Here is a 49,524-nt window from a genome sequence, read left to right on the forward strand (position 1 = left end):
GTGACGGACATCACATCGGCGCGCCGGTGGGGAGCACGGCAGGCGACGGTGGATCGGGGCCGAGGCGCTCGAGGGGTCCGGACTCGCGGTCACGGCCGCCCGGTGCGGCTAGGCTTGCCAACCGTGCCAGTCACCTCGACCATCGACGCCGCCAGGATCACCGAGCTCACCGACCGCGACACCCGGTTCACTCGTCCGGGATCCGGCGGTATCACGGTGGTGGCGAACACCGACTCGACCAATGCTCACCTGAGCCGGATGGTGCGCAGCGGCCAGACCGGGTTCCGGATCCTGGTGGCCGATCACCAGGACGGCGGTCATGGGCGGTTCTCCCGACCCTGGCAGGCGCCGGCCGGCACCGCTCTGCTGATGTCGGCCCTGGTGCCGGCCTCCCGCGATCCCCAGGACTGGGGGTGGCTGTCGATGGTCGCCGGACTGGCCGTCACCGAGGCCGTCGAGGCGACCACCGGGGCCGGGCGCGACCGCGTCACCCTGAAATGGCCCAATGACGTCCTGCTGGACCAGCACCGGGAACACGGCGGGAAGCTGTGCGGGATCCTGTCGGAGAGGGTCGAGGGGCCCGCCGGCTCCCATGCCGTGATCGGCATCGGGATCAACACATCGATGGACCGCAGCGAACTGCCGGTGCCCACTGCCACCTCCTTGGCGCTGTGCGGGCTGGCCCACGACCGGGAGCGGCTGGCCGCCGCCGTCGTGGAGGCCCTGGACCATCTCATCGGGGTGTGGCTGGCGACCGGAACCGTGCGCGGCATCTATCGCGACCGCTGCGACACCATCGGCAGGCCGGTGCGACTGACCTTCGACCCGGCGAAAGTCGGGGGTGGACCGACCCGCATCGAGGGGGTCGGTGCAGACATCGAGATGGATGGCTCGATCGTGGTCGCCACCGCCGAGGGGCGGTGTGCCTTCTCGGCCGCCGATGTCGAGCACCTCAGGCCGGTGGGGAACCCTAGACTGACCCCATGACCACCCACATCCTCGCCATGGGCGGCGGCGGCTTCTCGATGTCGAACCGCGGCGCCCCGACTGCTCTCGACCGTCACCTGTTGGATCTGTCGGGCAAGTCCTCACCGCTGGTGTGCTTCGCGCCCACGGCGGCGGCCGACGACCCGGCCTACATCAACCGATTCCTGGCGGCCTACTCTGCTCTCGGGGTCCGGACGATGGTGCTCACCCTGTGGCAGGGGGCCGCGGAGTCGGTGGACCGGCTCAGTCAGGCCGATGTGGTGCTCTCGGGTGGCGGGTCGACGGCGAATCTGGTGGCCCTGTGGCGGGCCCACGGGGTCGACCACGTCATCAAGCGAATGGTCGTCCGGGACTCCGATCTGGTGCTGGGCGGGGTGTCGGCCGGGGCCGCCTGCTGGTTCACCGGATCGTTGACAGATGCCTTCGGCGACCTGCGCGCCTGGCGGGGCGGTCTGGGTCTGCTGCCGGGTTCCTTCTGTCCGCACTTCGACGGGGAGCCGGACCGGCCCCCGGCCTACGCCCAGGCGATCGCCTCGGGGGTGCTGCCGGACGGTTACGCGGTCGACGACGGCGCCGCGGTGCACTTCATCGACGGCGAGTTCGCCGGGGCGGTGTGCGAGCGCGAGGGGGCCCAGGTGAGCCGCTTCACCAGCAGCAACTCGCCGACCGCGGCCGGGGTGCTGCGTGACCAGCTGGACGTCACCCTGCTCTGAGTGACCGTCGGTCCGGTGAGCTCCCTGCCGGTTCAGCGGTCGTAGTCCTGCGGGGTGGAGGGCGAGCGTGGGTCGGGCCTGTGGGACGCGAACAGCGCGTCGGCGACCTGGACGTGGACCTGCTCGACATGGGGCACATCGGGCAGGGTGACCGGGTCCTCGGCGGCGGTGGACAGCACCAGGGTGCCGCACCCGAGCATCCGGTCGACCAGTCCCCGCTCGTAGGACACGTCGTTGATCCGGTGCAGAGGGATGTCGTGGCCGCTGCGCTGGAGGATCCCGCGTCGGGTGATGATGCGGCGGTCGGTGACGGTGTAGGTGGTGGTGAGCCAGTTCAGCCACGGGCGCACGGTGCCCAGGACCACCAGCACCACCGCCAGCCCGACCACGGCCCAGGAGCCCCAGGGCGTCCACTGCGACGGCATGAGGCCCAGTCCGAGCCCGGCCGCCGCGACCACGATGATCAGCAGGACGGTCGGGGCGATGAGAGCCTTGACGTGGGTGCGCATGTGAAGCAGTACCTGCTCCTGGTCGCTGAGCAGCTTTCGTGACAGAACCATGACTCCAGTGTGGGCCATGACTCCAGTGCGGGCCATCTGCCCAGTGCGTCGCCCGAGGTGATGGGGATCGGACCTCCCAACGCGTGGATCTGCCGGCGCGTGGATCTACCGACGTCGGGTGGCCGGTGTTCACCGGGCCGGGGCACTACCCGCCAGACTCTAGGATGACGAGGGTGAGCGCATCCTCAGACTCTGACCACCACGAGTCCGTGCAGGACTCCTCGATCTCATCCCTGCCCGGCAGCGCACGCAGCAGCCGGCCTGAGGGGCAGTACACGGTCGGCATCATCGGCGGGGGTCAGCTCGCCCGGATGATGCACCAGGCCGCGATCTCCCTGGGGGTCCACACCCGGTTGCTGGCCACCTCCCCCGATGAGTCCGCCGCCCAGGTCATGAGAGACGTCACCATCGGCTCGCACCTGGACCATGACGCGGTGCTGGACTTCGCCAAGGGGTGCGACGTCGTCACCTTCGACCATGAGCACGTCCCGACCGAGTACCTGCGGGAGATGGAGGAGGCGGGGGTCGCGGTCCGGCCCGGCTCCGAGGCGCTGGTGCACGCCCAGGACAAGGCGGTGATGAGGGCACGCGCGGCCGCCGACGGGGCGCCCTGCCCACTCTGGCAGGTGTGCGACACCCCGGCGGACCTGATCGCCTTCGGTGACGCCCACGGATGGCCGGTGATCGCCAAGACCTCCCGCGGCGGGTATGACGGCAAGGGAGTGTGGAAGGTCGAGGGCCCCGAGGAGGTCGACGAGCCCTTCGAGGCGATGGGCGGCCTGGCCGACGGCCAGCAGCCCATCGAGATCCTTGCGGAGGAGTTCGTCGACTTCACCCGCGAGCTGTCGGCGATCGTGGTGCGCTCCCCATCGGGTCAGGGGGTGGCCTACCCGGTCAGCGAGACGGTGCAGCGCGACGGCATCTGCGTGGAGACGACCACCCCGGCACCGGGGATGAGCGACGAGCGGCAGGCCGAGATCCAGCAGATGGCGATGGGGATCGCCGGGCGGCTGGGGGTGGTCGGGGTGCTGGCCGTCGAACTGATGGAGCGGGCCGACGGGTCGGTGGTCATCAATGAGCTCGCGATGCGACCCCACAACACCGGGCACTGGTCCATCCACGGGGCCCGGACCAGCCAGTTCGCCAACCACATCCGGGCGGTCCTGGATCTCCCGCTGGGTGATCCGTCGGTGACCGCACCGGTGGTGGTGATGGAGAATGTCCTGGGGGGTTCGGAGATGGATCTGACCGGTGCTCTTCAGCACTGTTTCGCCCGGGACCGCAGTCTGCACGTCGAGCTGTACGGCAAGCAGGTGCGGCCGGGACGCAAGGTGGGTCACGTGACCTGCCTGGGCACCGACGTCGAGGATGTGCAGCGCCGGGCCCGCCATGCCGCCGGATACCTCATGGGAGATCGCAATGTCTGAGTCGAGAAAGCAGCCCGAGTCCAGGAAGCAGCCCGAGTCCAGGAAGCAGCCCGAGTCCAGGAGGACGCCGCGGCGGACCAAGTCCGAACCGCGCACCAAGGCCCGACGGGTGGCCGAGGAGGAGGTCGTCTCGCCACGGGTGTCCATCGTGATGGGGTCCGACTCCGACTGGCCGACGATGGAACCTGCCGCGGCCGTGCTCAAGGACTTCGGGGTGCTCTTCGAGGCCGATGTGGTGTCGGCCCACCGGATGCCCGAGCAGATGGTGGAGTTCGGGCGGGCCGCCCACGAACGGGGCATCAGGGTGATCATCGCCGGAGCCGGCGGAGCGGCTCACCTGCCGGGGATGTTGGCGGCTCTCACCCCGCTGCCGGTGATCGGCGTCCCCGTGCCGTTGGCCCACCTGGAGGGGATGGACTCCCTCCTGTCGATCGTCCAGATGCCGGGCGGAGTGCCGGTGGCGACGGTGGGAATCGGCAATGCCAGGAACGCCGGCCTGCTGGCGGTGCGGATCCTGGCCGCCGGAGATCCCGCACTCACCGAGAAGATGCTGGCCTTCCAGGAGGATCTGAGGGCCAGCGCGCAGGCCAAGGGGGAGCGGGTCAGGCTGCACGGCCAGAGCTGACCGGGTCTGCACGGTCAGAGCCGACAGGGTCAGTGTCGACCGGGCAAATGCTGACAGTCTCAGTGTCGACCGGTCGGCGCCGGTCGGTCAGGCGTACTGCTCGGCCACCGAGGTGTCTCCACGGGCCAGCGCCTCGAACAGCGCCAGGGCCTTGGGCCTGTCCCACAGCACCGAGGATCCGGCCGCGGTGGTGGCGTCGGTGCTGGCGACCGGCACGGTGATCTTGATCCCGTTGCTGCCGGCGGCCCCCATCAGACCTGTGGCGGTCCTGACGGTGGTCCACAGCGAGGTGTCCGAGCTTCGCCGGAAGGACTCGGCGACCGCCATGTTGACCCGCCAGTAGCGCACCGGGTTGATGGCCGTCCAGGGGCTGATGACCTTCTTGGCGACCGCCGCGGTGATCTGCTGCTGGCGCTTGACCCGGCCGAGATCTCCCAGCGGGTCTGCCTTGCGCATCCGGACATATCCGAGTGCCTCGATGCCGTGGAGGGTCTGGCAGCCGGCCGGCAGGTTCGTGTGGGAGTCCTTGTCGACCATCGGCCGCTGGAGGCACACCCTGACCCCGCCGACCGCGTCGACCATGTCGACGAACCCGGCGAAACCGATCTCCATGTAGCCGTCCATCCGCAGCCCGGTGGCCCCCTCGACGGTCGCCATCAGCAGTTTCGGGCCGCCGATCGAGTAGGCGGCGTTGAGCTTGTTGCGGCCATGGCCCGGGATCGGCACGAAGGAGTCGCGGGGCAGCGAGATGAGCACCGACCTGCCGCGGGGCGGGGTGTAGAGGATGAGCATCGTGTCGGTGCGGGTGCCCACCTCGGTCCCGGTGCCCAGCTTCTTCTGCTCGGAGGAGCTGAGGTTGTCCCGTTGGTCGGTGCCGACCAGCAGGGTCGCGGTGCCGGGCTGGCTGTCCGGGCGATCCCCCTCGGGGGTGGCGTCAACCGTGTTGGACCGGACCAGGGCGATGATCGGAACCACCAGCAGCCAGATGATCCACACCACCAGAAGGTTGCGGAGGATCCGGAGCGGGCGATGTCGTCGACGACCTGCCGCGGCCCGGGGACGAGTTCCACCCGGATCGCGGTGCCGACGCGAGTCTGTGCGGGCACCCCTTCTCGACCGGGACCTTCCGGACGAGGACGGTCGGCTCGACGAGGAGTCGTAGGAGTAGCTGAAGGGGTGCAGCGGATGGCCGCTCGGGTCGACATGATCCTCGCGCTCCCCGTGAGTTCCAGCCGGGCCGGACCGACCCGGCCCGCGGTCCCGCCGCTCACCCGGTGAGGCGCCGCGCGGGGTCCCGCCACGGGCACTGCTGGTGGAGTCATTGCCGTAGAGCCAGTCCACGTCATCCTGGCGGGATTGCTCGTCTCGTCGGTCGGCCATGTGCCCACGGTAGTTCTCCCGGGAGCCGCGGGGTGCGCACCGGCGTCCCGACACCCCGTCCCGACCGGCTCGCGAGGCGGACCCGGGGGCCGAGGCGTGCAGCGCTGGGAGCGAGCGACGGATCGGTGCTGGCACAATGGCCACCATGTCCTCGTCCACATATCCGGCTCCACCGGTCAGCGTCGTCATGCCGGTCAGGGATGAGGAGAAGTACCTCGCCTCCTCGGTCGACGGGATTCTGGCCCAGGGCTATCCCGGTGAGATGGAGGTGATCCTGGTGGTGGCGCCGGGTCACGACGCCAGTCAGCAGATCGCCGAGGATCTGGCCGCCCGCGACCCCCGCGTGCGGGTGGTTCCGAACCCGTGGGCGACGACTCCCCGGGCCCTCAACATCGGGGTGGCCGCCGCCCGGCACGACATCATCGTGCGGGTCGACGCCCACGGCGAGCTGGCACCGGAGTACATCGCCACCGCCGTCGAGCTGCTGGAGCGCACCGGCGCCGCCAATGTCGGTGGCGTGATGGATGCCCGCGGCCGCACCGCCTTCGAGCAGGCCGTCGCGGTGGCCTACACCTCCAGACTGGGCCTGGGATCCTCCTCCTTCCACCTTGGCGACTCCCCGGAGGGACCGGCCGACACCGTCTTCCTCGGGGTGTTCCGCAAGTCCGATCTGCTCGCCGTCGACGGCTTCGACGTCACCTTCGACCGCGCCCAGGACTGGGAGCTCAACTATCGGTTGCGTCAGGCGGGCCGTCAGGTCTGGTTCAGCCCGCGCCTCAGGGTCACCTACCGGCCGCGGTCGACGGTCGGGGCGCTGGCCCGCCAGTTCTTCCGCACCGGGCAGTGGCGCCGCGAGGTGATGCGCCGGCACCGCGACTCGGTGAGCCTGCGGTACCTGGCGGCCCCGCTGACGGTGTCGGCCTCGGTGATCGGTGCCGCCCTGGGGATCGCTGGTGCGGTGCGCGCACTTGCCGGGATCCTCCCCGGCGCGGACTCCCGCAGACCGGGCGGCCAGTGGATGCTTGCGGGCTGGGGGCTGCCGCTGGGCTATGCGGCGGCGATCACTGTCGGCAGCGTGGCGATGCGACGCCCGATGCCCCGTCAGGTGCGCCGGCGGCTGCCCCTGGTGCTCGCGGTGATGCACTTCAGCTGGGGTGCCGGGTTCCTGGTCGGGCTGCCGCGCCGACACCGTGACACCGGCGACGCCGGGCAGCCTCCCCTCATCGAGTGAGCCCGTCCCGGCTGGCCCTCTCCTGACGGGCGATCTGCTCGATCGTGGTGCCCGACCCGGTCGACTCCACCAGCACCAGCGACCCACCGCCCCGGAGACACCCGGCCAGCAGCACGGCGAGGTGGGCCGGGGTCGCTCCCGGATCGCCGGTGGCCACCAGCAGCGGACCGGCGACCGGCGGCACGCCTGCCAGGCTCCGACCATTCATCGGGTCGACGTCGGCCAGCCAGGTCTGCGCCAGCGGGGCGGGTGTGGCACCGGGCATCTCATCGGGCATCGCCAGGGCCTCGCAGTAGTCGATCGCCCCGGGCACCGGATCCTGGCACGGTCCGGCGAGCGGCTCCAGCGAGCACTGGACCAGCGGCACTCGTGGGTCGCAGCCGGTGGCATCGGGGCCGGCCACCGCCAGGGCCGCCCTCGACGAGTCGGTCGGCAGCACGCTGGGGGTGGCCCCCGACCACCAGGTGGCCAGCAGCCAGCAGCAGCTCACCCAGTGCAGCGGGTGCGAGGAGAGGACCTGCAGGTGGACCAGGTCTCCCCGGCCCACCCCCTCCTCTGACATCAGATGAACGGTCTTGGCGACCCAGGTGCCGACGGTGCGGGTGGACAGCTCCACCCGGTCCGGCCCCCGGTACCAGGTCACCAGGGGCCCGGCTCCCGACTCACCGATCCGTTGGGCGAGGGTGGACACCGGGTCGCCGGCGGCGGGACGAGGGCCCGGGGTGGAGGAGGGGGTGCGGGAGAGCTGAACCATGCTGGCATTGTGCCGCGGACGCGTGCCCGCGGTCTCGTCGTGGCCTCTCGCAGCGCGTGCCAAGGGCGATGTGTGGGGGGTGGCGGGCGGGATCGTCTCGTGATCTCGTCTCGTCCCTCGGAGAGCAGTCCCGGAGCCGTCCGCCCCGCTAGGCTGAGGCCATGCGTCACGTCCTCATCATCGCCGGGGGCTCGGGCACTCGCCTGTGGCCCCTGTCGCACCAGGGTGAACCCAAACAGCTTCTGGAACTCATCGACGGACTCAGCCTGTTGCGGATGTCCTACGAACGGGTGCGCGGTCTGGTCCCCGACGAGAACATCGTGGTCTGCACCGGTGCGGACTACGCCGATGTGGTGGCGACCCAGCTGCCCGAGCTCCCCGCGGAGAACATCCTCGGCGAACCGGTCGGTCGTGACTCCCTGGCCGCTGTCGCCTGGCCCGCCGGGATCATCGCCGCCAGGGATCCGCAGGCCACTCTGGCCACCGTCACCGCCGACCACATCATCCGGCCGGTGCCCGACTTCCGCGCCGCCCTCGACGGGGCCTTCCGGATCGCCGAGGGCGATGCGCGCGCCCTGGTGACCTTCGGCGTGGTGCCCACCGAGGCCAACACCGGTTTCGGCTACCTGAGGCGTGGCCAGCAGATCGCCGACGACCCGCCGGCCTGCGAGGTCGTCGAGTTCACCGAGAAGCCCGACGCCGAGACCGCCCGCCGGTACCTGGACTCGGGGAACTACTGGTGGAACTCCGGAATGTTCGTCTGGCGCGCCCAGACCCTGCTGGACGTCCTCGGCCAGCTCCGTCCGGCGGTCCGTTCCGGAGTCGACCAGCTGGTCGCCGAACCCTCCAGACTCGCGCAGATCTACCCCAGGCTGGAGAAGATCTCGGTGGACTTCTCGGTGATGGAGCCGGTCTCGCGAGGCGAGGCGGACGCCCACGTGGTGGCGGTGCCGCTGGACGTCCAGTGGTACGACGTGGGCTCCTACCAGAGCCTGGCCCCGCACCTTCCCCCCGATCAGGAGGGCAACCGGCACACCGGGATGACCATCTGCCTGGACTCCGACGGCAATCTGCTGATGAATCAGCGTCCGGACTCCGTGCTGGCAGTTGCCGGACTTCACCGGATGGCGGTGATCGCCACCGATCGGGCCACCCTGGTGGTGCCCCTGGCCGACTCGCAGAAGGTCAAGGAGCTGGTCGCCAAGGTGGCCGCCGAACAGGGTGGCGAGTTCGCGTGAGCTCGCAGTCGGGCGATCCCGGAGCCCATCCGGAGAGCACCTTCAGGAGTGTCCTGGAGTTCGGCAGGAGGGCTCGCGAGCCCTTCGCCTGGGCGATGGCGGCGGTCTGCGCGGTGTCCGTCCTGATCTTCGTCGTCGAGTTCCTCTGGTCGGTGCTGCACGAGCACGGCGGCCTGTTCGAGACCTCCCGGCGACTGTCCGGGAACTCGCTGGGGATCGGCTCGATGGCCCTGGCAGTGGCGGCAGTGGTCGCCTGTCGGCTGGTGAATCCCGCCACCCGGCACTGTCGTCAGGTGTGTCTCGCGGTCGGGGCGGTGGTCGCGGTCTCCGGTTCTGCCGATCTTGTGCTGGCGGTGCTGTCCCTGATCGGTGCTCCGGGCGGGGTGATCGGGATCATCCTGGGCCTGGTCGGTGACCTTCTCGTCGTGGTGGTCAAGGCGGCCGTTGCGGTCGTCCTGCTGATGATGTCGCGCCGCCATGACGAGGACCGGTCCGTGCTGGGCTCGCCGGCCCCCGACGAGGGGCGGGGTCGGCCCGACGGGGTGGGTCAGGATAAATGACGACAACGGGTCGCGTCACGAACGACACCCGTGTAACTTATGGATTGCGCAGGCCGGAGCTGTCGCGGTGGAACTGCCGAGATGACCGACCAGGTGTGTGAAACCACTTGCCACCAGAGCCCGAGGAGTTCGTATGGGGGAGCTTTTTCCGCCGTTGTCCGGAGTTGGCGACGGGACCGAGTCGTGGCAGGAACGCGGGCTGTGCGCCCAGACCGATCCGGAGGCCTTCTTCCCCGAGAAGGGTGGATCGACCCGCGAGGCCAAGCGGATCTGCGAGCACTGCGAGGTCCAGGCCGAGTGCCTGGAATACGCTCTGCGCAATGACGAGCGGTTCGGCATCTGGGGCGGTCTGTCCGAGATGGAGAGGCGCCGGATCAAGCGCAGTGCGTGACGATCCGTCATGACCGTAAACCGCGTCGAGAGCCCCAGGTACACGATCGCCGACTAGACTCCCCACTCAATGTCCGGGGACCGGATGCCGCCGTCAGTCCGCACCGCGGACATCGAAGGGCAAGGATGGGTTGTCATCGTGAGTGAACAGACCGGAGAGACCGCGGGCACCACCCCGGTGCCGGCCGGGGGCGAGCCGCCCCGCACCGACGAGGGATTGACCGACTGGACCATCCCAGTCGTCCCCTCGGTGCCAGTGCTCGAGGAGGACTGGGAGTGGGCCCACCGGCCCGCCCCGAAGCCGCCCACCGACATCTCGCCCGACCAGGTCGCCGCGATCCTTCTGGTCCATCAGGCCGAGGAGTGGCTGCCCGCCACGCTCAGTGGTCTTGCTGCTCTTCAGGACCGACCCGGAGTCACCGTCGCGGTGGACATGGGTTCGGTCGACGGGTCGGCCGCACTGCTGGCTGCCGCCCAGCACGACGGGTTCCTCGAGGAGGTGCTCGAGGCTCCGGCGACCGAGCCCCCGGGACAGGCGGTGTCCCGGGCGATGGCCTCACTTCCCGACGACATCACCCATCTGTGGATCCTGCACGACGACCTGATGGTGAGCCCCGAGAGCCTGCACCAGATGCTGGTGGAGGTCTCCCGCCCACCGCAGGCCGACGTCTGCTACCCGACCCTGCTGCGCCCGGCCCGACGGAACTATCCCGACGTCATCGATGAGCAGGGCCAGACCCTCACCTCGACCGGGTCGCGGGTGCTGCCCGTCATCGACAAGGGAGACATCAACCAGCACCAGTCCGATCCGGTGACGGTGCTCGGCGGATCGACTGCCGGCATGTTCCTGTCCGTGGCGGCCTGGCGACGGGTCGGCGGGTTCGATCCGGCGCTGCCGCTGTTCCGTGACGGGGTCGATCTGGGCTGGCGGGCCAACGAGGCGGGACTGGTGGTGCGCACCGCACCCAGCTGCGCCCTGCACCACCGCCAGGCAGGTCGCGGCTGGGAGCGCGACTCGACCCTGGCCCGCCGTCCCGATCTCACCGACCTGCTGGCCGGGATGAGGATGGTCACCGCTCGCTCCGCCCACCCGGGCAGGACCGCCCTGGCGCTGTTCCTGGAGTGCATCGGCCGGGCTCTCATCCTGCTTCTGGGCAAGGCCCCGGGCCGTGCTCTCGACGAGTTGAGGGCCGGGTTCAGGCTGTGGCGCACAGGCGCCGAGAATCGCGAGATGGCCGAGCGGGTGCGCGCCTTCCGGCAGACCTGCGACCCCGACCAGATCTCCAGCACCAGGCGGCTGCTGCCCACCCGGCGCAGGGTCTGGGCCCGGATCGCCGACCAGTTCGCCGGCAACGTGAGCGACCGGCTGCACCCCGACCGGGACGCCGATCTGGGCACCTCGATCGATGAGCTCACCGGCGACGAGTCGGAGGCCCGCGAGCACCACACCGTGATCAATCCCTACGGCACCATGCTTGTCGGCATGCTGCTGGTCGGGCTGGTGGCGGGACGGGGCCTGTTCGGTTCCGGCGATGTCGTCTCCAGCTGGCTGGGGCCGGCCCCCGACGGGCTGCGCGGTGCCTGGGCGGCATGGCTGGGTGCCACTCCTGGGGAGCCCGGCGGCAACGCCGTCTGGCTGAGCATCTCCGCTCTGGGGTCGACGATCGCCTTCGGACAGCCCGAGATCTTCGCGCGGGCCGCACTCATCCTGAGTCCCCTGCTGGCCGCGATGTCGGCCCACCGGGTGAACCGGCGGATCATGGGTCTCGGCGTCCCGGCCGTCCTGCTGTCGGTCACCTGGGCGATGCTGCCGGTGCTCACCGGCAGCATCGCGCGCGGGTCGATCACCGGTCTGGCGATGGGTGTGGTGATCCCGCAGCTCGCCCTGCACATGTGGCGGCTGCTGTCCCCGGAGACGATCGATCTCGAAGACCTGTGGGGGGCCGGCGGACACAGTCCGGATCCCTGGCGCACCGCCGGGGCACTGGCCTTCTGGACCGCTGTGGCGGCCTCCTTCACCCCGTCGATCTGGGCGCTGGCGGTCGTCGGCCTGGTGGGGGCGTGTTGTCGCGACCGGAGGCTGTGGCGCCCGGCCCTGCTGGCGGCGCTGGGGCCGGTCGTGGTCCTCGGTCCGTGGCTGGTGCGGGTCTGGAGTTCACCGACCCGGCTGCTCACCGGCGCCGACCCGCTGCTCACCGGCGTCGGAAGCACCACGGGCGGACTCCTGGTCCTGGTGGGAGGAGGCGTCAGTGACGGCGCGGCCCCCCTGTGGCTGCTGCTGGTGGGCACCCTCCCGCTGTGGCTCGCGGTGCTGTGGGCGCTCACCTGGCTGTTCCGCCACCCGCCCAGAGGAGGCGCCCCGCACCGCAGCAGGGTGCTGGTTGTCGCGGTGGCGATCGCCGGCCTGGTGTGCTTCCTGGTCGCCGGGACCAGTGCCCGCCGGCTCGTGCGACTGTGGGGGAGCCAGGTCCATCCCGACGTCGAGAGCTGGCAGCTGCTCGGTCTGGGATGCCTGATGGTTCTCATCGCGATGGCCTGGCAGGGGGCGGTCGTCAAGGCCCAGGCCGAGCAGACCGACGATGAACTGGGGGACTCGCCCAGCCTCGGCCAGCTCATGGCGCGATGGAGCCGGAAGATACTGCCCGTTGTGCTCATCGTCGGCATGGTCGGCAATGTGGCCTGGTGGATCATCGCCGGCGCCGGACAGCCCCTGCACCGCGTCTCGACGAAACTGCCGGCCTATGTCACCGCGGTGGAGGACTCCCCGCGGCGCACCCGGACCCTGATGATCCTGGTCCAGGATGGCCGGACCACCTGGAACCTGGTCGACTCGCGCAGCCCCCGGTGGGGATCCGGGGAGCATGCCGCGATCTCGACCGATCCCGCCATCCGGGGGGCCGCCACCCAGCTCGCCCAGTCGATCTCGGCGGGCGATGTCGGTGAGGACCTGGCGAGCCAGCTCACCGCCCTGGGAATCGGGCATGTCTGGATGCGGGGAGCCGGTGACGACGTCGTCTCCCAGGTGAGCAATGCCTCCGGACTCACCTCCGCCACCGCCGACTCCACCAGTACCGTGTGGACCGTCAACGGGAGTCCGTCGAGAGCACGGCTGGTCACCGGCCGGACCCTCAGCCCGGTCGCCGAGACCGTGCCGGCCGGCGGTTCGGGGCGGTCCGTGGTGATCCTCGAACCACGGGACGACCGGTGGCAGGTGAGAGTCGGCGGCACCCTGCTCCAGCAGTCCGGACGGCCCTCCGGCGGATATGGCCAGAGCTACGCGCTGGGCGGGGCGGCCGGTCAGCTCGACTGGCGGATGCCCACCCAGGGCTGGGCCGCCGCCATCGAGATGGGTGCGGTCCTGATCCTGCTCATCATCGCCGGACCGAATGCCTCGCGCCGGGCCCCGGCGCCGCGCCGATCCCTGGAGGTGGACTGATGGAGCCGCGTAGAGCACGCCGCGCCGACGACGACCCGCAGAACTCCCAGGAGGTCGACCAGGACGGCACTGACGCCCGCAGGGCCGTCCCCCGTCACGGAGACCGGGCCGAGGGCGCGGCCCCGGCGGCGGATCATCAGGATCGTGCCGCGCAGACGCTGGGGGATTCCTCGGCGGGTCACCGTCAGCACTCGCGGCGCACCGCCGTGAGGGGCGGGATCATCTGCGCGGTGGGATTCGCCGCGCTGGCCCTGGTCGTGGGGACAGGAGTCTCCCTCATCCCGGCCCAGCAGCTCGACCGGGGTCGGGCCACCACCGTGATGCCCGGACAGACCCTGGTCTGTCCCCCCTCCCAGCAGACCGCCCAGATGGCGGTGGGATCCACCAGCGCGCAGTTGCACGTCTCCGATCTCGGCGGCGCCCCCCAGCAGGTCCGGGTGCCGATGTCCGGGGCGATCGGCACCGGCGCCCGGCTGGTGCGGTCGGTGAGCGGCCAGGGACGTCCCACCGCCACCACGATGAGTCTGGTGGGGTCGGGGGCGGGCGCCACCAGCGCCTGGACCAGTTGCGTCACCGCCTCCACCGGCGGCACCGTGATCGTCGCCGACCCGAGCATCTCCGACCTCATGGTGACCAACTCCGAGTCCGAGGACACCACTGTCGACGTCTCCCTGAGTGGGGCCAAGGGGGCCATCGACGCCACCGGGTCCCGTGGGATCAGCATCGCCGCCGGCGCCAGCAAGGTGCTGCCGCTGTCGGTGTGGGCCCCCGGCAACTCGCCGGTCTCCGCGACCGTGACCAGCGACACCGGCCGGATCGTCGCGGTTGCCAGAAGCCGTGGGGCCGTCGGTGCGGAGACCGTCGCGATGAGTTCGCCCGCACAGAACCTGTCCATCCCCGCGGTGCCCGCGGGCGCCACCGCCTCCGAGCTCCTGGTGTCCAACCCGGGATCTGGCAGAGCCACCGTGAAGGTCAGTGCGCTGGCCGCCGGCGGGTCCTTCACGCCCGAGGGGGCCGATGACATCGAGGTCGAGCCGAACAGCACGATCGCGGTGGACCTCAGCAAGGCGCTGGCCGGTGAGGCCGTCGGTCTGTCGGTGAGCGCCAGCACCCCGGTGAGCGCCCAGCTGATGGCGACCCGGGGCAAGGATGTCGCGATGGCGACGCCGGCTGCGGCCGCGACCAGCCTGCAGACCGCTGCTCCACGCGGGGGGACCGTCTCCCTGTCGAACCCCACCGACCAGGTCACCCGGATCAGCGGCAGCTACCGGACGGTCAAGGGCCAGACGGTGAGGTTCAGCGCATCCCTGGCCGCCGGCACCACCTGGACGCGCGGACTGGGCACGGATGCGGGCCATCTGCTCGTGAACGCCGACCACGCCGTCATCGGAGGGGTCTGGTACTCCGCCACCGGACTGTCATCGGTGCCGCTGTCGGTGGTGAGCGGGAACACCCGGGCCACCCGGATCTCGGTCGACGCCCAACTGTCCTGACCGGCCTCCGGACCGCGGTGCCGGTCACCGCGCGGCCGGCCGCGCGGTGACCGGCTGCCCGGTCAGTCGAACTCGGCCCCCGGGTCGATGACGTCGACCGGCAGCCCGGTGAGCGCGCTGAGCTGCTCGACCAGGGTGCGGTGCACCAGGATCACCAGGCCCTGAGGAGTGGCCGCCCTCATCTCCAGCGGACGTCGGAACAGCACCACCTTGGCCGGATGGTGCTCGTCGCCGTCCTGGGCCGAGGTGAGTGGCACGTGATTCTCGATGAAGGACTGCCTCTCGGGAACATCCTCGACACCCACCACCAGCCGGTCCAGGGCCGCCGGGCAGGTCTGTGAGATCCGCGCCAGGGCCGACCCGACGGCCTCCGCGAAGAACTCCGAGCGGGTCGGACGTGGCGAGGGCACCACCCCGCCGAGGGCGGCGGGCACGACCAGAGGTCCGCGCATTCCCCGGCCATGACGATCACGACGAGACGACATGCACCCCACGGTAGTGGTACCGGTGAGCACCGCGGCGTAGTCTCCGGCGGGTGAGAGAGTGTTCGCGGTCTGGCTGCTCGCGGCCAGCAGTGGCGACGTTGACCTACGTCTACGCCGAGTCCACCGTCGTCCTGGGGCCTCTCGGCCCGGCGCACGAGCCGGGCTCCTATGACCTGTGCCGGGAGCACTACGGGGTGATGTCGGCCCCCCGCGGCTGGGAGGTCATCCGACTGCCCGGGGTCGATGACGCCCCGGCGATCACCGCCGACGACGACCTGATGGCGCTGGCCCGAGCGGTGCGCGAGGCCGGCATGCTCGATGACGAGGTGATCCCCGACAGCCCCGTCGACCCCGATCCGGACTCCGTGCGGGTGGTCGCCCAGCGCGGCCACCTCAGCGTCATCGTCGACTCCTCGGCGCAGCCGGAGCCGCGACCTCGCCACGCCGGTCACCGGGGGCACTAGGCTGGGGACCCGATATCCCTATTGGTTCTGCATCCATGCGGGACCTGTTGCCGCACCGCTCCAGCAGACGGTGCGGCCCCGGGTCGGCCACGACCCGCAGGTCCTGCGATCGTGAGGAGTTGCGCCCGGCATGTCCGATCTTCCCGCCACACCTGAGGCTCTCGACCTGTCAGCGGCCTTCCTCGAGATTGCCGCCTGTCCGCAGTGTCACTCCAAGTTCGCCCTCGACTATGACCTGGGGGAGCTGGTCTGCTCCAGCCCCGACTGCGGCCTGGCCTTCCCGGTCCACGACGGGGTTCCCGACCTGAGGATCGACGCCGCCCGGCGTCCCGCCGATGAGGTGCCGGACCCCGCCCCGTCGACCGGCAGCACCGGGTCTGACCGCGCGGGGTCTGACAGCACCGGGTCTGACAGCACCGGCACCGATGCCGATCAGGGCGAGGCCGACCGGTGAGCGGCGCCTTCGAGGACTCCCGGCTCGAGACCTCCGCACTGCCCGGTCCGGCCGAGGCCGCACTGCGCTACCTGGCCAGCACCGGCGCACGGATCCGCTCCGACGCGACCGAGCTGGACGCCTCCGCCCGGCTGGCCGCCACCGATCTGGAGCGACCCCGCGGGGTGCTGGTGGTCGGCCCTGAGGCCAGACTGGTCCGCTCGGTGCTCGAACCGGTCTGTCCGGTTCCGATGGTCGCCTGGCCCTTCGATCGGCTGCCCGCCTGGGTGGGGCCGCTGGATCTCGTGGTCGCCCTGGACACCGAGACCGACCTGCTGGGTGCCGCCCCCGCCCAGTCCTGCCTGGAGTCGGTGGCCGAGGCCGAACGGCGCGGTGCGGGGATCCTGCTCGCCGGCCGCGACGGGTCCTCGGCCTGGCGGGCCGCCGGTCACCGCTCGGCGGTGCGGCTTCCGGTGCTCAGCGGCGACCCGATGTCGGCGGCGGTGGTGGTGCTGGCCCTGCTCGGCCAGATCGGGATCGGCCCGCACGTCGACCCGGAACAGGTCGCCCGGGCCGCTGACCTGGTCGCCGAGGCGGCCTCCCCCCCACCACGACCTGGCCACCAATCCTGCCAAGGAGATGGCCTGCGCCCTGGCCGACGCCGACCCGCTGCTGTGGGGAGGGTCGGTACTGGCCGCGCGATCGGCCAGACGGTGCGCCGAGGCGCTGCGCCGGGCCAGCGGCAGGGCCGCCCTGTCCGCCGACGCCGACGCCCTGATGCCGGTGATCACCGGCACCCCGGTGCGCGACCCGTTCGCCGACCCGGAGATCGACGGTCTGCCCACCCGACCGGTGCTGGTCGTGATGGACGACGGCGAGGCCGGCGACGCCGAGGGCAGAGCGCGGCTGGAGGCCGCCTGCCGCCAGCACGACGTCTCCGCACGCAGGATCGGGCTGCCGCTGGGAATGGAGGAGGCCGGCCCGGTCGACCGCTACGTCACCCTGCTGCTGCAGGGCCGGTTCTCCGCGGCCTACCTGGCCCTGGGGCTCGACCGGCTGGTTCTCGACAGCAGGGCCGGCGCCCGATGAGCGCGGAGGAGGGCAGCAGGAGGGCGATCCTCGCCGCCGCGGCGGCGAACCTGGGAATCGCCGCGACGAAGTTCGTGGCCTGGGCCCTCACCGGCGCCTCCTCGATGCTCGCCGAGGCGATCCACTCCACCGCCGACACCGGCAACCAGGTGCTGCTGATCCTCGGGGGCCGGGCCTCCCGGCGGGAACCCGATGAGAACCACCCCTTCGGTCATGGGCGGGCCCGCTACCTGGCCGCCTTCATCGTCGCCATCGTGCTGTTCAGCCTCGGTGGGCTGTTCGCCCTCTACGAGTGCTACCAGAAGATCGTCGCGGTGCGTGCCGGGGAGCACGACGAGCTGGCCGCCTCCAGATGGTGGTGGATCCCCCTCGTGGTGGTGCTCGTCGCACTGGTCGCCGAGTCGCTGAGCCTGCGCACCGCGCTGAGGGAGACCCACCGGGCGCGCGCTCACCTGTCGGTGATCCAGTTCATCCGCCAGTCCAAGGCTCCCGAGCTGCCGGTGGTGATGCTGGAGGACTCCGCGGCCGTGCTCGGCCTGGTCTTCGCCCTGCTCGGCATCGGGCTCACCCTGATCACCGGCAACGACATCTTCGACGCCCTCGGCTCCGGGTGCATCGGCCTGCTGCTGGTGGTGGTCGCGGTGATCCTGGGCCGGGAGATGATCTCCCTGCTGGAGGGGGAGTCGGCCAGTCCTGCTGACCGAGAGGCGATCGGGACCGCGCTGACCGGCACCGACGGCGTCGAGCGGGTCATCCACATGCGCACCGTTCACCTGGGGCCCGAGACGATTCTTCTGGCGGCCAAGATCGCGGTCGCGCCGGGGGACTCGGCCAGCGAGGTGGCGCGGATCATCGACGCCGCCGAGGCGAGGGTGCGTGCCGCGGTCCCCACCGTCGGGCCGCTCTACCTGGAACCTGACATTCTGCGAGGGGTCGAATCCCGCCCCGGTGCGCCTCGAGGTACGAAGGAGAACTGATCATGGCCACTCATGTCCTGGTGCTCAACGGTCCCAACCTGGGCCGGCTGGGTCGCCGCGAGCCTCAGATATACGGGACCCTCACCCATGCGGCGCTGCGCGAACACCTGGTCGCCGTCGGCCATGATCTCGGCCTGAGGGTCGATGTCCGCCAGACCGACGCCGAGGCCCAGATGATCGACTGGCTCCACGAGGCCGCCGACAACCGCATCCCGGTGGTCATCAACCCGGCCGCCTGGAGCCACTACTCGATCGCGATCGCCGACGCCGTCGCCCAGCTCGAGGCGCCCGCCATCGAGGTGCACCTGTCGAATATCGCGACCCGCGAGGAGTTCCGGCACCACAGCGTCGTCTCGGCCTATGTCACCGGCACCATCATCGGTCTCGGTGCCTCCGGCTACGACTACGCCCTCGAGCACATCACAGCGCTGATGGAACATCCCCAGGAGGACCTGCCCGAACCTCCTCAGATCAACCGTGGAGCGGTGCAGAGCGCCATCACCGGCGGACCCGACGCCGGCCTCGATCCCCGCAGCTGAGTCCCGCAGCTGAGTCCCGCTGCAGGGCGGAGCGACGGGATCACCCACCGGCCGGCGGGTGATCCCGTCGCGAACTCGCGCGGAGCGGCGCAGGTTCAGCTCACTTGCCCGGCTTGCCTGGATTGAGGGACTCCCAGATCTCCTTGCACTCGGGGCAGACCGGGAACCGCTCGGGATTGCGGGTCGGCACCCACACCTTCCCGCACAGGGCGACCACCGGGGTGCCGTTGACCATCGCGTCGGTGAGTTTCGCCTTGGGAACATAATGCGAGAACCGCTCGGCGTCGCCGTCCTCGAATGCGGGTTGGGTCCGTTCATCGAGGACGGTCTCGGACCCGGGTGCAGACTGCGTACTCATGCCTGGATTGTAGGCTCGCCGGGATTCGCGCCCCGAGGCGATCGGCTGTTGGCGAAGCCCGGGTCCCACAGGGCCGCGGAGGGTCTCGCGGGCTTGGTTCGGATGGGTCCGCGTTGCCGTGGCGTGGGATAGTTGACGGGTGAGCAGTGAACAGCCGGACCGTGAGGAGACTCGACAGATGGTCGAGGGACAGGCCAGGCAACTGCCTCCGATGGGGTGGTACCCCGATCCGGCGGGCAGCAGGAAGGAACGGTACTGGGACGGGAACCGGTGGACCCGCAATCTGCGGTCCGCCCCCGAGGCGCCGAGGAGATCGCACTCCGGTGCGCTTCCCGAGTCCCTGGAGCCGATCCGGCGACGTCATCCCGATGAGCAGCCGCGACGCCGCGTCGTGCAGCGCCGCTCGGCCGGGGACTCCCAGTCGAGCCCCCAGAGTCCCAGTGGGTACGACCCCGATGAGTACCACTCCGCCTCCCGGGGCCCTGCTCAGCGCAATCCCTACGACGCCTACCGCTCGGGTGCGGCGTCGGGTCCCGGACGCCTGGACAGCACGACCTCCGATGGCGTCCCGCTGGCTGGATGGTGGTGGCGGGTGCTGGCCAGTCTCATCGACCAGGCCGTCATCTGGACGATCGTCTCGATCCTGCTGCGCGACCAGTGGCAGGCCTACATGACCGCTCTGGTGAAGGTCACGGCCGAGTACACGACCCCGGCCCAGCTGCTGTCCGCCCTTCAGAAGGACCCGAATCTGATGGTCACAGCGGGCCTCACCGGTCCGCTGTACACCCTGATGATCTATGCGATCTTCGGCCAGGCGATCTACCAGTTCGTGATGCTCGTCGCCTGCTCGGCATCGCTGGGCCAGCTCATCGCCGGTCTGCGGGTGGTGGAGGTCGGCAAGGGCCGGGAGCACAGCCGTCTGATCTGGTGGCGGGCGGCAGTGAGGGCCCTCACCTGGGGGATCGTCGAGGTGGTCAACATCTACCTCGGGATGCTCACCGTGCTCAGCTACCTGATGCCCCTGTTCCAGCGGCGACGCCAGACCCTCCACGACCTCGCCGGCGGCACCCAGGTGATCCGTCCGGTGCGTCGCTGAGGTCACCGGCCCCCACTCCCTGTTCCCAGATCCTCTGAAAGGCCCCCTGACATGTCTCTGTCCGATCCCGCCCTCCTCGCCCTGGCCGACCACTTCGGTGTCGCCCGGAGCTTCCAGGACTGGAAGGGTCGGCAGACCACCGTCTCCGAGGAGACCATCCGGGCGGTGCTGACCGCCCTGGGTGTCGACGTCAGCGCCCCCGACCGGGCCCTCAGCGAGGTCCGCGACCGCCCGTGGCGGCGCACCATCACCCCCTGCACCGTGCTGCGGGAGGGCCAGGAGGGCCGTGTCGACATCCACCTGCCGGCCGGGCAGTCGGTCGCGGTGCACATCGAGCTGGAGGACGGCACCCGTCGCGACTGCTGGCAGGTCGACAACTGGAACCCCGACCGGCTGCTGGACGACGGGTGGGTCGGGGAGGCCACCTTCGGGATCCCCGCCGATCTGCCACTGGGCTACCACACGGTCGTCGCGATCACCCCCGACCGACGGTCCACCGCCAGCCTCATCGTCACCCCCGGATGGCTTGGGCTGCCCACCCGGATGGGCTCGACCCGATCCTGGGGATACTCCACCCAGCTCTACTCGGTCCGCTCCCACGGCTCCTGGGGGGTCGGCGACCTCACCGACCTGGCGGACCTGGCGGTCTGGTCGGCCACCCAGGGGGCTGACTACCTGCTCATCAACCCGCTGCACGCCGCCGAGGTGGTGGCGCCGATGGAGCCCTCCCCCTACCTGCCCACCAGCCGGCTGTTCGTCAACCCGGTCTACATCCGGCCGGAGCTGGTTCCCGAGTACCAGGATCTGGACGAGGACGCCCGGGAACTGGCCCAGCGGGACCGCCAGCGGGTCTGCGAGAATCCGCACGCGATCGACCGGATCGACCGGGATGACTCCTGGACGGCCAAGAGGTCGGTCCTCGAGGAGATCCACGCCCTCGGGATGGAGCCGGCGCGAATGATGGCCTTCCAGGCCTTCCGCCGGACTCGCGGCCGTCGTCTGGACGACTACGCCGTCTGGTGCGCCCTCTCGGAGCGGCACGGCTCGGACTGGAAGCGCTGGCCCGAGGATCTCCAGCACCCCGACAGCCCGGCGGTGGCCGCCTTCGCCCGGGAGAACCCCGAGCGGGTGGAGTTCTACGAGTGGTTGCAGTGGGTGGCCGACCAGCAGCTCTCGGCGGCCGATCGGGCCGGTCGCGACTCCGGGATGCGGCTCGGGCTGATCTGCGATCTGGCGGTCGGGGTGAACGGCCACGGTGCCGACACCTGGATGCTGCCGAGCCTCTATGCGGAGGGGATCGGTGTGGGGGCCCCGCCGGACCAGTTCAACCAGTCCGGACAGGACTGGGGACAGCCGCCGATGCGCCCCGACGCGCTGGCCGAGATGTCCTACCAGCCCTTCCGCGAGATGGTCTCCACCGCTCTGCGGCACGCCGGAGGGGTCCGGATCGACCACATCCTGGGGCTGTTCCGACTGTGGTGGGTGCCCGCCGGGCTGGGGCCGCGCAATGGCACCTATGTGCGCTACGACCACGACGCGATGGTCGGAATCCTGGCCCTGGAGGCGCTGCGTGCCGGAGCCCTGGTGGTCGGTGAGGACCTGGGGACCGTGGAGCCCGGGGTGCGCGACTACCTGCGCGACCGCGGGATCCTGGGCACCTCGGTGATGTGGTTCGAGATGGACGGTTCCGGGCGGCCGCTGCCCCCGCAGGCCTGGCGCGAGTACGCGCTGTCCTCGGTCACCACCCACGATCTTCCGCCGACCGTGAGCTACCTGGCCGGCGAGCACGTCGATGCCCGCAACGAGCTGGGACTGCTCACCGAGCCGGTGGAGCAGGAGCGCGCCAACGCCGCCCGGGAACGCGCCCTGTGGGTCCAGGCGCTGCGCGACTGCGGTGCGCTGACCGTCGAGAATCCCAGCGACGAGGAGATCGTGGTGGCGATGCACCGGATGCTGAGGCAGACCCCCTCCAGAGTCCTCAACGTCGCTCTGACCGACGCGGTGGGGGACCGGCGGACCCAGAACATGCCGGGGACCACCGACCAGTACCCGAACTGGAGGGTGCCGCTCAGCGGTCCCGACGGGCGTCCGATGTGGCTGGAGGAGGTCTACACCAGCGAGCTGGCGGCCGAGTTCGCCGGCGTGCTCAACAACGGCTGAGCCCGGCACCGCCTCGTGAGGGGGCGCACAGCGGGGGTCCGGATCCGATCGGATCCGGGCCCCCGCTGTGCGCCTGGCGCGGTCGCCGTGGCGACGTTGATCAGGTCGCCGTGGCGACGTCGATCAGAGGGATCGACGTGGCGCAGTCACTCCGAGACGGCCTTCTTGAGGGTGCTCGATGCCGAGATCTTGACGGCCTTGTGGGCCGGGATGGTCATCGACTCGCCGGTGCGCGGGTTGCGCCCGTTGCGCGCCGGACGCTCGACCGACTCGGCGGTGAGCAGACCGGGAAGCTGAACCTTCTCGCCGTTCACCAGGGCGGTGGTGATGACGTCGGTGAGCGCCTTGACAGCTTCGTTGGCCTGGGTCTCGGTGAGCGAGGCCTCCTTGGCGATGGCCTTGATGAGCTCGGACTTGGTCATGGGGTCTCCTTGTATCTGACTACAGGGGCTGGCACGACCAGTTTGGCCGTCCCGCACGAGGGTGCCGTCGTCATCGGTCAGCGGGGCCGGTTTCGCCTGGCACGTTCTCTGAACTAGGACACTAACCGATCTGGGCTCGCAGTCAAGCTTCACACCGCCGTCAGACCCGCAGAAACAGCGGTTCTGATGCCCCCGGGGAGGTCTGGGAGAGGCCGAGTCAGAGTCCCTCGCCGATGATGGTGACTGGGCCGTCGGTGCCGGACCTGCCCATGATGGTGGGGATCGCCTGCTCCCCGCGGGAGATCCGCCGCCCCGACATCGGCAGCTCCTCCAGCCTGGCGCGGTGCCGGTCCCGGGCGGCCTGCAGGGGCTCGGCGCCGACCGTGACGCCGTCGGTGATGAGCGGGACGATGAGCTCCTGGTCTCCCGGCTGGTGGGCCGGCGGACGGTCGATACCGACCACCTCCGCGGTCGCCACGCCGTCGGGGCCGATCCGGCGCACGGCGAACTTGCGGCCTCCGACGGTCGACTTGTGGGAGGACTTCTTGGCCACCGGGACCATCGGGGCCGCCGGATCGTCGCTGGTGGCCCGGGCGACCAGTTTGTAGACGAAGCTGCAGGTCGGGGCCCCCGAGCCGGTGACCACCGAGGTCCCCACCCCGAAGCCGTCGACCGGGGATCCGCGCAGCGCGGCGATCTGCCACTCGTCGAGGTCGCTGGTGACGATGATCCGGGTCTCGGTGGCGCCCAGGTCGTCGAGCAGGTCGCGGACCTGACGGGCGACGATGGCCAGGTCCCCGGAGTCGATCCGCACCGCCCCGAGCCGGCCCCCGGTGAGCTCGACCCCGGTGCGCACCGCCTGCTCGATGTCGTAGGTGTCGACGAGCAGGGTGGTCTGGTCCCCGAAGGTGTCGAGCTGGGCGCGGAAGGCGTCCCGCTCGGAGTCGTTGAGCAGGGTGAAGGAATGGGCCGCGGTGCCGGAGGTGGGCACTCCGTAGCGCATCCCGGCGGCCAGGTTCGAGGTGGGACCGAAGCCGGCGATCCAGCAGGCCCGGGCCGCGGCCACCGCGGCCTCCTCATGGGTGCGCCGCGAGCCCATCTCGATGATCGAGCGGCCCTCGGCCATCAGCACCATCCGGGAGGCCGCCGAGGCGACCGCCGAGTCGTGGTTGTAGATGCTCAGCAGCAGGGTCTCCAGCAGACAGGCCTCGGCGAAGCTGCTCTCCACGGTGACCAGCGGGGATCCGGGGAAGTACAGCTCCCCCTCGGGGTAACCGTGGATCGAGCCGGTGAACTGGTACCCCGACAGCCACTGCGCCATCTGCTCGCTCACCACCTGGTGGCCGACCAGGAAGTCGATCTCCTCGGGCTCGAAGTGGAAGTCGGCGACGGCGTCCAGCATCCGTCCGACCCCGGCGACCACCCCGTAGCGCCGGCCCTCGGGAAGCCGACGGGGGAACAGCTCGAAGACGCAGGGGCGGAAGGCGGTGCCGGCCCGCATGGCCGCCTCGACCATGGTCAGCTCGTAGTGATCGGTGAGCAGTGCTGTCGACATGGGGCAACTCTATGGGGCCGACGGCATCGGGAACAGGTTGGCGGGCTGGAGAGGGGAGGCAGAATGGGGGCATGTCCCAACCCGTTGACGGTCCGCAGGTGGCCGAGGTGCTGGTCGGACCGCGGTGCTCCCTGCCGGCCGGCGAGCCGACCGCGCAACGACTCGAGCAGCACGAGCCCGAGTGGACCACGGTGGTCTGGGACGACCCGATCAACCTGATGAGCTACGTCTCACGGGTCTTCGCGACCTACTTCGGCTATCCGCGTCCCAAGGCCCACGAGCTGATGATCCAGGTGCACAACGAGGGCAGCGCGGTGGTGGCCACCGGGTCCCGCGAGGAGATGGAGACGGCGGTCAGCGGCATGCACTCCTACGGCCTGTGGGCCACCCTCGGGAGGGTCGGTCGGTGAAGATGTCGACGGGGCAGCCGCCGTGGTCCCTGGAACTCGAACCGGAGGAGACCTGGCTGCTGGGGATCCTGCTGGACGTCTACCAGCCGCTGGTCGACCCCGACGACGAGGTCGACTCCGACGGTGAGGCCGACCGGACCGAGGATCTCGACGGGCCGGAGGACGGCGACGCCGACGACGACTGCTTCGACTTCTGGGAGTCCGATCTCAGCCCGACGGTGATCGACCGGGACCACGAGGACCCGGCGCTGCGCAGGCTGTTCCCCGACGCCTACCCCGACGACGCACTGGCCAGCGCGGAGTTCCGCCGGTTCACCCTGGCGGGCCAGCGACGCGAGCGGCTGGACGACATCGCCTTCCTGCGCCGGGCCCTGGATGCCCTGGACGAGGGCCCGCTGATCGTCCAGGAGTCCCAGATCGATCAGTGGCTGCGAGTCGCCAACGCCCTGCGACTGGTGCTGGCCAGCCGCCTGGGGATCGTCGATGAGACCACCGCCGACCAGGCCGAGCGGACCGCCGAGCAGGACCCCTCCGACATCGTCCATCCCGCCTACGAGTGGCTCGGGGTGCTCATCGAGATCCTCATCGAGGTGTCCTGGGGGCAGGACTGAGAGCCGTCCCAACAGCCCTTGTCCGGGTTCGGTTCGACCAATACCGACCCCCGGTTGGTTAGGGTCGCCTATCCTCACCTACACTCATCCGCATGAGTGAGAACCCGAGCCGTCGGCTCAACGGCGATGCCGATGGCCTCCGCCAGTCCCTGCGCGGCGAACCCCTTTCCAGCTGCCTGACCGGCGTGCCTCGTGTCCTGCAGGCCACCGGCGCCCGCCCCGAGATGGCCCGTCGGCTGGCCGCCCTGGGACTGCGCCGGGGCGCCCAGGTGACCCTGATGACGCGCACCGCCGGTCGCGGCGGGATCGTCTCGGTGGCCGGGGCCCGGATCGCGCTGGACCACAGCATGCTCGCCAGCCTCTACACCACCGACGCGAGGGATGCCGCATGAGCCCCAAGGTTGCCGAGGACGCGATGCGGGAGCTGTCGGGCCACAAGCACCGACCGGTGATGTCGGCCAAGGCGTGCTGCTCCGAGGGTCCCGACGAGTCGGCCACCGGGGCACCGGTCGTCGCCCTGGCCGGAGCCCCCAATGTCGGCAAGTCCACCCTGTTCAACCTGCTCACCGGAGCGCGGGTGAGCATGGGCAACTGGCCCGGCACCACGGTGTCGGTGTCCCGCGGCGTGTGGCACACCCACCACACCCCGGGCGCCCCGTCCGACCAGGACTGCAGCTGCCCGGAGGGGCAGTGCCACTGCGACCACATGGCCGACCACGACCGCGACATCACCCTCATCGATCTGCCCGGCGCCTACAGCATCGACCCGATGAGCCCCGACGAGGCCCTCACCCGGGCCCTGCTGGTCGACTGCCCGCCCGCCGAGGCCCCCGACCTCGTGGTGGTCGTCGCAGACGCCGCCCACCTGTCGCGCAGCCTCTACCTCGTCGCCCAGCTGAGGGAGCGCCCGCTGCGTGTCGTGGTGGCCCTCACGATGGTCGACGTCGCCCGCCAGTACGGCATCGAGATCGACACCTGGGCGCTGTCGGACAAGCTCGGCGTCCCGGTGGTCTCTCTGGACCCGCGGCGGCGCCGCGGCCAGCAGACCCTGGCGATGGCGGTCCGCAACCAGCTGGACGACCTGCCCCCCTGCCCCCGCGAGATCGCCCTGGACCCGGCCGAGCTGAGTGTCGGTCCCGACGCGCTGCCCGCGACCCCCACGGACACCGCGGACACCGCCGGCACCGGCACGGCCGACGCGGCGGCCGCCGATGAGGACGCCGACCTGGCCCGCGAGGACGAGCGCTTCGCCTTCATCGAGGACGCCGTCGCCGGAGGCACCACGGTCTCCGGGGAGAACCGCAAGACCACCTCGGACAAGATCGACCGGTGGGTCACCCACAAGGTCTTCGGACCGATCATCTTCGCCGCCGTGATGTGGATCGTCTTCGAGGTGACGACCACCGTGGCGGCACCCTTCCAGGACTGGCTGGACTCCTTCTTCTCCGGGCCGGTCTCCGAGTGGACCCACGCCGGACTGGCGGCCATCGGGCTCGGCGACACCTGGGTCAACGGACTGCTGGTCGACGGCCTGATCGCCGGCGTCGGCACCGTGCTCACCTTCGCCCCGCTGATGGCGCTGATGTTCATCCTGCTGGCGATCCTGGAGGACTCCGGGTACATGGCCCGCGCGGCCGTGGTCACCGACCGGATGATGCGCCGGATCGGACTGCCCGGCCGGGCCTTCATCCCGCTCATCGTCGGCTTCGGCTGCAATGTGCCGGCCATCTCGGCCACCCGTGCGCTGCCCCAGGCCCGCCAGCGGATCCTCACCTCGCTGCTGGTCCCGTTCACCTCCTGCACCGCCCGGCTCACCGTCTACGTGATGCTCGCCAGCACCTTCTTCCCGAAGATGGCCGGCACGGTGTGCTTTATCATGTACCTCGTCTCGATCGTTCTGGTGGTCCTCATCGGGATGGCGCTGCGCAAGACCCTGTGGCGCACGATGGGTTCCGAGCCGCTGGTGCTCGATCTGCCCCCCTACCAGGTGCCCACCGCCCGGCTCACCGCCAGCGTCACCTGGGTGCGCCTCAAGGGATTCCTGCGCACCGCCTCCGGCATCATCGTGGTCGCGGTGGCCGCGGTCTGGCTGCTGCAGTCGATCCCGGTCGTCGGAGGGGCGGGGTTCGGCGAGGCCGCCCCCGAGGACTCGGCCTTCGGGGTCGGGGCCTCCGCCGTCGCGCCGGTCTTCGAGCCCGCCGGATTCGGATCCTGGCAGACCTCCTCGGCGCTGGTCGTCGGGTTCGTCGCCAAGGAGGCCGTGCTGTCCTCGTGGGCCCAGACCTATGCGGTCGACGATCCCGAGGAGACCGGCAACGAGACCCCGCTGCAGGCCGAGGTGGTGGAGTCCTTCGAGCAGAGTTCGGGAGGACACACCTATCCCGCGGTCTGGGCCTTCCTGTTCTTCATGCTCTCCTACACCCCCTGCGTGGCGACCCTGGCCGTCCAGAAACGTGAGATCGGCATCGGTTGGACGCTCTTCGGTCTGGCGATGCAGCTCGCGGTGGCCTACATCGGCGCGGTCGCGATCTTCCAGATCGGCAGTCTGCTGTGGTGAGGGATGCCGGCACCGGGACCCTTCCCGACGAGACGACAGGCGGCAGGACGGCAGCGTCCTCCGAGGCGGGGACAACCGCTCCCGCCAGGCCCGTCCGCCCGCTCAGCCAGGTGCTGGCCGCCTTCCGGGCCGGCGCCGTCAGCCTCGACGAGATCGCCGAGAGGACCGGGCTGCCGGGCACCATCGTGCGCACCAGCGTCGCCCATCTGATCCGGATGGGGCGGATCGAGGCCCGCGAACTGTCGATGGGATGCCCCGGAGGGGGATGCGCCTCCTGCGCCTCGGCGCACACCGACGGCACCCCCGGGTGCGGTGCGGCCGGACCCTCCCAGGCCCGGCGGGGGCCCGTCCTGGTGCAGCTGAGTCTGCGCCGGTGAACGCTCCGTCGTAGGCTGGCACACCGTGAGCGATGATCCGGCCGGACCTGACGAGAACACCGTCGACTCACCGATCGGGATCTTCGACTCCGGTTTCGGTGGGCTGACGGTGGCCCGGGCCGCCGTGGACCTGATGCCCAACGAGGACATCATCTATCTCGGCGACACGGCCCGGGCGCCCTACGGCGAGAAGCACATCGCCCAGGTCCGCCACTACGCCCTGCAGTGCCTCGACCGGCTCAACACGCACGGTGTCAAGGCCTTGGTGATCGCCTGCAACACCGCCTCCTCGGCGGTGCTGCGCGATGCCCGGGAGCGCTACGACGTGCCGGTCATCGACGTCATCATGCCCGCCGCCCGGCGCGCCTCGCTGGTCACCCGCAACGGTCGGATCGGGGTGATCTGCACCGAGGCGACCGCCCGATCGCGGTCCTACGAGGATGCCCTGGCCGCGGTGCCGGGGGTCTGCCTGACCACCTCCCCCTGCCCCCGGTTCGTCGAGTTCGTCGAGCGGGGGATCACCGGCGGCCCCGAGCTGGAGGCGGTGGCGCGCCAGTACCTGGCGCCGATCCGGGAGGCCGGCTGCGACACCGTGATCCTGGGGTGCACCCACTACCCGCTGCTGGCCGGTCTGATCAGCATGACCCTGGGCGACGAGGTGACCCTGGTGTCCTCCTCCGAGGAGTGCGCCCGGGCCTCCTACGCGGTCCTCACCCGGCGCGGCATCCTGCACACCGCCCCGAGGGAGCCGAGCCGCTACTTCCTCACCACCGGAAACGCCGAGAAGTTCGAACGGCTGGGACGCCGGCTGATGCAGGGATTCGTCCGCGACGTGCACCGAGTGGGGATGGACGAGACGCCGGCCCTGCTGGGCGACCGGGCCTTCGTGCGCTCCGCCGACGAGCCGGTCTCCTGAGGATCGTCCGTCGCCGGCACCCCGTTGACCGGAGCGCGGTCGGCCCCAGGATCTCGGCCGCCAGAAGTGTCGGCGGTGACCGCTACCCTTGGCGGCGTGACTGATTCTTCATCCAAGACCCGTGTCGACGGCCGTGACCTGGACCAGATGCGTCCGGTCTCCATCAAGCGTTCCTGGCTCTCCCAGGCCGAGGGCTCGGTGCTGGTGACCTTCGGACGCACCACCGTGCTGTGCAACGCCTCGGTCACCGAGGGGGTCCCGCGCTGGCGCAAGGGGTCGGGGCTCGGCTGGGTCACCGCGGAGTACGAGATGCTTCCGCGGGCCACCAACGACCGCAGCCCGCGAGAGTCCCGCAAGGGCAAGATCGGTGGCCGCACCCACGAGATCTCCCGGCTGGTCGGCCGCTCCCTGCGGGCCGTCGTCGACTACAAGGCCCTCGGCGAGAACACCATCGTGCTGGACTGCGACGTCCTGCAGGCCGACGGCGGGACCCGCACGGCCTCGATCACCGGCGGCTACGTGGCCCTGTGGGACGCCATCGCCTGGCTGCGCGAGCGCGGATCCCTGGCCGGGGAGCCGCTGACCGGATCGGTGCAGGCGATCAGCGCCGGCCTGGTGGGCGGGGTCCCGATGCTCGACCTGGCCTATGAGGAGGACTCCCGGGCCGACACCGACATGAACATCGTGATGTCGGGGGACGGCGATTTCGTGGAGATCCAGGGCACCGCCGAGGGGGCCCCGTTCAACCGGGACCTGCTCGGCCAGCTGCTCGACCTGGGGACCAAGGGCTGCGCCGAGCTCAAGGCCGCCCAGCAGGAGGCCCTGAAGGTGGAGCTGTGAGCCGCGTCGTGCTGGCCTCCCACAACCGGGCCAAACTCGTCGAGCTGTCGCGGACCTTCCAGGCCGCCGGCTCCGACGTCGAGGTGGTCTCCGTCGATGAGGTGCTCCGCTACCCGCCGCCCGCCGAGATCGGCGCCAGTTTCGTCGAGAATGCCCTCATCAAGGCCCGGGCCGCCGCCGAGCGCACCGGACTGCCGGCTCTGGCCGACGACTCGGGGATCGAGGTCGACGCCCTCAACAGGATGCCCGGCATCCGGTCGGCCCGCTGGTCGGGTCCCGAGGCCACCGACGCCGGGAACCTCCAGCTGCTGCTGGACCAGACCTTCGATCTGCCGGCCGAGCGCAGCACCGCCCGGTTCGTCTGCGCGATGGCCTTCGTCGACCCGGACGGCACCGAACTCACCGAGACCGCGACCATGGAGGGCCGGGTGATCCACCAGGCCCGCGGCACCAACGGTTTCGGCTACGACCCGATGTTCGTTCCCGACGAGCAGCAGGGATCCCTCACCAGCGCCGAGCTGAGCCCGGCGGCCAAGGACGCCATCAGTCACCGCGGCAGGGCGGTGCGCGCCATCGTGCCGGCGGTCATCGCCCACCTGCACGCCAAGGAGAGCTGAGATGCAGCAGTACCTCGACCTGTTCCGCCGGATCCTCACCGAGGGGTCCCGCCGCCAGGACCGCACCGGCACCGGGACGCTGAGCGTCTTCGGACACCAGATGCGCTTCGACCTGCGCCAGGGATTCCCACTGGTCACCACCAAGAGGATCTACACCCGGGCGGTCTTCGGGGAGCTGCTGTGGTTCCTGCGGGGGGACACCAATGTCTCCTGGCTCCACGACAACAACATCCACATCTGGGACGAGTGGGCCGACGAGAAGGGCGAGCTGGGGCCGATCTACGGCCACCAGTGGCGGTCCTGGCCCGATCTTCACGGGGGCAGCATCGACCAGATCGCCCGGGTCATCGAGCAGATCCGCACCGACCCCTGGTCGCGGCGTCACATCGTCAGCGCCTGGAACCCGGCCGAGGTCGACGAGATGGCGCTGCCGCCCTGTCACACGATGTTCCAGTTCTACGTGACCGGCGACGACTCCGGGAGGCCGGCCTGGCTGTCCTGCCAGCTCTACCAGCGCAGCGGCGACACCTTCCTGGGGGTGCCCTTCAACATCGCCTCCTACGCCCTGCTGACCCACCTGGTCGCCCGGCTCACCGGGCTGCGACCCCTGGAGTTCGTCCACACCCTCGGCGACGCCCACCTCTACCTCAACCATCTCGACCAGGTCCACGAGCAGCTGGGCAGGACCCCCAGGGCGCTGCCCCGGCTGGTGCTCAGTCCCGACATCTTCTCCATCGACGCGGTGGAGCTGTCCGACATCAGCATCGAGGGATACGACCCCTACCCGGCCATCAAGGCCCCGATCGCGGTCTGAACGATGAACGCCCACGCACCGATGCAGGTGATCGCCATCGCCGCGGTGGCCGATGACGGGTCGATCGGCTCGGGGGAGGACATGCTGTGGCACATCCCCGAGGACTTCCGGCGGTTCAAGAGGGTGACGATGGGCCACACCCTGGTCTTCGGCCGACGGACCTTCGAGCAGATCGGCAGGCTCCCCGGGCGCCGGCACATCGTGTGCACCCGGGACCGGTCCTGGTCGGCGCAGGGGGTCGACGTCGCCCACTCGGTGCCCCGGGCCGTGGAGACGGCCCGGCAGGCCGGTGAACAGATCTGCTACATCGCCGGTGGGGCGCAGATCTACGCCGACGCCCTCGGCCTGTGCACCGGTCTGGACATCACCGAGGTGCACCGCCGACCCGGCGGTGCGGCGCGGTTCCCGCAGATCACCCCCGACAGCTGGCGGGAGGTCTCCCGCCAGCGGCACGAGGGATTCGACTTCGTGCAGTACCTGCCGGTCCGGGCCGCAGGCGAGGACTGAGCGATGCGCTCCCGGGCGTCGGTCCTGCACCTGGACATGGACGCCTTCTTCGCCTCGGTGGAGCAGCGCGACAAGCCGTCGCTGAGGGGCAAGGCGGTCATCGTCGGGGGAACCAGCGGCCGCGGCGTCGTCTCGACCGCCTCCTACGAGGCGCGCGCCTTCGGGGTGCACTCGGCGATGCCGAGCGCCCAGGCCCGCCACCTGGCCCCTCAGGCCGCCTTCCTGTCGGGCCGCTTCGAGGCCTACCGGGAGTCCAGCCGGGTGGTGATGGGGCTGCTCCACGAGGTCTCCCCACTGGTGGAGCCGCTGAGCCTGGACGAGGCCTTCGTCGACCTGGAGTCCGCCGACATCGACACCGGGGATGTCGCAGCGGTGCGCAGACTGGCCGCCACCCTGCGCCACCAGGTGGCCGGGCGGACCGAGGGCCTCACCTGCTCGGTCGGGATCGGCTCGAGCAAGTTCATGGCCAAGGTCGCCTCCGAGATGGCCAAGCCCGGCCGGGGGCACCAGGACCATGTCGTGCTGGTCGAACCCGGCACGGAGGCCGACGTCATCGCCCCGCTGCCGGTCCGCGCGATCCCCGGGGTGGGGCCGGTGGCGGCGGCCCGGCTGGACCGACTGGGAATGAAGAAGGTCGCCGACATCCGGCAGGCCTCCCGGGAGGAGCTGGTCCGGGAACTGGGTCAGGCCTGGGGGGCCGGTCTGGCCGATCTGGCCATGGCCCGCGACGACCGCCCGGTGATCTCCTCACGGGAGGCGAAGTCCATCTCGGTGGAGGACACCTTCGAGCACGACCTCACCGACCGGGCCGAGTGCGAGCGGGTGGTCGACCGGGACGCCGCGCTGGTCTGCGCCCGGCTGCAGCACTCGGGGCGGTTCGCCCGCACGGTGACCCTCAAGGCCAAGATGTCGGACTTCAGCATCTGGTCGCGGTCGGTGACGATGATCGGGGCCACCGACTCCGCCGAGCGGGTCCGACGGATGGCCCGGCACCTGCTCGGATCACTGGACCTGAGGGAGGGGGTCCGGCTGCTCGGGGTGGGGGTGGCGAACTTCACCACCTCCGCCCAGGAGGAGCTCTTCGCGGTCGACGACCACGGAACACTGGTGGAGGACGTCGACCGGCTGCCGACGGTCGAGGGACCGCTGGGAGGACTGGCCGCCGGTCCCTTCGGCAGGCGACGGTCGATGGACGAGGGGATGCACCACTGGCGTCCCGGCGCCGATGTGGAGCACACCCGCTGGGGTCGCGGCTGGGTGTGGGGGTCGGGCCACGACGTGGTGACGGTGCGCTTCGAGTACCGGGGGTCCAGCATCGGCCGGGTCCGTTCGATGGCGGCCGACGATCCCCAGATCAGCCGGGCCGACCCGCTGCCACTGGCCTGGACGCTGGACCACCGGGTGACCACGGTCGACGAGGATCCCGGCGTCGACCCGACGACACCTGACTGACCCGACGCAGTCGAGGCGGCCCGATCTCAGCCCAGCCACACATCCCGACAGGATGAGACAATCCCCCTCCGACAAGGATAAACATCCTTGTCGGAGGGGGATTGTCGCAGGTGCCGGAGAAGGGACTCGAACCCTCACGCCACAAGGCACAGGAACCTAAATCCTGCGTGTCTGCCAGTTCCACCACTCCGGCCGGGGCGCCCGCGGGGGCGCCGGGGGCTCAGCCCGGGATCAGATCTTGAGTTCGCGACACAGCTTCTCCACGTGGCCCTTGGCCCGCACGTTGTACTGGGCGAGGCTGACGATCGGTCGGCCGTCGTCCTGGACGTCCACCACGAAGGTGGACCGGATCACTCCCTCGATCTCCTTGCCGTAGACGTTCTTCAGACCGTAGGTCCCGTAGGCCCGCATCACCTTCGTGTCGGCGTCAGAGAGCAGGGTGAGGGTCAGCGACTCCTTCTCGGTGAACTTCCGCAGCCGGTCCACCGAGTCCGGGGAGATCCCCAGCACGGTGTACCCGGCGGCCGAGATCGCGTCGTGGTGGGTGGTGAAGTCAACCGCCTGAGTGGTACATCCGGGTGTCATCGCGGCCGGGTAGAAGTACACGATGACCCGCTGTCCGGTGAGCTTGGAGAGGGTCACCGGATGGCCGGAGGCATCCGGGAGAGTGAAATCGGGGGCGATCGATCCGGGGGCGAGGCGAATGCTCATGCGCTCACGATATAGGCTGTCGCCACGGCTTGGCGCGCGGGCCGACGTTGACACGTCGGACGTCGTCGAGACGATTCAGAAACCACGGTCGGCCCAGCGCCGGCCGATTTTCAGGTGGTCGCGTCTCAGGGAGGGCCAAATGGCTGACAACCGACAGCAGGGCAAGGCGAAGGACATTCGTTCCGCCGATCAGATCAGGCGGGACATCGCCGCTGCACGGGCCAAGATGTCGGCCACGGTGGAGGGCCTCACCGAGCAGTTCCACCCCGCTGCGGTCAAGAACCGGGTCGTCGAGGACGCCAAGGAGTTCGTCCAGAAGGAGTACACCAGCGTCCGGGAGAAGCTGATCTCCCAGGTCAAGGACGAGGACGGCTGGCGCACCGATCGGCTCAAGCTGGTCGGCGGCGCCTCCGCGGGGGCGGTCACCGGGCTGGTGCTGCTGCGTGCGGTGGTCGGCAAGGTGACCGGATCAACGGCCCGCAAGAAGTTCGAGAAGGCCCAGGTCGCCGCGGCCAAGGACGCCAAGAAGCAGGCGAAGAAGCAGCGCAAGACCGATGCCAAGGCGGCGAAGACCGCCAAGAAGCAGGCGAAGAAGCTGGCCAAGACCATCGCGAAGTGATCGTGCAGCGGTGAGCGAGCACACGGAGGGCGGCGACACTGCCGTCGACCTGCCCATCCGGATGCTGGGCGACCGGGTGCTGGTCTCCACGAAGGGGGAGGACGCCGAGCGGCGCAGTGGATCGGGAATCGTCATTCCCGCCACCGTGACGATGGGCCACCGGTTGAGCTGGGGCCGGGTGGTCGCGCTGGGCCCGGCGGTGCGCCAGGTGGTGCTGGGGGACCGGGTGCTCTTCGACCCCACCGATCGGCCCGAGGTCGAACTCGAGGGATCCAGCTACACCCTGCTGCGCGAGGAGGAGATCCACGCGGTGTCCACCGCCGAGGAGAGCTCCGGCGACGAGGTCGGCATGTACCTGTGAGACCGCCCAGGCCGAACAGCCTGAGAATTCTCCCTGAGTTGACCGGACCGCGCTGCTAGCATGAGGGGCACCACACGGCGGGGGCACGTGGTGATGACGTGCACCGTCACATTCAAGGGAGAATGAGTGATGTCAGTTTCACGTCGTACTTTCCTCGCCGGACTTGGGGGTCTCGGCTCGGTTGCAGTGCTCAGCGCCTGCGGATCCAACTCCGATTCCAGCTCCTCGGCGTCACCGAGTGCCGCCTTCAGCGGCAAGGGTCCCATTGCCTTCGCGATGGGCAAGGACACCACCGGGACCCTTCAGCAGGTCCTTGACGGCTGGAACAAGGACCATCCCGATGAGAAGGTCACACTGACCGAACTGCCGGAGTCCGCCGATGACCAGCGTGCGGCAATGATTCGGAACTTCCAGACCAAATCGGACGCCTACGCGGTGGTCGGGATGGACCCGATCTGGGTGGCCGAGTTCGCCTCCCAGCAGTGGGTCACCGCGCTGCCGGCCGACACCGACACCTCGCTGCTGCTGAAGTCCAGTGTCGATGCCGCCACCTACTTCAAGAAGCTCTACGGAGTCCCCTTCAGCACCAATGGTCAGCTGCTGTTCTACCGCAAGGACCTGCTGGACGCCGCCGGGGTCGCAGTGCCGACGACCTGGGAGCAGATGTGGGCGGCCTGGGACAAGGTCAAGAACACCCCGGCCGCCAAGGGAATGTCGGCCTACTCCGGTCAGCTCGCCAAGTACGAGGGGCTGACGGTGAACTTCACCTCAGCCGTGCTGTCGGCGGGCGGCAAGGTCTTCGACGAGGCCGGCAAGCCGACGGTCAACTCGGCTCAGGCGAAGGCCGGTCTGGAAGCCATCGTCAACGGGTTCTCGACGGGAGCCATCCCCAAGGAGGCGCTCACCTACAAGGAGGAGGAGTCGCGCCAGGCCTTCCAGGAGGGGAAGCTGATGTTCCTGGCGAACTGGCCCTACGTCTACTCGAAGGCCGCCGCCACCGACGGCTCCTCGAAGGTCGCCGGGAAGTTCGGCGTCGCACCGCTTCCGGGCATCGGCAGCAACCCCGGCATGACGGTCCTGGGAGGCCTCGTGCTGGGCGTCTCGGCCTTCGCCAAGTACAAGGCGACCGCCCTGGAGTTCGCGAAGTACATGGCCACCGAGAAGGTCCAGAAGGCGTGGGCGCTGGCCGCCAGCCAGGCGCCGGTGGTGAGCTCGCTGTACGACGATGCCGAGATCATCAAGGCGTATCCCTACACCGAGCAGCTGAAGAAGGCTCTCGACAGTGCCGGAACCCGCCCGAAGGTGCACAACTACGGCGACGTCACCCAGGCCATCCAGAATGCTGTCTACCCGGCGCTCAGCGGTACTCCGGCTGTTGACGCTGCGCTGCAGGGCCTGCAGACGAAGCTCGAGGCGCTGGCGTCATGAGCCGGGTGAGGCTGTCGTCGGAGGAGCGTAAGGAGGAGCGGTTCGCCTACCTGCTGTTGCTGCCGACGCTGTTCGTGCTGGCCCTGGTGGTCGGCTTCCCGCTCATCCTGTCGCTGTGGCAGTCGTTGTTCCGCGGCGCCTCGGGGATCGATCCGAACACCGGGCTGGTGGAGCAGGGTGACACCTTCGTCGGGCTGGGCAACTACACTGCGGTGTTCTCCGCTGCCGACGCCTCCGGCCAGTTCTGGAACGCCTTCTGGAACACCTCCTTCTTCACCGTCGTCGGGGTGCTCGTCGAGACGGTGCTGGGTGTGCTGATGGCCCTCATCATGGTCCGCGGGATGCGCGGGCTGGGGTGGGTGCGGGCCGGCATCCTGGTGCCCTGGGCGATCCCGACGATCGTCTCGGCGCTGATGTGGAAACTGATCTTCAACGCCGATGGGGTGGCCAACAAGCTGATCGGCAACCAGATCCTGTGGACCACGGAGGGCTGGCAGGCCAAGGCCGCGGTCCTCATCGCCGACATCTGGAAGACCGCCCCCTACATCGGGCTGCTCACCCTGGCGGGCCTGCAGACCATCGACACGCAGGTCTACGAGGCCGCCAAGGTGGATGGGGCGAGCGCCTGGCAGTCCTTCTGGAGGATCACCCTGCCGCTGGTCAAACCGGTGCTCATCGTGGCGGTGCTGTTCCGCACTCTGGACGCCATGAGGATGTTCGACCTCCCCTACGGCCTGCTGGGCATGCTGGACTCCGGCAAGACCCTGTCGATGCTGTCGTGGTACCAGGCGGGTCAGTCCCGCTACGGGGAGGCGGCGGCCTACTCGCTGTACCTGTTCGCCTACATCTGCCTCATCGTGCTGGTCTTCGTGCGGGTGCTGGGGGCCGACATCATGGGGTCCCAGGAGAGCGGGAGGAATCGTAGGAGGAAGGGCGGGAAGGGCGACGCCCCGGCGTCGGATCCAGCCGGGGCCGCGACGGCAGGGGGCAGGTCATGAGTGGCGAGACGCAGGACACCTCCAGGGCTGTCGCCGACGATCAGCTGGAGGAGGTGCGGCGACGCCGGCGGCGTCCCTCCCGGGTGGCCGGCAGAGTGCTCACCTGGATCGGGATCGTGATGATCGTCGTCTACTGCCTGGCGCCCTTCTACTGGATGATCGTCTCGGCACTGCGGCTGCCCTCGATGGGTCTGGACACCTCCTTCATCCCCGACCCGGTGAGCCTGGACAACTTCACGGCGGTCTTCCAAGGCCGCAACCACTTCGGCCGGGCGCTGGTCAACTCGCTGATCGTGGCCGGCCTCACCACCGCCCTGGTGCTGGTGGTCGGTACGGTGGCGGCCTATGCGATGGCCCGGCTGCGGTTTCGCGGCAAGCCGCTGGTGCTGTTCGCGATCATCTCGACCTCGATGTTCCCGGTCGTCACCCTCATCGTCCCGCTGCTGCGGCTGTTCACCGGGGGGTATGCGTTCTTCCCGGTCAACTGGATCAACACCTACCAGGCGATGATCCTGCCGTCGATCAGCTTCGCCCTGCCGCTGGCGGTGTGGACCCTCAACGCCTACTTCCGGCAGCTGCCCCACGAGCTGGAGGAGTCGGCGATGGTCGACGGCGCCACCCGCAGCCAGGCCTTCCGCCGGGTGATCCTGCCGCTGGCGGCGCCCGGCGTGTTCACCACGGCGATCATCACCTTCATCGCGGCCTGGAATGAGTTCCTCATCGCCCTGACGATGGTCAATGACAATGTGCACATGACCGCGAATGTGGCGATCTCGAAGTTCACCGGGGTCTCGGGCTATGACACCCCCTACGGCACGATCATGGCCGCCGGCGTCATCGTCACGGTGCCCCTGCTCATCGTGGTGCTGATCTTCCAGCGCCGGATCGTGGGCGGGTTGGCGGCGGGCTCGCTCAAGTGAGAGTCGGACCGGCGGGTGGCGGGTTCAGCGCGCGTAGCGGGTGACGAAGGCGCTCAGCAGGCGGTGGGAGTCCTCCACCTCGGCGAGGGCGACCCGCTCGATGAGGGGTTCCATCTCCTCGGGGTCGAAGTATCCCTTGTCGCGGTAGATCCGGATCCGCTCGGTGATCCCCTCGACGTCCAGCTCGGGATGGAACTGGGTGGCGTAGAGGTTCTTGCGGATGCGGAACATCTGCACCGGGGCGGCGGTGCCGGTGGCCAGCAGCACCGCACCGGCCGGGAGCCGGTGCACCGACTCCTTGTGGCCGACGAAGGCGTCGAACCGGTCGGGGACGCCGGCCAGCCGCACCAGCGGGTCGCTCCGGCCGTCCTCGGTGAGGCTGACGGTGACCGCGCTGACCGGCTCGGGGTAGGTGTGGTCGATGAGTCCGCCCTGGTGGACGCCGAGGGTCCCGACCCCGTAGCAGGCGCCGAAGAAGGGGAAGTCGCGGGCCACCACCCGGTCGAGCAGACCGGACAGCTCGCTCTCGGCGCGCACCTGGTCGGGGGACTTCTCCTCGGTGGGGTCCGAGGTGCTGTAGGGGCTGCCGCCGACGATCACCCCCGACAGCTCGTCGAGATCGACCCGGGGCAGCGGGGAGCGGTCGAGCTGGGAGTAGACGACGTCTCGGGGAGTCAGTCCGCAGTAGCGCAGCATCGCCCGGTACTCACCGCGGGCGGCGGCGTCCTCGGGGCGGGTGGCGATCAGCAGGAAGGGTTTCACAGGACATCCCTCGGGACCAGCGTCGTGCTCAAAGTGGAGAAAAGGACCTCTTCAATGAAGAAGAGGTCCTTCGGCCTGGTGCGCCGCCAGGGACTCGAACCCTGAACCCGCTGATTAAGAGTCAGCTGCTCTGCCAATTGAGCTAGCAGCGCCGGCGAGAGAAAACATTACCGCAGACCGGCAGACATCCCAAATCGGGCTGGCGCGGCCACCCTGACGGTGGTGCCTGCGGTGGTGCCTGCGGTCACGGTCGGCCCTCCCGGACCGCCTCGATCCGGCGGGCCCGCAGGGCCTCGATCTCCGGCATGTCGAGGGGTTCCAGGGGGTGGCCCAGGGCCGTCTCCAGGAGATGATCGGCCAGGTCGGGATTGCGGGAGAGCACCGGCCCGTGCGGGTAGATGCCGTACACCCGTCCCTGCACCGCACCATCGGTCTGTCCGTCGCCGTTGCCCCAGCCGACCTCCATGGAGGTCAGCGGGGTGGCGTCGGAGCCCAGCTGGGTCCAGCCGCCGTGGTTCTCGAACCCGGTGATGAGGGAGCTGGTCCCGTCGGGCCTGGTCCAGTGCGACAGGGACTCTCCGACGGCCCGCTCGGGGCCCCGGCGGGTCTCGATGTCGAGCAGTCCCAGGCCGTCAATGATCTCGTCCCGGGCGCCGATGGTGAAGCTCTTGCCGCAGATCTGGTAGCCGGCGCACACCGCGAAGAGCACGGCGCCGTTGTCCAGGGCGGTGAACAGACCGCGGTCGGTCTTCAGCTCGTGGACGGCGGTGGTCTGGGCGATGTCCTCCCCGCCGCCCATCAGGTAGACCGCGCCGTCGGTGGGCACCGGGTCGCCGGGCTCCACGGGGACCAGCTCGGCGTCGATCCCGCGCCACTGGAGTCTTCTGGTGAGGATGACGGCATTGCCGTGGTCGCCGTAGATCCCCAGCAGGGACTGGTACAGCAGGACGATCTTCACAGGTGCGGCGCTCATGCCAGCCCCCCAAGTCGACGCAGTTTCTGGAACGGGGTGTAGGTGGACAGCACGTCGATGGGATGGTCCTTGTCCCAGCGGCCGGCCAGCAGTGGGGACTCGAGGGCCTCGGCGAGGTCCTCGATGACGACATGCTCGACGCCGGCGTAGCTGAGCCGCACGGCCAGGTCGAGGGCGCGAGGTCCGGTGCAGATCACCGTTCTCCCGACCAGCTGCTCGTAGTCGACGTCCCACAGCCAGGAGACGTCCTTGCCGTCGGCGGCGACCGCGTCGATGGCCAGCACCAGGGGGTCGGAGCTGGTCAGCGGCAGGGACTCGGTCCAGCCCGCGGGGTTCTTCGACAGCAGCAGGCGCACCTCGGTGCCGGAGATCACGGTGGTGGCGTAGCGGCCGGCGGGTGAGGCGACGGTGTGCATCCCGGCGAGGGCGTCGTCGGGGGAGATGCCCATCTCGACGGCGGCGGCCAGGGCGCAGGTGGCGTTGGTGAGGTTGAAGTGTCCGGGGACCTGGAGATCCAGGTGGTGCCGGTCGCCCTTGCGGGAGACGGCCTCCTCGCCGTCCACCCACCAGTCGGCCTCGGGCTGGCGCAGCGGACAGTCGGGACAGTGCCAGCTGGTGGCCTCGTGGATGAGGACTCCGCCGCAGTTGGGGCACAGTGTGGAGTCGGCCGTCCAGCGCGGTTTGGTGTCCACCCAGACCACGGCGCGGGCGCGCTGGCAGACCCAGACGATGAGCGGGTCGGAGGAGTTCGCGATGACCATCGGTCCGTCGGGGCCGGCGGCGGCCAGGGCGGCCCGCCAGTCGCGTCCCAGGAAGGTCAGTTCGTGGTTGCGGTCCAGCTGGTCGCGGCTGAAGTTGAGCAGCACCAGGATCTCGGGATGTCCCAGTCGGACGGTGTCGGCGACCACCCGCTCGTCTGTCTCCAGGATCGCGACGGGGGCCTGGGGGGCCTCGCCGAGAGCCGAGACGATGCCGTGGTGGAGGTTCGCCCCGTCGGCATTGGTGACGACCTCGGTGCCGTCGTCGTCCAGTCCGGCGCGCACCGCGGCGGCCAGGAAGTGGGTGGTGGTGGTCTTGCCGTTAGTGCCGGTGACCGCGGCGATCCGGCGGGAGGCGATGAGTTCGGCGAAGGCCCTCGGGTCCAGCTTGGTAGTGACCTTCCCCCGGATCGAGGCTCCCGATCCGCGCCCGGCCATCCGTGAGGCCAGAGCCGCTACTCGTCCTGCCAGCAGTGCCGTCCGCAACCGGGGGGAGGGACGTCGGCGCGGCTGCCGGGGGGATCGGGACTCTCTACTCATGGCCCCATCATGGCAGCTTCCCGAAAACCGGGCCGTCGCGGTGGTGGGAGTTGGCAGGGGGTTGACCCCGGCCTGTCGGGGGTTGCCAGGGGGTTGCCCCCCGGCCTCAGAAAAACTGTCAGTGGTCGCTGGCACCGTGGAGACCATGAGCAGCGAGAACCGGTCGGGGTCGGGTGAGGCGATGGCCGCCGCCCTGGCGCGCCTGCCGGTGAGTCGCGGCGTCGGTCGGGGAGCCGGTTCCGGGCACGGCGGATGGTCGGCCGACGATCTGTCGGTGCGTCCGGGCCGAGCGGTTCATCCGGGGCTGCGCCCGGTGCTGCCCAGTGGTCTGATGCCGGAGGTCTACTCCCTCAACGGGTCGGCCCAGGTCGGCCTGGGACTGCTGGTCGAGGGCTGGTGCGCGGTGGTCGGGTTGCCCGAGCTGGGGGTGGAGGCCGCCCGCGAGTGGGGGGTCGAGCTGTCGCGGATGGTGCTCGTCCCCGATCCCGGGTCGTGGTTGGAGACCGTCGCCACCCTCATCGAAGGGTTGGACGTCGTCCTCGCGGCGGCTCCGGCGTCGATCGCCCCGGCGGCCGCCCAGCGGCTGGTCGCCCGGCTGCGGTCACGGGGCTCCAGCCTGGTGGTGCTCGGCCGATGGCCCCACGCCCATGCCCGGATCGATGTGCGGACTCTCGGCTGGCAGGGGCTCGGACGGGGGTACGGGGCCCTGGAGTCCCAGCGTCTGGAGATCACCGTGACCCGCCATCACAGTCATCGCACGGTCACCCTGATCCGGGGTGCCGAGGGTGTCACGGCAGCCGGGGAGTCCTCCGACGACTCGGGAGGAGCGGGCCGGTGAGCAGTGACGAGCAGTCCCCGCGAGTGATGCTGGTCCGGGTGCCAGACTGGCCGATCAGGGCCGTCCAGATGCACACCGAGCACAGCGACCCGCTGATCGTCGCTGAGAAGGGCAGGGTGCTCACCTGCTGCCGACGGGCCGCCGAGGACGGGGTCCTGCCCGGCCTTCGGGTGCGCGCCGCCCAGCTGCGCTGCCCCCGGGCCCGGGTCGTCGTCCACGACCCGCGGGTGGAGGAGGAGGGCTTCGCACCGGTGGTGGCCCGGATCGAGGAGCAGGTCGCCCCGGCGGTCCACGTGCTGCGCCCCGGCACGGCGGTGGTCCCGGTCGGTGGCCCGGCCCGCTTCTACGGCGGGGAGCGGGCCGCCGCCGAGCGGCTGTGGCAGGTGCTCGGGCAGGAGGGGTGGTCGGATGCCACGGTGGGGGTGGCCGATGGCATGTTCGCCGCAGAGCAGGCGGCCCTGGGTGTCGCCGCGGTCCACCGGGGAACCCGGACCCCGACCGGGCAGCCGGTACCGATCGGGGAGTCCGACCCGATCAGGATCGTGCCGGCGGGCCGGTCCCGGGAGTTCCTGGCCGATCTGGAGGTCGGTGCCCTGGTCGGGTCGATGGATGACTGCTGCACCGACGGCGGCATGGATCTGGTCGTCTCGCTGCGCACCCTGGGGCTGCGCACGATGGGCCTGGTCACCACCCTCAGCCGCGAGCAGGCGGCCACCCGGTTCGGGAGGGCCGGCAGGCTCGCCCACCAGTACGCCCTGGGTCAGGATCCCCGCCCGCTGGTCCCGCATCGCAGCGACCATGACGACACCGTCGAGATCGCCTTCGAGGATCCGGTGGCCTCCGTCGAGCAGCTGGAGCAGGCGGTGCGGCCGACCCTCGAGAGGCTGATCGGCGAGATCGGGAGCCGTGGACTGATCTGCGACACGGTGCGGATCCTGATCCGTTCCACCGCGGGGGTGTGCGAACGCACCTGGCGGCATCCCTGGCAGTTCGGCTCCGACGACCTGGTCTGCCGGGTCCGGTGGCAGTTGGCCGAGCTGGACCGGCCGCGGGCCGACACCGCCGAGGAGGTGGTCTGCGAGTACTCCACCGGCGTCCAGGCGGTGCAGCTGATCCCCACCTGCCGGCCCCTGGCCGATCACGCCGAGGGGTTGTTCGGTGCCCGGCCGGCCGAGCACCTGGTCCAGATCCTCACCCGGTTGCAGGCCCGGCTCGGGCCGCGTGCGGTGCTGGTGCCCAGTGTCGCCGGGGGACGGCTGCTCACCGAGAGACGTCGTCTGACCCCGTTCGGCTCGGTGCCCGACGGTGCCCGGACCGGCGGGGATCAGCCCTGGCCGGGACGTCTGACCGGGCCGGCCCCCAGTGTCATCTACTCCGAGCCGCGGCCGGTGCGCGTCCAGACTCTCGGCGGACAGTCGGTGCACCCGCTCGAGGATGCCGGGGGATCGGCCGGTGAGGATCCTCCGGGCGGTCTGGACGCCGAACCGGGTTGGCTCATCGTCCCGGGCGGACGCCGGGTCAGGGTGATCGCCTGGGCCGGGCCCTGGCCGGTGCGGGAGCACTGGTGGACCGATCGGGCGGTGTCCCTCGACCGATACCAGTTCGTCACCGAGGACCAGGAGGCCTGGGTGCTGGTCGCGGCCTCCTCGACATGGTGGCTGGAGGCCCGCTATGACTGAGTGCGCTGCGAGCGGGGTGCGCCATGCCCTATGACAACCCGCCCATCTCCTGGTCGGAGATGGAGCGACGGATCCGCGGCAAGGCCCCTGAGACGGAGGGCCACGGCACGGACCGGATGCGCGGCGGCCCGGAGGACGCCCCCATCGGCAGGCGGCGGGCACCCTTCTCCGGCAGGGCGACACCTCCCGAGGGTCCGGTGGTGCCCTACGCCGAGCTGCACTGCCACTCCTACTACAGCTTCCTGGACGGTGCCTCCAGCCCCGAGGATCTGGTCCGCAGGGCGGTCGAGCTCGGCCTGTCCGGACTGGCACTGACCGACCACGACGGGGTCTACGGGGTGGTCCGGATGGCCGAGGCGGCCGAGGCCTGCGGGCTGGCCACCAGTATCGGCTCGGAACTGTCGATCGGTCTGCCGGCCCCCCAGAACGGGGTGGCCGACCCGGTGGGCAGCCATCTTCTGGTCCTGGCCCGGGGGACCGAGGGATACCGCCGGCTGTCGGGGGCGATGACCGAGGCCTATCTCGACGAGGATGCCGAGAAGGGCCGGCCCGTCTACGACCTGGACCGGCTGGCCGATCAGGCCGACGGCCACTGGATCATCCTCAGCGGGTGTCGCAAGGGGGCGGTGCGGCAGGGCCTGGCCCGCGGCGGCCCCGACCTGGCCGGGAGGGAACTGGACCGGCTGGTCCGGCTGTTCGGCCACCGCAACGTCGTCGTGGAGCTCACCGACCACCGGCGTCCCTGCGACTCCCACGACAATGATGCGCTGGCGGCGCTGGCCGCCTCCCGCGAGCTGCCGGTGGTGGCGACCAATGACGTCCACTACGCCGATCCCGGACAGTTCGAGCTGTCCTGCGCCCTGGCGGCGGTGCGCGCCCGACGCACCCTCGACGAGATGGACGGCTGGCTGCCGGCCGGCCCGGTCGCCCGGATGCGCTCCGGCTCCGAGATGGCCCGGCTGTTCGCCCGCTACCCCGGTGCCGTGGAGCGCAGCGTGGAGATCGCCGAGCAGACCCGGTTCTCGCTGCGCGCCAGCCGCCCCGAGATGCCCGAGCAGAAGGTGCCGCAGGGCCACACCCCGATGAGCTGGCTGCGCCATCTGGCCGATCTCGGCTGCGCACGGTTCTACGGTGACGACCCGGTCGCCCGACGGCGTCTCGACGAGGAGCTGGAGGTCATCGAGTCCAAGGACTTCGCCGGCTACTTCCTCATCGTCCACGACATCGTCGAGTTCGCCCGTCACCACGACATCCTGTGCCAGGGGCGCGGCTCGGCGGCGGCCTCGGCGGTGTGCTACGTGCTGGGGATCACCGTCGTCGACCCGGTCTTCTACCGGCTTCCTTTCGAGCGGTTCCTCTCGGCGCTGCGGGAGGAGGAGCCCGACATCGACGTCGACTTCGACGCCCGGCGCCGCGAGTCGGTGATCCAGTACGTCTACGGCAGGTACGGCCGTCACTACGCCGCCCAGGTGGCCAATGTCATCAGCTACCGGCCCAAGAACGCGATCCGCGACATGGCCAAGGTGCTGGGTTACTCCCAGGGTCAGCAGGATGCCTGGTCACGGCAGGTGGAGCGCTGGGGGTCGCGGATCGGCGAGGACCAGGAGGGGGCTGACAGGATCCCCGAGCGGGTCCGGGATCTGGCCGGACAGGTGCTCGGATTCCCCCGTCATCTGGGGATCCACTCGGCCGGAATGGTGCTCACCCGGCACTCGGTGGGCGAGGTGTGCCCGATCGAGCCGGCCCGGATGGCGAACCGCACCGTGCTGCAGTGGGACAAGGAGGACTGCGCGTGGATGGGGCTGGTGAAGTTCGACCTGCTCGGACTGGGAATGCTCGCCGCCCTCCAGCACACCTTCGACCTGGCTGCCGAGCACTGCGGGGAGCGCTGGACGATGCAGTCGATCCCGCGCAATGAACCGGGGGTCTACGACATGCTGTGCCGGGCCGACACCATCGGCGTCTTCCAGGTGGAGAGCCGCGCCCAGATCGGCACCCTGCCACGGCTCAAGCCGCGCTGCTTCTACGACCTGGCGGTGGAGATCGGACTGATTCGGCCCGGCCCGATCCAGGGAGGTGCGGTGCACCCCTACATCCGGCGGCGCACCGGGGTGGACCCGGTGAGCTACCCGCACCCGATGCTGGAGCCGGTGCTGAGACGCACCCTGGGGATCCCGCTGTTCCAGGAGCAGCTCATGCAGATGGCCACCACGGTGGGCAACTGCACCGCCGCCGACGCCGACCTGCTGCGCCGCGCGATGGGCTCCAAACGCGGGGTCGAGAAGATCGACTCGCTGCGCGCCAAGCTGTTCGCCGGGATGGCGGCTAATGGCATCTCCGACGACGTCGCACAGGAGATCTACAACCGGATCGAGTCCTTCGCCAACTTCGGTTTCGCGGAGTCCCACTCGCTGAGTTTCGCGGTGCTGGTCTATGCCTCCTCGTGGTTGAAGCTGCACTATCCGGCGGCCTACCTGGCCGGGCTGCTGCGCTCCCAGCCGATGGGCTTCTACTCGTCGGCCACCCTGGTGGCCGACGCCCGCAGGCATGGCGTCAGGGTGCTCGGCCCCGATCTGCTGGCCTCGGGGGTGCACGCCGGGCTGGAACCGGCACGTCGCGACGGACGCGAGAACCCCGAGGTTTCCGAGAACCACGAGAATCCCGGCCGGGGTCGGTCCGACTGCCTGCTGGACCACACCCAGGAGCAGATCGGCGAGTTCGACGCCGCCTCCCCCGACGACTGCGCCTCCCACCGCCGGGACGGGGGACTGGCGGTGCGGCTGGGACTGGCCGACGTCTCGGCGATCCCGGTGGAGGTCACCGAGCAGATCGTCGCAGAACGGGAGCGCGAGCCCTTCACCAGTCTCGCCGATCTGGTCCGTCGGGTGGGGCTGGAGCCCGACCAGGTGGAGGCGCTGTCCCTGGCCGGGGCCTTCGACCGTCTGGTCGGGTCGCGGCGAGGGGCGCTGTGGCAGTCGGGCCAGCTGGCCGGGGTGGCACCGGGCCAGCTGGACATCGAGGTGTGCAGCCAGCCCCCGCTGCTGCCCGAACCGACCCCGGTGGAACTACTGGGTCACGATCTTCGGGCAACAGGGATCAGCGCCGAGGATCATCCGATGCGCCATCTGCGCGCGGCGATGGCCGAGCGCGGAGTGCTGCCGATCGACACCTTGGACCGGGTCGAGGCGGGCCGCCGGATCGAGGTGGCAGGGGTGGTCACCCATCGGCAGCGCCCGGCCACCGCCGGCGGGATCACCTTCATCAATCTCGAGGACGAGACCGGTCTGCTCAACGTCATCGTGACCGCCGGGGCGTGGAAGCGGTACCGGCAGGTCGCCTTGACCTGCTCGGGGATGGTGATCAGGGGGATCCTGGAGCGCGGCGACGAGGGGGTGATGAACCTCTACGCCGACCGCCTGGAGCGGTTGCAGATGGCGGTGGTGGTCTCCTCCCGAAACTTCCGCTGAGGGGCCGGACCACTCGGTCGTGATCGGCAGGCCGACCAACAGGTCACAATCGATGCAGTAGCCGCCATGGTGGCAGGGCGCGGCACAACTCGTAGGCTCAAGACACCGGTCGAGGTCCTCGTCGGTACAGACGTGTGGTCACTCCTGATCCAGAGGACCTCGACCGCTCAGCTCACCGACCACCCATTCATCGGCGTGTCCCGCTCACCCTCACCGCAGATCCGAGGAGCCCGTTAACGACGCGATTCCCGTAGTCGACGTGACTTTTCCCGAGCAGTGCAGTGACCGTGGTCAGATCGACCGTGATCACGGTCACAACGTCGTCCTAGGAGGCCACAGGTCATGGTGGCGAAGGATGCTTAGCAAACTGGCTCTTCAGGATCCGGGGTGTAGTCGGGGTCTGAAGCCGCCGGCCTCGAGTAGGGATCTCGCGACATAGTTGGTCAGGTTCCGGAAGTCCAGGGCTGAGCCGCGTAGGTGTTCGAGTCGGCCGTTGATGGCCTGGGTGGGCCCGTTGGATGTGCCGGGCCGGTCGAAGTGGGCCAGCACGTCGGTGGCCCGTTTGGTCAGTGTCCGGCCGAGCGTGATGACCTCGGCGAGTGCCTTCGGCACGCCGGTGCTGACCGACTCGATCAGGCTGGCCATCAGCTCCCGGCCATGTCGGCGGTCAGGGTGACGGTAGGCGGCGATCATCGTCTGGTAGATGCCCCAGATGGCCTCGACCTCGACGTGGGCGTCGTCGTTGAAGAGCGCGGTGAGCCGGTTGGTCTGTTTCTCGGTGAGCAGGTCAGCGACGGTGCACAGCGTTCTGCGTGCGGCGTACAGCGGATCGCTCTTGCGGCCGCGGTGTCCGCCGATGGCCTGCTGGACCCGGCGCCGACACTCAGCAAGGGCCTCGCCGGCCAGCCGCGTGACGTGGAAGGGATCCATCACCTCGGTCGCGGTCGGCAGTTCCTCGGCGGCGGTCTTGAAGCCCGTGAACCCGTCCATCGACACCACCTCCACACCGTCACGCCACGCCTGGTCGCGATCGGCCAGCCAGGTCTTGAACACCTGCTTGGAGCGGCCCTCGACCATATCGAACAGCCGCGCAGGGCCGGTGCCGGCACGGACCGGGGTGAGATCGATGATCACCGTGACGTACGTGTCACCGCGCCGGGTGTGCCTCCAGATGTGTGGACTGCTTGCCGTTTCTCGGACACGCCCAAACACTTGGTTTCAGGCCACCTGACGTGATTCCCTGTACTCCGCCTCAATCTCATTAGGGGTCTGATACCCCAACGACGAGTGAAGACGTTTCTGATTGTACCTGAGCTCGATCCACCGCACAATATCCCGGACCGCATCATCTCTGGCCCGATAGATCACCCGGTGCACCCTCTCGTTCTTCAATGTCGCATTGAACGACTCCGCCAACGCATTATCCCAGCACAGTCCCGTCCTCCCCACGGACAGTCTGATATCATAGGATTCGAGCAGTTCGGTGAATTCCTTCGACATGTACTGCGAGCCATGATCCGAATGGAAAATGGTCGCCCCTCTCATATACTCACAATTCCTGACGGCCATGTCGATGGCCTTGCAGATCAATCCGGTCCTCATGTGATCATCGATCGCGTAACCCACGGCCCTCTTCGTGCAGTAGTCCAGTACCGTCGCCAGATAGCAGAATCCTTCCAGGGTGCGAATATAGGTGATGTCACCGACCCATTTGTATCCCGGCTGCGCCGCGGTGAAGTCTCGTTCCACCAGGTCTGGGCGCCCGTCGGCGTCGTCGGCCGGGATCCTGGTGCGGACCGCCAGGCGGAGCTGGGCGGCCACCAGCCCCTCGGCCCGCATGATGGAGCGGATCGTGTCCGGGTGCACCGCCTCACCGGCCCGGGCGAGCTCGGCGGCGATCCGCCGGTAGCCGTAGGTACCGTCCGAGTCAGCAAAATAGAAACGAATCTTGGAAGCGAGGTCACGGCGTCGACGTGCGGTCGCAGAAATGGGCCTGG

The 49,524-nt window shown here is 70.0% G+C and carries 46 protein-coding genes, 2 tRNA genes and 3 pseudogenes; 36 read left to right on the forward strand and 15 right to left on the reverse strand.

Annotated features, from left to right (window positions below):
• Positions 1–219 precede the first annotated feature (219 nt).
• The gene (locus H590_RS0106355; RefSeq protein WP_269471523.1) at positions 220–987 is read left to right on the forward strand and encodes a biotin--[acetyl-CoA-carboxylase] ligase; all 768 of its coding nucleotides are present in this window, start codon (positions 220–222) and stop codon (positions 985–987) included.
• On the forward strand, positions 984–1,700 hold the full coding sequence (locus H590_RS0106360; RefSeq protein ID WP_028702903.1) for a Type 1 glutamine amidotransferase-like domain-containing protein: 717 nt from the start codon (positions 984–986) through the stop codon (positions 1,698–1,700). The genes H590_RS0106355 and H590_RS0106360 overlap by 4 nt, the downstream gene beginning before the upstream one ends.
• A 32-nt stretch (positions 1,701–1,732) precedes the next feature.
• Here the strand turns inward: H590_RS0106360 and H590_RS0106365 are convergent, their stop codons facing one another.
• Complete coding sequence (locus H590_RS0106365) at positions 1,733–2,260, reverse strand: PH domain-containing protein (protein ID WP_028702904.1); 528 nt, start codon at positions 2,258–2,260, stop codon at positions 1,733–1,735.
• 233 nt (positions 2,261–2,493) lie between these two features.
• On the opposite strand from H590_RS0106365, the gene H590_RS0106370 reads away from it, so the two are divergent.
• Both H590_RS0106370 and purE read left to right on the forward strand, forming a co-directional pair.
• On the forward strand, positions 2,494–3,687 hold the full coding sequence (locus H590_RS0106370) for a 5-(carboxyamino)imidazole ribonucleotide synthase (RefSeq protein ID WP_269471524.1): 1,194 nt from the start codon (positions 2,494–2,496) through the stop codon (positions 3,685–3,687).
• The gene (gene purE / locus H590_RS15295; RefSeq protein WP_051238242.1) at positions 3,680–4,312 is read left to right on the forward strand and encodes a 5-(carboxyamino)imidazole ribonucleotide mutase; all 633 of its coding nucleotides are present in this window, start codon (positions 3,680–3,682) and stop codon (positions 4,310–4,312) included. Before H590_RS0106370 ends, purE begins: the two co-directional genes overlap by 8 nt.
• An 87-nt stretch (positions 4,313–4,399) precedes the next feature.
• Here purE and H590_RS0106380 read toward each other — a convergent pair whose 3' ends face one another.
• Positions 4,400–5,308, reverse strand: a complete 909-nt coding sequence (locus H590_RS0106380; RefSeq protein ID WP_476760478.1) for an LCP family protein — start codon at positions 5,306–5,308, stop codon at positions 4,400–4,402.
• Between the two features lie 529 nt (positions 5,309–5,837).
• On the opposite strand from H590_RS0106380, the gene H590_RS15300 reads away from it, so the two are divergent.
• On the forward strand, positions 5,838–6,923 hold the full coding sequence (locus H590_RS15300) for a glycosyltransferase family 2 protein (protein ID WP_036981403.1): 1,086 nt from the start codon (positions 5,838–5,840) through the stop codon (positions 6,921–6,923).
• Here H590_RS15300 and H590_RS18895 read toward each other — a convergent pair.
• Entirely contained in the window at positions 6,913–7,677 is a 765-nt protein-coding gene (locus H590_RS18895; protein WP_036981317.1) for a TIGR03089 family protein, read from the reverse strand. The two genes, H590_RS15300 and H590_RS18895, sit on opposite strands and share 11 nt — an antisense overlap.
• 161 nt (positions 7,678–7,838) lie before the next feature.
• Between H590_RS18895 and H590_RS0106395 the strand changes: the two genes are divergently transcribed.
• From H590_RS0106395 to H590_RS15315, 5 genes are all read left to right on the forward strand, one after another.
• The gene (locus H590_RS0106395; protein WP_028702908.1) at positions 7,839–8,915 is read left to right on the forward strand and encodes a mannose-1-phosphate guanylyltransferase; all 1,077 of its coding nucleotides are present in this window, start codon (positions 7,839–7,841) and stop codon (positions 8,913–8,915) included.
• The gene (locus H590_RS15310; protein WP_051238243.1) at positions 8,912–9,475 is read left to right on the forward strand and encodes a hypothetical protein; all 564 of its coding nucleotides are present in this window, start codon (positions 8,912–8,914) and stop codon (positions 9,473–9,475) included. The genes H590_RS0106395 and H590_RS15310 overlap by 4 nt, the downstream gene beginning before the upstream one ends.
• A 133-nt stretch (positions 9,476–9,608) precedes the next feature.
• A complete protein-coding gene (locus H590_RS0106405; protein ID WP_028702909.1) occupies positions 9,609–9,866 on the forward strand; it encodes a WhiB family transcriptional regulator in 258 nt (85 codons plus the stop codon).
• A 138-nt stretch (positions 9,867–10,004) separates the two neighbouring features.
• Entirely contained in the window at positions 10,005–13,301 is a 3,297-nt protein-coding gene (locus H590_RS0106410) for a glycosyl transferase (RefSeq protein ID WP_028702910.1), read from the forward strand.
• Positions 13,301–14,794, forward strand: coding sequence for a DUF5719 family protein (locus H590_RS15315; protein WP_051238244.1), 1,494 nt, complete (start codon positions 13,301–13,303; stop codon positions 14,792–14,794). Before H590_RS0106410 ends, H590_RS15315 begins: the two co-directional genes overlap by 1 nt.
• Positions 14,795–14,856: 62 nt before the next feature.
• On the opposite strand, the gene H590_RS0106420 is transcribed toward H590_RS15315, so the two are convergent.
• A complete protein-coding gene (locus H590_RS0106420; protein WP_028702911.1) occupies positions 14,857–15,279 on the reverse strand; it encodes a metallopeptidase family protein in 423 nt (140 codons plus the stop codon).
• Positions 15,280–15,329: 50 nt separating this feature from the next.
• Here H590_RS0106420 and H590_RS15320 point away from each other — a divergent pair, with 50 nt between their 5' ends.
• The 5 genes and pseudogenes from H590_RS15320 to aroQ all read left to right on the forward strand — a co-directional run.
• Positions 15,330–15,743, forward strand: a complete 414-nt coding sequence (locus tag H590_RS15320; RefSeq protein ID WP_084149320.1) for a DUF3499 domain-containing protein — start codon at positions 15,330–15,332, stop codon at positions 15,741–15,743.
• 130 nt (positions 15,744–15,873) lie between these two features.
• Positions 15,874–16,197, forward strand: a complete 324-nt coding sequence (locus H590_RS19350; RefSeq protein WP_331855824.1) for a Trm112 family protein — start codon at positions 15,874–15,876, stop codon at positions 16,195–16,197.
• Positions 16,194–17,265: pseudogene (locus H590_RS15330) on the forward strand (phosphoheptose isomerase). Before H590_RS19350 ends, H590_RS15330 begins: the two are co-directional and overlap by 4 nt.
• Entirely contained in the window at positions 17,262–18,242 is a 981-nt protein-coding gene (locus H590_RS15335; protein WP_036981319.1) for a cation diffusion facilitator family transporter, read from the forward strand. Before H590_RS15330 ends, H590_RS15335 begins: the two are co-directional and overlap by 4 nt.
• A 2-nt stretch (positions 18,243–18,244) precedes the next feature.
• Positions 18,245–18,673: pseudogene (aroQ, locus tag H590_RS15340) on the forward strand (type II 3-dehydroquinate dehydratase); the annotation flags it as partial.
• Positions 18,674–18,881: 208 nt separating this feature from the next.
• On the opposite strand, the gene H590_RS0106450 reads toward aroQ, so the two are convergent.
• Entirely contained in the window at positions 18,882–19,139 is a 258-nt protein-coding gene (locus H590_RS0106450; protein WP_028702912.1) for a DUF3039 domain-containing protein, read from the reverse strand.
• A 139-nt stretch (positions 19,140–19,278) separates the two neighbouring features.
• Between H590_RS0106450 and H590_RS18640 the strand changes: the two genes are divergently transcribed.
• Entirely contained in the window at positions 19,279–20,235 is a 957-nt protein-coding gene (locus H590_RS18640) for an RDD family protein (protein ID WP_127843588.1), read from the forward strand.
• Between the two features lie 51 nt (positions 20,236–20,286).
• A complete protein-coding gene (malQ, locus tag H590_RS0106460; RefSeq protein WP_028702914.1) occupies positions 20,287–22,395 on the forward strand; it encodes a 4-alpha-glucanotransferase in 2,109 nt (702 codons plus the stop codon).
• A 146-nt stretch (positions 22,396–22,541) separates the two neighbouring features.
• Here the strand turns inward: malQ and H590_RS0106465 are convergent, their stop codons facing one another.
• Positions 22,542–22,817, reverse strand: coding sequence for an HU family DNA-binding protein (locus tag H590_RS0106465; protein WP_028702915.1), 276 nt, complete (start codon positions 22,815–22,817; stop codon positions 22,542–22,544).
• Positions 22,818–23,034: 217 nt separating this feature from the next.
• Positions 23,035–24,372, reverse strand: coding sequence for a nicotinate phosphoribosyltransferase (locus tag H590_RS0106470; protein WP_028702916.1), 1,338 nt, complete (start codon positions 24,370–24,372; stop codon positions 23,035–23,037).
• 71 nt (positions 24,373–24,443) lie between these two features.
• On the opposite strand from H590_RS0106470, the gene clpS reads away from it, so the two are divergent.
• The 11 genes from clpS to H590_RS15360 all read left to right on the forward strand — a co-directional run bounded on the left by clpS (position 24,444) and on the right by H590_RS15360 (position 33,473).
• Complete coding sequence (gene clpS, locus H590_RS0106475; protein ID WP_084149321.1) at positions 24,444–24,782, forward strand: ATP-dependent Clp protease adapter ClpS; 339 nt, start codon at positions 24,444–24,446, stop codon at positions 24,780–24,782.
• Positions 24,783–24,784: 2 nt separating this feature from the next.
• A complete protein-coding gene (locus H590_RS17275; RefSeq protein ID WP_126412882.1) occupies positions 24,785–25,393 on the forward strand; it encodes a DUF2017 family protein in 609 nt (202 codons plus the stop codon).
• 92 nt (positions 25,394–25,485) lie between these two features.
• Entirely contained in the window at positions 25,486–25,785 is a 300-nt protein-coding gene (locus H590_RS15350; RefSeq protein ID WP_036981323.1) for a FeoA family protein, read from the forward strand.
• Entirely contained in the window at positions 25,782–27,950 is a 2,169-nt protein-coding gene (gene feoB, locus H590_RS0106490) for a ferrous iron transport protein B (protein ID WP_197720478.1), read from the forward strand. The genes H590_RS15350 and feoB overlap by 4 nt, the downstream gene beginning before the upstream one ends.
• A complete protein-coding gene (locus tag H590_RS17880) occupies positions 27,947–28,327 on the forward strand; it encodes a FeoC-like transcriptional regulator (RefSeq protein ID WP_161626006.1) in 381 nt (126 codons plus the stop codon). Before feoB ends, H590_RS17880 begins: the two co-directional genes overlap by 4 nt.
• 25 nt (positions 28,328–28,352) lie before the next feature.
• Complete coding sequence (murI, locus tag H590_RS0106500) at positions 28,353–29,243, forward strand: glutamate racemase (protein ID WP_028702920.1); 891 nt, start codon at positions 28,353–28,355, stop codon at positions 29,241–29,243.
• Between the two features lie 75 nt (positions 29,244–29,318).
• The gene (gene rph / locus H590_RS0106505; protein WP_051238262.1) at positions 29,319–30,083 is read left to right on the forward strand and encodes a ribonuclease PH; all 765 of its coding nucleotides are present in this window, start codon (positions 29,319–29,321) and stop codon (positions 30,081–30,083) included.
• Positions 30,080–30,700 carry a non-canonical purine NTP pyrophosphatase gene (locus tag H590_RS0106510; RefSeq protein ID WP_028702922.1) on the forward strand — a complete coding sequence of 207 codons (621 nt, stop codon included), beginning with the start codon at positions 30,080–30,082 and terminating at the stop codon, positions 30,698–30,700. Before rph ends, H590_RS0106510 begins: the two co-directional genes overlap by 4 nt.
• Position 30,701: 1 nt before the next feature.
• Positions 30,702–31,514 (forward strand): thymidylate synthase, encoded by an 813-nt coding sequence (locus tag H590_RS0106515; protein WP_028702923.1) that lies wholly within the window; start codon positions 30,702–30,704, stop codon positions 31,512–31,514.
• A 21-nt stretch (positions 31,515–31,535) separates the two neighbouring features.
• A complete protein-coding gene (locus H590_RS0106520; protein ID WP_028702924.1) occupies positions 31,536–32,021 on the forward strand; it encodes a dihydrofolate reductase in 486 nt (161 codons plus the stop codon).
• A 3-nt stretch (positions 32,022–32,024) separates the two neighbouring features.
• A complete protein-coding gene (locus H590_RS15360) occupies positions 32,025–33,473 on the forward strand; it encodes a DNA polymerase IV (protein WP_051238247.1) in 1,449 nt (482 codons plus the stop codon).
• A 111-nt stretch (positions 33,474–33,584) separates the two neighbouring features.
• Here H590_RS15360 and H590_RS0106530 read toward each other — a convergent pair.
• Positions 33,585–33,666 (reverse strand) — tRNA-Leu (locus H590_RS0106530).
• Between the two features lie 38 nt (positions 33,667–33,704).
• Positions 33,705–34,184 (reverse strand): thioredoxin-dependent thiol peroxidase, encoded by a 480-nt coding sequence (gene bcp / locus H590_RS0106535; RefSeq protein WP_028702925.1) that lies wholly within the window; start codon positions 34,182–34,184, stop codon positions 33,705–33,707.
• Between the two features lie 139 nt (positions 34,185–34,323).
• Between bcp and H590_RS15365 the strand changes: the two genes are divergently transcribed.
• From H590_RS15365 to H590_RS0106560, 5 genes are all read left to right on the forward strand, one after another.
• A complete protein-coding gene (locus H590_RS15365) occupies positions 34,324–34,803 on the forward strand; it encodes a DUF3618 domain-containing protein (RefSeq protein ID WP_051238248.1) in 480 nt (159 codons plus the stop codon).
• A gap of 10 nt (positions 34,804–34,813) precedes the next feature.
• Positions 34,814–35,164, forward strand: a complete 351-nt coding sequence (locus H590_RS0106545) for a GroES family chaperonin (protein WP_425393484.1) — start codon at positions 34,814–34,816, stop codon at positions 35,162–35,164.
• A gap of 129 nt (positions 35,165–35,293) precedes the next feature.
• Positions 35,294–36,592, forward strand: coding sequence for an ABC transporter substrate-binding protein (locus H590_RS0106550; protein ID WP_028702927.1), 1,299 nt, complete (start codon positions 35,294–35,296; stop codon positions 36,590–36,592).
• Positions 36,589–37,590: a carbohydrate ABC transporter permease gene (locus H590_RS15370; protein ID WP_084149324.1), complete on the forward strand. Its 1,002-nt coding sequence runs from the start codon at positions 36,589–36,591 to the stop codon at positions 37,588–37,590. Before H590_RS0106550 ends, H590_RS15370 begins: the two co-directional genes overlap by 4 nt.
• A complete protein-coding gene (locus tag H590_RS0106560; RefSeq protein ID WP_051238249.1) occupies positions 37,587–38,510 on the forward strand; it encodes a carbohydrate ABC transporter permease in 924 nt (307 codons plus the stop codon). Before H590_RS15370 ends, H590_RS0106560 begins: the two co-directional genes overlap by 4 nt.
• Positions 38,511–38,534: 24 nt before the next feature.
• On the opposite strand, the gene H590_RS0106565 is transcribed toward H590_RS0106560, so the two are convergent.
• The 4 genes from H590_RS0106565 to H590_RS0106580 form a co-directional block, all read right to left on the reverse strand.
• Positions 38,535–39,272 carry a glutamine amidotransferase gene (locus tag H590_RS0106565; protein WP_028702929.1) on the reverse strand — a complete coding sequence of 246 codons (738 nt, stop codon included), beginning with the start codon at positions 39,270–39,272 and terminating at the stop codon, positions 38,535–38,537.
• A 76-nt stretch (positions 39,273–39,348) separates the two neighbouring features.
• A tRNA-Lys gene (locus H590_RS0106570) sits at positions 39,349–39,424 on the reverse strand.
• A gap of 92 nt (positions 39,425–39,516) precedes the next feature.
• A complete protein-coding gene (locus H590_RS0106575; RefSeq protein ID WP_028702930.1) occupies positions 39,517–40,245 on the reverse strand; it encodes a type 1 glutamine amidotransferase in 729 nt (242 codons plus the stop codon).
• The gene (locus tag H590_RS0106580; RefSeq protein ID WP_051238250.1) at positions 40,242–41,441 is read right to left on the reverse strand and encodes a Mur ligase family protein; all 1,200 of its coding nucleotides are present in this window, start codon (positions 41,439–41,441) and stop codon (positions 40,242–40,244) included. The genes H590_RS0106575 and H590_RS0106580 overlap by 4 nt, the downstream gene beginning before the upstream one ends.
• Before the next feature lie 247 nt (positions 41,442–41,688).
• On the opposite strand from H590_RS0106580, the gene H590_RS15375 reads away from it, so the two are divergent.
• Genes H590_RS15375 through H590_RS0106595 form a run of 3 tightly spaced genes read left to right on the forward strand, consistent with a single transcriptional unit; the run spans position 41,689 to position 47,527 of the window.
• Entirely contained in the window at positions 41,689–42,381 is a 693-nt protein-coding gene (locus H590_RS15375; protein WP_232020926.1) for a hypothetical protein, read from the forward strand.
• On the forward strand, positions 42,378–44,060 hold the full coding sequence (locus H590_RS0106590) for a DNA polymerase Y family protein (protein WP_028702932.1): 1,683 nt from the start codon (positions 42,378–42,380) through the stop codon (positions 44,058–44,060). Before H590_RS15375 ends, H590_RS0106590 begins: the two co-directional genes overlap by 4 nt.
• A 23-nt stretch (positions 44,061–44,083) precedes the next feature.
• Positions 44,084–47,527, forward strand: a complete 3,444-nt coding sequence (locus tag H590_RS0106595) for an error-prone DNA polymerase (protein ID WP_028702933.1) — start codon at positions 44,084–44,086, stop codon at positions 47,525–47,527.
• 375 nt (positions 47,528–47,902) lie between these two features.
• On the opposite strand, the pseudogene H590_RS15380 reads toward H590_RS0106595, so the two are convergent.
• Positions 47,903–48,703: pseudogene (locus H590_RS15380) on the reverse strand (ISL3 family transposase); the annotation flags it as partial.
• A gap of 42 nt (positions 48,704–48,745) precedes the next feature.
• The coding region (locus H590_RS0106605) for an IS3 family transposase (RefSeq protein ID WP_028702934.1) at positions 48,746–49,524 on the reverse strand (779 nt) is incomplete at its 5' end.

This window comes from Acidipropionibacterium jensenii DSM 20535 (genome assembly GCF_000425285.1).
GTDB lineage: Bacteria > Actinomycetota > Actinomycetes > Propionibacteriales > Propionibacteriaceae > Acidipropionibacterium > Acidipropionibacterium jensenii.

Coding starts and splice junctions, on each gene's coding strand:
- H590_RS0106360 (WP_028702903.1), top strand. CDS start 984: ATGACCACCCACATCCTCGCCATGGGCGGCGGCGGCTTCTCGATGTCG.
- H590_RS0106365 (WP_028702904.1), bottom strand. CDS start 2,260: ATGGTTCTGTCACGAAAGCTGCTCAGCGACCAGGAGCAGGTACTGCTT.
- purE (WP_051238242.1), top strand. CDS start 3,680: ATGTCTGAGTCGAGAAAGCAGCCCGAGTCCAGGAAGCAGCCCGAGTCC.
- H590_RS15300 (WP_036981403.1), top strand. CDS start 5,838: ATGTCCTCGTCCACATATCCGGCTCCACCGGTCAGCGTCGTCATGCCG.
- H590_RS18895 (WP_036981317.1), bottom strand. CDS start 7,677: ATGGTTCAGCTCTCCCGCACCCCCTCCTCCACCCCGGGCCCTCGTCCC.
- H590_RS0106395 (WP_028702908.1), top strand. CDS start 7,839: ATGCGTCACGTCCTCATCATCGCCGGGGGCTCGGGCACTCGCCTGTGG.
- H590_RS0106405 (WP_028702909.1), top strand. CDS start 9,609: ATGGGGGAGCTTTTTCCGCCGTTGTCCGGAGTTGGCGACGGGACCGAG.
- H590_RS15315 (WP_051238244.1), top strand. CDS start 13,301: ATGGAGCCGCGTAGAGCACGCCGCGCCGACGACGACCCGCAGAACTCC.
- H590_RS0106420 (WP_028702911.1), bottom strand. CDS start 15,279: ATGTCGTCTCGTCGTGATCGTCATGGCCGGGGAATGCGCGGACCTCTG.
- H590_RS19350 (WP_331855824.1), top strand. CDS start 15,874: ATGTCCGATCTTCCCGCCACACCTGAGGCTCTCGACCTGTCAGCGGCC.
- H590_RS15335 (WP_036981319.1), top strand. CDS start 17,262: ATGAGCGCGGAGGAGGGCAGCAGGAGGGCGATCCTCGCCGCCGCGGCG.
- H590_RS0106450 (WP_028702912.1), bottom strand. CDS start 19,139: ATGAGTACGCAGTCTGCACCCGGGTCCGAGACCGTCCTCGATGAACGG.
- malQ (WP_028702914.1), top strand. CDS start 20,287: ATGTCTCTGTCCGATCCCGCCCTCCTCGCCCTGGCCGACCACTTCGGT.
- H590_RS0106465 (WP_028702915.1), bottom strand. CDS start 22,817: ATGACCAAGTCCGAGCTCATCAAGGCCATCGCCAAGGAGGCCTCGCTC.
- H590_RS0106470 (WP_028702916.1), bottom strand. CDS start 24,372: ATGTCGACAGCACTGCTCACCGATCACTACGAGCTGACCATGGTCGAG.
- clpS (WP_084149321.1), top strand. CDS start 24,444: ATGTCCCAACCCGTTGACGGTCCGCAGGTGGCCGAGGTGCTGGTCGGA.
- H590_RS17275 (WP_126412882.1), top strand. CDS start 24,785: ATGTCGACGGGGCAGCCGCCGTGGTCCCTGGAACTCGAACCGGAGGAG.
- H590_RS15350 (WP_036981323.1), top strand. CDS start 25,486: ATGAGTGAGAACCCGAGCCGTCGGCTCAACGGCGATGCCGATGGCCTC.
- feoB (WP_197720478.1), top strand. CDS start 25,782: ATGAGCCCCAAGGTTGCCGAGGACGCGATGCGGGAGCTGTCGGGCCAC.
- H590_RS0106515 (WP_028702923.1), top strand. CDS start 30,702: ATGCAGCAGTACCTCGACCTGTTCCGCCGGATCCTCACCGAGGGGTCC.
- H590_RS0106520 (WP_028702924.1), top strand. CDS start 31,536: ATGCAGGTGATCGCCATCGCCGCGGTGGCCGATGACGGGTCGATCGGC.
- H590_RS15360 (WP_051238247.1), top strand. CDS start 32,025: ATGCGCTCCCGGGCGTCGGTCCTGCACCTGGACATGGACGCCTTCTTC.
- bcp (WP_028702925.1), bottom strand. CDS start 34,184: ATGAGCATTCGCCTCGCCCCCGGATCGATCGCCCCCGATTTCACTCTC.
- H590_RS15365 (WP_051238248.1), top strand. CDS start 34,324: ATGGCTGACAACCGACAGCAGGGCAAGGCGAAGGACATTCGTTCCGCC.
- H590_RS0106550 (WP_028702927.1), top strand. CDS start 35,294: ATGTCAGTTTCACGTCGTACTTTCCTCGCCGGACTTGGGGGTCTCGGC.
- H590_RS15370 (WP_084149324.1), top strand. CDS start 36,589: ATGAGCCGGGTGAGGCTGTCGTCGGAGGAGCGTAAGGAGGAGCGGTTC.
- H590_RS0106560 (WP_051238249.1), top strand. CDS start 37,587: ATGAGTGGCGAGACGCAGGACACCTCCAGGGCTGTCGCCGACGATCAG.
- H590_RS0106575 (WP_028702930.1), bottom strand. CDS start 40,245: ATGAGCGCCGCACCTGTGAAGATCGTCCTGCTGTACCAGTCCCTGCTG.
- H590_RS0106580 (WP_051238250.1), bottom strand. CDS start 41,441: ATGGCCGGGCGCGGATCGGGAGCCTCGATCCGGGGGAAGGTCACTACC.
- H590_RS15375 (WP_232020926.1), top strand. CDS start 41,689: ATGAGCAGCGAGAACCGGTCGGGGTCGGGTGAGGCGATGGCCGCCGCC.
- H590_RS0106595 (WP_028702933.1), top strand. CDS start 44,084: ATGCCCTATGACAACCCGCCCATCTCCTGGTCGGAGATGGAGCGACGG.